General features: G+C 44.4%; 39 protein-coding genes and 1 pseudogene. 12 read left to right on the forward strand and 28 right to left on the reverse strand.

Going from position 1 to position 56,121, the window contains the following annotated elements; all coding sequences use genetic code 11:
• The 16 genes and pseudogenes from DMB45_RS14045 to DMB45_RS14120 all read right to left on the reverse strand — a co-directional run.
• Positions 1–1,139 (reverse strand): annotated as a pseudogene (locus tag DMB45_RS14045) (RHS repeat protein); the annotation flags it as partial.
• 120 nt (positions 1,140–1,259) lie between these two features.
• Positions 1,260–2,903, reverse strand: a complete 1,644-nt coding sequence (locus DMB45_RS14050) for a DUF6443 domain-containing protein (protein WP_110688862.1) — start codon at positions 2,901–2,903, stop codon at positions 1,260–1,262.
• Positions 2,904–2,920: 17 nt separating this feature from the next.
• Positions 2,921–6,952, reverse strand: coding sequence for a hypothetical protein (locus tag DMB45_RS14055; RefSeq protein WP_041503007.1), 4,032 nt, complete (start codon positions 6,950–6,952; stop codon positions 2,921–2,923).
• 122 nt (positions 6,953–7,074) lie between these two features.
• Positions 7,075–8,145, reverse strand: a complete 1,071-nt coding sequence (locus tag DMB45_RS14060) for a type II secretion system F family protein (RefSeq protein WP_041503006.1) — start codon at positions 8,143–8,145, stop codon at positions 7,075–7,077.
• Complete coding sequence (locus DMB45_RS14065) at positions 8,135–8,653, reverse strand: hypothetical protein (protein ID WP_041503005.1); 519 nt, start codon at positions 8,651–8,653, stop codon at positions 8,135–8,137. Before DMB45_RS14065 ends, DMB45_RS14060 begins: the two co-directional genes overlap by 11 nt.
• Positions 8,643–9,005, reverse strand: a complete 363-nt coding sequence (locus tag DMB45_RS14070; RefSeq protein WP_041503004.1) for a hypothetical protein — start codon at positions 9,003–9,005, stop codon at positions 8,643–8,645. Before DMB45_RS14070 ends, DMB45_RS14065 begins: the two co-directional genes overlap by 11 nt.
• Positions 8,993–10,219, reverse strand: a complete 1,227-nt coding sequence (locus tag DMB45_RS14075; protein ID WP_041503003.1) for a hypothetical protein — start codon at positions 10,217–10,219, stop codon at positions 8,993–8,995. The genes DMB45_RS14070 and DMB45_RS14075 overlap by 13 nt, the downstream gene beginning before the upstream one ends.
• Before the next feature lie 43 nt (positions 10,220–10,262).
• Positions 10,263–10,730: a hypothetical protein gene (locus DMB45_RS14080; RefSeq protein WP_041503002.1), complete on the reverse strand. Its 468-nt coding sequence runs from the start codon at positions 10,728–10,730 to the stop codon at positions 10,263–10,265.
• Positions 10,730–11,140, reverse strand: a complete 411-nt coding sequence (locus tag DMB45_RS14085; RefSeq protein ID WP_052634503.1) for a hypothetical protein — start codon at positions 11,138–11,140, stop codon at positions 10,730–10,732. Before DMB45_RS14085 ends, DMB45_RS14080 begins: the two co-directional genes overlap by 1 nt.
• On the reverse strand, positions 11,104–11,616 hold the full coding sequence (locus tag DMB45_RS14090) for a hypothetical protein (RefSeq protein WP_041503001.1): 513 nt from the start codon (positions 11,614–11,616) through the stop codon (positions 11,104–11,106). Before DMB45_RS14090 ends, DMB45_RS14085 begins: the two co-directional genes overlap by 37 nt.
• A complete protein-coding gene (locus DMB45_RS14095; protein WP_146216457.1) occupies positions 11,613–12,605 on the reverse strand; it encodes a hypothetical protein in 993 nt (330 codons plus the stop codon). Before DMB45_RS14095 ends, DMB45_RS14090 begins: the two co-directional genes overlap by 4 nt.
• A gap of 11 nt (positions 12,606–12,616) precedes the next feature.
• Positions 12,617–14,503 carry a type II secretion system protein GspD gene (locus tag DMB45_RS14100; RefSeq protein ID WP_236684932.1) on the reverse strand — a complete coding sequence of 629 codons (1,887 nt, stop codon included), beginning with the start codon at positions 14,501–14,503 and terminating at the stop codon, positions 12,617–12,619.
• Positions 14,504–14,511: 8 nt separating this feature from the next.
• Positions 14,512–15,933 (reverse strand): GspE/PulE family protein, encoded by a 1,422-nt coding sequence (locus DMB45_RS14105; protein WP_041502999.1) that lies wholly within the window; start codon positions 15,931–15,933, stop codon positions 14,512–14,514.
• Entirely contained in the window at positions 15,930–16,415 is a 486-nt protein-coding gene (locus DMB45_RS14110) for a hypothetical protein (protein ID WP_041502998.1), read from the reverse strand. The genes DMB45_RS14105 and DMB45_RS14110 overlap by 4 nt, the downstream gene beginning before the upstream one ends.
• 3 nt (positions 16,416–16,418) lie before the next feature.
• Positions 16,419–16,829, reverse strand: a complete 411-nt coding sequence (locus tag DMB45_RS14115; protein WP_041504738.1) for a type IV pilin protein — start codon at positions 16,827–16,829, stop codon at positions 16,419–16,421.
• Between the two features lie 8 nt (positions 16,830–16,837).
• Positions 16,838–17,575, reverse strand: coding sequence for a winged helix-turn-helix domain-containing protein (locus tag DMB45_RS14120; RefSeq protein ID WP_041504729.1), 738 nt, complete (start codon positions 17,573–17,575; stop codon positions 16,838–16,840).
• 715 nt (positions 17,576–18,290) lie between these two features.
• Between DMB45_RS14120 and DMB45_RS14125 the strand changes: the two genes are divergently transcribed.
• The 7 genes from DMB45_RS14125 (at position 18,291) to DMB45_RS14155 (ending at position 29,658) form a co-directional block, all read left to right on the forward strand.
• Complete coding sequence (locus DMB45_RS14125) at positions 18,291–22,151, forward strand: hypothetical protein (protein ID WP_110688864.1); 3,861 nt, start codon at positions 18,291–18,293, stop codon at positions 22,149–22,151.
• A 26-nt stretch (positions 22,152–22,177) separates the two neighbouring features.
• A complete protein-coding gene (locus DMB45_RS14130; RefSeq protein WP_052649340.1) occupies positions 22,178–25,495 on the forward strand; it encodes a DUF6443 domain-containing protein in 3,318 nt (1,105 codons plus the stop codon).
• Between the two features lie 5 nt (positions 25,496–25,500).
• Entirely contained in the window at positions 25,501–26,133 is a 633-nt protein-coding gene (locus DMB45_RS14135; protein WP_110688865.1) for an imm11 family protein, read from the forward strand.
• A gap of 293 nt (positions 26,134–26,426) precedes the next feature.
• Positions 26,427–26,879: a hypothetical protein gene (locus DMB45_RS14140; RefSeq protein ID WP_041504726.1), complete on the forward strand. Its 453-nt coding sequence runs from the start codon at positions 26,427–26,429 to the stop codon at positions 26,877–26,879.
• Between the two features lie 5 nt (positions 26,880–26,884).
• Positions 26,885–27,514 carry an imm11 family protein gene (locus tag DMB45_RS14145; protein ID WP_041504725.1) on the forward strand — a complete coding sequence of 210 codons (630 nt, stop codon included), beginning with the start codon at positions 26,885–26,887 and terminating at the stop codon, positions 27,512–27,514.
• 264 nt (positions 27,515–27,778) lie between these two features.
• Positions 27,779–28,288, forward strand: coding sequence for a YfbM family protein (locus DMB45_RS14150; RefSeq protein ID WP_041504724.1), 510 nt, complete (start codon positions 27,779–27,781; stop codon positions 28,286–28,288).
• Positions 28,289–28,458: 170 nt separating this feature from the next.
• Positions 28,459–29,658 carry a C1 family peptidase gene (locus tag DMB45_RS14155; RefSeq protein ID WP_041502996.1) on the forward strand — a complete coding sequence of 400 codons (1,200 nt, stop codon included), beginning with the start codon at positions 28,459–28,461 and terminating at the stop codon, positions 29,656–29,658.
• A gap of 42 nt (positions 29,659–29,700) precedes the next feature.
• Here the strand turns inward: DMB45_RS14155 and DMB45_RS14160 are convergent, their stop codons facing one another.
• The 7 genes from DMB45_RS14160 to DMB45_RS14190 all read right to left on the reverse strand — a co-directional run bounded on the left by DMB45_RS14160 (position 29,701) and on the right by DMB45_RS14190 (position 40,374).
• Positions 29,701–32,979 carry a golvesin C-terminal-like domain-containing protein gene (locus tag DMB45_RS14160; protein WP_110688866.1) on the reverse strand — a complete coding sequence of 1,093 codons (3,279 nt, stop codon included), beginning with the start codon at positions 32,977–32,979 and terminating at the stop codon, positions 29,701–29,703.
• Between the two features lie 109 nt (positions 32,980–33,088).
• Positions 33,089–33,430, reverse strand: a complete 342-nt coding sequence (locus DMB45_RS14165) for a hypothetical protein (protein WP_041504722.1) — start codon at positions 33,428–33,430, stop codon at positions 33,089–33,091.
• Positions 33,431–33,481: 51 nt separating this feature from the next.
• Positions 33,482–34,111 (reverse strand): carboxypeptidase regulatory-like domain-containing protein, encoded by a 630-nt coding sequence (locus DMB45_RS14170; RefSeq protein ID WP_110688867.1) that lies wholly within the window; start codon positions 34,109–34,111, stop codon positions 33,482–33,484.
• 212 nt (positions 34,112–34,323) lie between these two features.
• Complete coding sequence (locus DMB45_RS14175) at positions 34,324–36,111, reverse strand: vWA domain-containing protein (RefSeq protein WP_041504720.1); 1,788 nt, start codon at positions 36,109–36,111, stop codon at positions 34,324–34,326.
• A 9-nt stretch (positions 36,112–36,120) separates the two neighbouring features.
• Complete coding sequence (locus tag DMB45_RS14180) at positions 36,121–36,969, reverse strand: AAA family ATPase (protein ID WP_110688868.1); 849 nt, start codon at positions 36,967–36,969, stop codon at positions 36,121–36,123.
• A 99-nt stretch (positions 36,970–37,068) separates the two neighbouring features.
• The gene (gene pepT / locus DMB45_RS14185; protein ID WP_110688870.1) at positions 37,069–38,286 is read right to left on the reverse strand and encodes a peptidase T; all 1,218 of its coding nucleotides are present in this window, start codon (positions 38,284–38,286) and stop codon (positions 37,069–37,071) included.
• A gap of 120 nt (positions 38,287–38,406) precedes the next feature.
• On the reverse strand, positions 38,407–40,374 hold the full coding sequence (locus DMB45_RS14190) for an OPT family oligopeptide transporter (protein ID WP_041504735.1): 1,968 nt from the start codon (positions 40,372–40,374) through the stop codon (positions 38,407–38,409).
• Between the two features lie 593 nt (positions 40,375–40,967).
• Here DMB45_RS14190 and DMB45_RS14200 point away from each other — a divergent pair.
• Positions 40,968–41,792, forward strand: a complete 825-nt coding sequence (locus DMB45_RS14200; RefSeq protein ID WP_082027428.1) for a tetratricopeptide repeat protein — start codon at positions 40,968–40,970, stop codon at positions 41,790–41,792.
• A gap of 77 nt (positions 41,793–41,869) precedes the next feature.
• Here the strand turns inward: DMB45_RS14200 and nifJ are convergent, their stop codons facing one another.
• The 5 genes from nifJ to DMB45_RS14225 all read right to left on the reverse strand — a co-directional run bounded on the left by nifJ (position 41,870) and on the right by DMB45_RS14225 (position 50,575).
• On the reverse strand, positions 41,870–45,403 hold the full coding sequence (nifJ, locus tag DMB45_RS14205; RefSeq protein ID WP_041502988.1) for a pyruvate:ferredoxin (flavodoxin) oxidoreductase: 3,534 nt from the start codon (positions 45,401–45,403) through the stop codon (positions 41,870–41,872).
• Between the two features lie 128 nt (positions 45,404–45,531).
• Positions 45,532–46,707, reverse strand: coding sequence for an AAA family ATPase (locus tag DMB45_RS14210; RefSeq protein ID WP_041502987.1), 1,176 nt, complete (start codon positions 46,705–46,707; stop codon positions 45,532–45,534).
• 126 nt (positions 46,708–46,833) lie between these two features.
• On the reverse strand, positions 46,834–48,810 hold the full coding sequence (rho, locus tag DMB45_RS14215; RefSeq protein ID WP_041502986.1) for a transcription termination factor Rho: 1,977 nt from the start codon (positions 48,808–48,810) through the stop codon (positions 46,834–46,836).
• Between the two features lie 123 nt (positions 48,811–48,933).
• The gene (gene rsmG / locus DMB45_RS14220) at positions 48,934–49,572 is read right to left on the reverse strand and encodes a 16S rRNA (guanine(527)-N(7))-methyltransferase RsmG (protein WP_394341867.1); all 639 of its coding nucleotides are present in this window, start codon (positions 49,570–49,572) and stop codon (positions 48,934–48,936) included.
• Positions 49,573–49,579: 7 nt separating this feature from the next.
• Entirely contained in the window at positions 49,580–50,575 is a 996-nt protein-coding gene (locus DMB45_RS14225) for a lysylphosphatidylglycerol synthase transmembrane domain-containing protein (protein WP_041502985.1), read from the reverse strand.
• 166 nt (positions 50,576–50,741) lie between these two features.
• Between DMB45_RS14225 and rsmA the strand changes: the two genes are divergently transcribed.
• The 4 genes from rsmA (at position 50,742) to DMB45_RS14245 (ending at position 55,788) form a co-directional block, all read left to right on the forward strand.
• A complete protein-coding gene (rsmA, locus tag DMB45_RS14230; protein ID WP_041503008.1) occupies positions 50,742–51,509 on the forward strand; it encodes a 16S rRNA (adenine(1518)-N(6)/adenine(1519)-N(6))-dimethyltransferase RsmA in 768 nt (255 codons plus the stop codon).
• A gap of 14 nt (positions 51,510–51,523) precedes the next feature.
• On the forward strand, positions 51,524–52,891 hold the full coding sequence (gene mgtE / locus DMB45_RS14235) for a magnesium transporter (RefSeq protein ID WP_041502984.1): 1,368 nt from the start codon (positions 51,524–51,526) through the stop codon (positions 52,889–52,891).
• A 142-nt stretch (positions 52,892–53,033) separates the two neighbouring features.
• Positions 53,034–54,341, forward strand: a complete 1,308-nt coding sequence (locus DMB45_RS14240; protein WP_041502983.1) for an acetyl-CoA hydrolase/transferase family protein — start codon at positions 53,034–53,036, stop codon at positions 54,339–54,341.
• 100 nt (positions 54,342–54,441) lie between these two features.
• Positions 54,442–55,788, forward strand: a complete 1,347-nt coding sequence (locus DMB45_RS14245; RefSeq protein ID WP_041502982.1) for a deoxyguanosinetriphosphate triphosphohydrolase — start codon at positions 54,442–54,444, stop codon at positions 55,786–55,788.
• The last annotated feature ends 333 nt before the right edge of the window (positions 55,789–56,121 follow it).

The following is a 56,121-nucleotide window of genomic DNA, read 5'->3' on the forward strand; positions in this document are numbered from 1 at the left end:
TCCGTCAGGAAGTAACGAATATCGTTACCCGTGCGGCTTCCCGTTCCGACCAACACCCGACCGCTCGCCGTGGTTGCGCCCTCTAACTGTATCCCGGCGCTGTTTTTAACGTGTGTCAAAGAACCCGAGTAATAGAATCCGTTGCCGCTCGCGTCCGCTACCCTTAACTTCGTCCCGTCGGCCAAATAAGTGTAAGAGGCTTTTAGCGTCGTTCCGGACTTTACCGCCGATAACAAATTTAAAACATTATATTCAAAATTCAAACTTTTTCGACTGTCATTTATCATGTTCCCGTTGGGGTCGTAAGAGTAGGTCCCGCTAACCCCGTTTTTGATCAAGCCGGTCAATCGATTTCCCGTGTAAGTGTAGGCGAGAGAGGTCGCGGATGGACCCGTGCGATTGAGGGTCAGGATGTTGCCGTTACGGTCGTAGGTCAATCCCTTCTCGTCATAAGCGTTGTTCCCGGCAAGAGCTGTCCATGCCGTTCCGCCCTGGTAATGAACGCTGCCTGACAGCCGGTTTAAACCGTCGTAAGAGAGGGCGTACATCACGGGAGCCGTGGTCCCGTTCTTCCATTCCCACTCGCTGATGTCACCGTTGTAATACTTTTTCCCGGAAGCACCGAGGGCGGTCGTCTCGTAACGCAAGGTCATGGTAAAAGGGGTACTGGTCTTGGAGGTCAGCCATCCCCGGGCGTTGTAGGTCATCGTCTCGGCGAGGAAGGTGGCTCCCGTCTTGTACTTGTTCGTCTTCAACCGTCCAACGGCGTCATACTCGTGTTGCACCACGGCGGGAGTTCCACCGTTCAGGGTGCTGCTCGAGGAGAGAAGACGGCCACGGCGATCGTACGTGTTCACCGTCTCCAGGATGTCAGTTCCCGTGGCGCTGTAGCCGTGGGCTTCCCGGGTTTTCAGGACGTTCCCGGCGAAATTGTAACTCATGTCGACCCGGCTCTTATAACCGAGGAGGTTGTCGCTCGCTGTCTGGATAACCCGGCCGAGGTCGTCGTAATAGGTGGTGGAAGTGAGCCAGGTGCTCGTGCCGAGGACACGTGTCTTCACGCTCGTGACCTTGCCCCCGGTACTCGTGCCCGGGGCGGTGGCGTACCCGGCGGTAGCGACAAAGGGAATCGCTATCACGTTACCGCTGGCAGGATACGTGTCGTACGCCGTGTATTTCAGGGCCGTTCTCGTCCCCGCCGGGGTGTAGCCCGAGCTGGCGGAGGCCGCTGTTTGAAGAGCGGCATGAGTGGTAGCCGCCTACAAGATCACCTCGCCGGATTCCACCTCCCGGTTGAGAGCATCGTAAAGGGAGTAACTCCATTTTTTCGCGTCCTCGGCCCGTTGCTTACCGTCCTGGCTCATCACGAGTCGATCCCGGTTATCGTAGACCAGGTAGACGGGATCACATCCCGGTAATTTCTTCTCCGTGACACGCCCTTTCCCGTCGTAAGCGTAGTAATAACCGTAAAGACCAATTATACCTGCTGTCAAAGGACCACGTGCATTCGCCTCCGGCGATAGCACGTGACGCAAGCGTCCCAGGTCGTCGTGCACGTTACTCGTGGCCAGGCGTTGCCCGGAGAGGTAAGTCACGCTCTCGACAACCTCCCCCCTCCCGCTCGTGAAGCTCTCCCTGATGTTGCCGTCCTCGTCGGTGGTTCTCTCCCGGGAAAGAGAATTAGCCGGGTAGTAGCCCCCGTCGACTAATGTCCCGGCAGCGTCGACCTTCCAGCGACGCACCTCGTTGGCCGTGTTGGTACCATAATAAAGAGTCACCCGTTTTCCCGCCTGGTGCCAGTTTTTGCCGGGACCCGTCTCGGTCAACACTCGCCCGAGGGGACTCGTCTCGAAAGTCGAGAAGCTAAACGCGAAATTACTCTCGTCACTCCCGTAAATGCTTCCCCACCGGGAGGCGAACAAATTTTTATCGAGGTAGGTTCCGGTGCCGGCGGTACTCTCGAACGGCAGGAACTTTTTCTCCTCCCGGCCGAGTTTACCGAAACCGAAAGGCGTGACGATATCCTTCCCCGAGGGAGAGGCTGCCACGGAGACCAATTGCCTGGAGCGTCCGCCGGGACCCGTGTAGAGCACGTCATCCACTCGCTTGGTTCGATTGGAGGTGACAGTTTCCGAGTCATAACGACCGCTGATCACCTGGTCCATTCCCGCGGTGTAGAGTTTACCGTCGTACCGACAGACCGTCACGCTACCGATCATCGCGATGGTTTCTATATCCAATGTAGCCTTTATCTGGTACACGCCGGCTTCTCTCACCTTAAACTCGATGGGACGATCCAGGTAACATTGCCATTTCCCTTTTTCGACCTCTTCGGCTTGAGCATCATCCGGCCACTCCGGGTATAGGCTCAGATCCGGATTGGCAGGTCCGTAAAGATACGCCACTTGTACTCCGTCACGATAAAGACCGTACTTCACACCCGGTTCCGTGCCCGACAGGCGAATAACGACCGAGTTTGTGTCGACCACGACACCGCCTCCCGATACCCGAAACCGATTCAGGTTGCCGTACGATCCTTTCCGACGGAGAAACAACGAAGTTTTAGCCAACTTCAACTGGTACTCCCTAAAATAGAGCTCACTCGTTCTCGGCATAGTTATGGTTATCTCTCCATCATAGCCTTCAATCTCTCCCCCTGCCACTTGTATCGTGGCTGAAGAAAAAGGTGTTCCCTGCAACTTCTGCCGCAAAGCGGTCTGAATATTTTCAGCGGTTACATAATCCGAGGTAAAAAAGGATACCTTTACTGTTCCCCCCTTCTGGGGAAAAATAACTCGTTCCGGTTCAAATTTTTGTATCTTATCCAAATGAACCAGCACACCTTGTCCCGCCACAAAATAGTGGGTAAACAAAAAGCATAATATGATATATATCGTTTTCATGATCTTGTTTTTTACGATTAATGATTACCAGGCTGTACATGATAGTGATACTCTTGAAGAATATTCCCGTTTTTATCTCTTGCCCGGAGCAAGCGCCCTTGCGGATCGTATTCCCGGCTCTCGATAATCCCGTTTCTGCCGGTACGACAAACGACATTCCCTTTACCGTCAAGACTGGTCAGTTCGAATTCAATACCGTCCGGGCAGAGCGCGGCGGACAGCACGTCATCAGAAAACCTCAATTCCAGGCTTGCTGACAATTGCGCCGCCGAGACAGGAATTTCTCCCTCCATGCAATAGTGTCCTGTTCCCTGTGTGACCGTGAACGTGTTCTCCCCGGTTCCGACCGCTACCCCCGACTTGGTAAATGTCCAGGATACGGATATGGAGAGGGCCTTTGCGGCAGAACGTTCAACCAATAACTTGTAACGATATTTATTAGCATTTACCTTCTGTACAAGTAGTTTACCCGGTATGTCCACACCCATTTTATCCCGTCCCGACAAGAATGCCATCATATCGGGTTTCCGGGTATCAAACCGGATCGGATCGACAATATCCTGTATCATATTTAAATAATCCGCCCGAGATATTCCAATATTATTTTGTCTGCGATACCAAACCATTTCGTATTCTCCCTGCACCTGCTCCTTTTTACCGGCCTCCTCAAAGATTTTTTGACGATGTTCTTTACCTTGTAAAATATCCTCCACGATCTTCATAATTTCTTTATGAAGTGTCCAGGACTCACTCAAAAAAGAATCCCGTAAAACACTTTCAGGGAGATTTTGATGAAAATCGTAGTAAGTTTCCAGCTTTTCTTTCATACTCTTAGTCGGAAGCTCGCTTACTTTAATATGCTTTAATTCGCTCTTTCGATACCGATCGAATGCCGCCACGGAAGAACGATCGGCCTGCGCGGCCACGAGTATACGATTACCGGTCTCCTCGTCATAAACATAAGTTTCTTTCCCGGCTGCTGATTTTACCTCCGCAACACTTACTCGTGTCCCCGAACCGGAATAATGCAATTGTCCGTCCACGGTATAGGCCGACTGCGCCCGCGTGAAGTAATTATTCAAACTACCGCTTGCCACGCTGACGGGATTCACCTGGTTCGACCGCAACAATTTAGAAGGCAGGTAATAATGTTTTCCACCGATCAGGGTATCCATGTAGGTCGTCACCTCTTCACCTGCGAGTAAAAAACTCGTGCTGCCAGGAGTTTTCACGTACGTACTCGTCCGAACGGGTAAATAAAGCATATTAGCGGCACGCATATCGGTCAACAACGCGCTCGTGTTATCGAGAAAGGCATCCATCACCACCTTTGAATCCTGCTTGTACTCTGTCCCGTCGGCCGTGGTCGTGACAACACTCGTGGGGGTAGTTCGCCGGGTATTCCCGTAAGTGTAGCTTCGGGTGGTCACGTTATATTTTCCGGTAAACGAGGTTTTTGTAAAATCACTCTCGGAAGGTGTTCCGGCCGCTGCCGATTCCTGATCGAAAAAATCGTACTCCACCTCCCCGGTCAAAACGGTGGCTCCCCCGTAATATATTTTATAAAATTGGTCCGGTACTACCATATTCTCCCGGGGTTGCACGTTGGGGACATAAAAAGTCGTATAGGGATTGAAATAGACTGTTGCCTCCCCGTTCCAATAAAACGGTTCGTTTCGATTCGGCATATAGGTTAACGCATTCTCCGTATCCACAAAAAAGCGGAAGGATTTCAATTGTTCAACCTGGGTAGAGAAACCATAAAGAGAAGCCCCCGGAAAGAACTCGTTTTTAATCGTACTCGAAATGGTATAAGTGGTCCCCGGAAGATTGACCAAAGCTTGAGAATAGCGATTCTTTTTCAATTTCAACAATCGTCCCTGTTTATCGTAAATAGCAGTACCGAGGGGTAGCCCGTGCAGCCAGTATGGATAAAAAGAGCGTTGGTTCAGTGATGTCGTCTGGAAAGATTCGGGTACGCAAAAATAGTGCGCGATGTACCCGTTTCCGACCTGCTCTTCCACCACGTATCGGTAAAATAAACCGTTATTCCCCGTGTTAAGAATGGCCATTTCATCATCTTGCACCAGAGAGTGAAGAATCTTGTCTGAAAAAGTACCATAATTCAGCACTTTTGTCAGCGTCTGGTATCCCACCGCTAACACTCCGGAACCCGTGTTACCGGTAGCGGAGAGATTCCGGTAATGGTAGCGGGTGGTATCCCGGTTCCCTTCCCCGTCGTCCAGCACGACCTCCTTCACCCGAATTCCCCCGTACTTGATCCCGTTATACTCGTTCAACTCGTAATCCACGTTTAACTTCCAACCTCCGGTTCCGGTAATCTGCCGCAAAGAGTAGGCTTTCGCGTAATCGGCATTACAGGAGCGGCCAGGAAATGTCGTCAGTTCGGGGGGCAAGCTTAAATGTTCCGATTGTACATAAGGGTAATTCGTTTGTATTTCCGCCACTAAAGGAATCAAGTGTTCGATATTCGTAGCCGATCCGTTATAATACCCCCATATATCCCGAGTTTTGGCATGCAATGTATCCAAGTAATAATCAAAATTATAATACCCCAGTAATCCGGCTTTTTCATTTCCGATCGTCAATCGACTCAAGGTTCGTCCTTTATAGGAAAAGTTAACCTCCCGGATCACATCTTGTTTATAATTCTGCCATTGAATTCCGGTAATAGAACGTCCTTCTCCCCAAAAGACAATATTATTTGTACCCCAGGAAACCCGGGCCAATTTTTTTTCCTTGACCGACTGACGAGTAAAATCATCTACCTTACTGACCGTCTTCGTGGTGGTTTCTTCGATATCGAGTCTCATGTAACGTAATATTTCGGTCAAACACCCGCGAAGAGCAGAAGCATCGTACAATAAACCATCGTCAATGAATCTATCCAACAAATTCCGTACATAACTGATTCGAGTCATCGCTTCGGAACAGGTTTCGGAAGTAAAAGTCCAATCCGACAGACACCCGATGATTCGATCGGCAGCCATAACCTGACTCATTACATTGTAATCGATTACGGTATGCAAAGTCGGGATACGGATTATATCCAACTTACTACACGTTATCCCGTATTCCTTCGAACGTTGTACTTCTGTCAATACTTCCACGTAAGCAGGAATATTTTCCACGTTCTGAGCCAATTCTCTGAACCGGATATCATTAGGCAATTGCGAAGCATAATATTTAGCATTATTTATATTCGTCGTAATCTGTCTACTATAACGATCGATCTTACAATCGCGTTCCTTCATCCCCTTTCCGTAATTATATACCATCTCGTTCCACGAAGTATAGTCGACAACGGAACCGTCCGTGTAATAAAAACGGATAGGATCATCACCGGGAATTTGAATTTCACTTAAATACCAGGAAGAGACAAAATCTCTATTCCAGATATTGTTTCCCGCATCGTTCGGATCCTGATAACAAGCTCCTAATGTCATTTCCGGAACGGAAAAGACATATTTCACTCCGCTCTCGTCCGTGATCTCATATCCGTCTTCTATTTTTTCGATCAAAAGATTCGACTTTTCCAAGGTTTTTACGACCACCTGACCGACCTCTTTTACCTCGATAAAAGAGACCTTCCGTCCGTTGAAAAAAGCCGTGAATATATCGGATTCTCCATCCTGCTCGTGCGTATTTACTTTTTTCTTTGTTGCCGCAGAATGATCCAGCGTCTCCAGTAAAAAACCGCCGTAGTAATCGTCGGCCAAACCTCCGCGAACCGTACGGGTAATCACACCCCCGCACATCAGATTCCATCCTATCCCCCAAGGCCCTTCGGCCTCGTCCACTTTGACTCCTCTGGCCGAATAAACCAAAGAGACAGGAAGGGTAAAATGCCCGGAAGATAGTTCAAACAGAGGAATCGTGTAATTAAAAGTTCCGGTACTGTAATCGACAGACGAGCTCTTTAAATCGGCAAGTCCTTTTGCCTGTTCACCCGGTTCAAATTTTTGTGCACGGGACATTCCGAAAATACCCCAACATAATATGAATATAAAAAACACTCTCTTTTTCATAATTTTTTAATTTTAGATTTCACTTTTGGTTCCATCGGCCTATTGCCGACAAATCGTTTTTAACTAATGTTCATTTTCCTTTCTCATAAGCACACATTTTAAAAATTCGACATTTGATTTCATTACCCGATGACTCCCCCGAGCTTAAACATCGGCAGGTACATCGAGACTAACACGAGGGCAACAAGTCCCCCGACACACAGTATCAGAACGGGTTCCAACAGATTCCCGAGTTGTTTCAATTCATGTTCCAGCTCCCGGGTAAGATCTTCCGCTTGCTTCGAAAGCATATCTCCCAGACGATTGGTCTCCTCACCAACCCGCACCAGAGTCACTAATTTTCGATCGTAAATCAATGGGAATACACTCAACGTATCGGCAAACAGTTCTCCCTTTCGTAACCCATGACTAATCCTATCGAATGAAATTTGATAAGGAAAAAAGGTAATGATATCCCGTAATAGCTCTATCCCGTTTAACAGGGGAACCCCGGAGCCGTAAAGCAAGTAAAGCAGCTTGCAAAAACGGGCTTCCTGATTTTTTCGAACTAATCCCCCCATCCCGGGAAGTCGCAGTAAAAAAGAGGAGAGGAGAGAACGAACCCGATCGTTTTTACCCTGAAAAAAGAAAAAGAGTCCCCCCGTAATCAGGATACCCAAAAAAGTCAATAAATAAACCGGAAAATTGCCGGATAACGAAATAATCCACCGGGTTATAGCCGGAAGTTCTCCTCCCATACGAGCATACACCTGTTCGAACATAGGGACAATGACCAAAATCATAAATACCAGTACCAACATTGCCGTCAAGAGGATAATCAACGGGTAACTTACGGCACCCGTTATCATTCGGCGTTGTTCCTCCCGTTTACGGTAGTAATCGGCCAAAAAACGCAACGATTCATCCACTCGTCCCGTCTCTTCTCCGATCCGTAATACCCCGCTATCCAACGGAGAAAATTTTCCACTCGCCACAAAACTTTCCCAAAGCGAATGCCCGATAATCACGGATGCATATAGCTCCTCCAACAAAACTTTTACTCGTTTGTCCGTCTCCCCATCGATGAGTAACCGAAACGAACGCCCGAAATCCAAACCGGAAGTCAAAAGCGAGTGTAATTCGGAAAAAAGTACCTCCTTTTTCCCGTTTTTCAATCTCCAGTTTTTCCGAAATACATCGATATCACTCTTCATACTCGTATATTTTTTCCTGCTCATGCAGTTTATCCGTAATTTCTCCAAGACGGCGATTACCGATACCAAAAGGAATATCTAAGATTTTTTTTCCCATCCGCAGATATATCCGCAAAGAATCCGGAAAAGAGAGATCTTCCTTAGAGGATATAAATTCCCATCGTTCCACCGAACGAAAAAGCGTATCCGTACTCTCCTCACCAACCCGCACGACAACCGAATCCCTCTTTTCCAACACGGAATAAACCTCACCGTTTCGATAAAGGGATAAACGCTCTCCCCGAAGCTCGGCACGATCGTTCGCCTCGAGTAAACAATCCATTCTCCGGTAGTTATCCGACAAACGATAGGAGGACAACAACCTATCCGTCAGTCCGGCCGTCAACCCCCGAACCAGATCAGCCCCGTCAAAGAGAGCCAGAAAGAGGAGGGCAGAAACCGTTATGACAACTAATATTTCTACCAGGGTCGTTCCTTCCCATTCAAATCGTATTACATCAAATTTCATTGTTTTTGGATTTAATCAGATAATCGTACCGACTATCCCTTTTGCCCCGCAAAGGATAAACGTGAATACTCAATCGTTGTATTTTACCCCGGTAAGGAATCAACTCGATCTCCAAGATTCCCCCGTCGTAAGTTCTCGTGTAGTTTCCCGAGGGAAAGGCCCCCCTCGAATAGTCCTGAAAACACCGTTTCACGGCTACCCAAGCGCATAAGTCCTCTTCCGGGGATTGCTCCTTCAGCATCACGCGTGTCAATATCTCCATCGTGACCATAAAAGCTCCCAACCAGATAACGGAAGCCACGATACACTCCAAAAGAGAAGAGGCTCGCAGTTCATGTCTCAATCGACCCATCTGACCTCCTTTCTCTCGTAATTCTTTCCCATCCAAAAGGGATAAGAGACCAGCGAAGTCTCCAGCAAAGCCACATCATAAAGAATCCCGGAATAGAACCCTTCCGGGGCAAAATAGTAACAGGACCGGGCATACAGGCTACCCGAAACGACCCCGTGTACCTCGGCGATACCGTCCACGTACACCAATCCCCGCACCCTGGAACTCTTCGATTGAAAATAGTTGGCCGAAGGAACTTCGCTCTCCTCATCATGCCCTGATACGATAATATAGCCATTTACCTCACAATACTTCCCAAGACGGATAAGCCGTCGATCGTTCTCTCCGCTCACCCACAGACCCGAGCCGGGAGACAAGCGGACCTCATCCTCCAGAAGAATGGAATCCCGCGCAAATACCTGCAGACTTCCCTGAAATCCGGCAGCAATTTCGACTTTACGGGCCACGACGATCAGGTTTTCCAAGCGATTATCTCGCTCTAAAAAAAGTTCTCCCGGGGTATACAGGATTACCCGCCCCCGCATATCGACTCCGGAAAGGTATTCCCCCGTTTCGAAACAAAGAAGCGAATCGGTAAAAGATCGATGCAGATACTCGTTCCCCGCGAGAAGAGGATACCCATCGAGAGAAAACAGTTTTTGAATCCCGTCGACATACTCCTTTTCAGGAAGGGGAAACTCTTCCGGACTCTGTTTTATATTCCTGGCATCAACCTTTTCACCCCCGAAAAAGACCGAACGCACCTGCGTGTAAACAATCCCGTTACGGGGAATCCGGGCATCACCCTTCACGTATGTTTTCCCGGCCAAGGAAAGAGTTCGTCCGTCTTCCGGCAGAAAAAGAGTCGTTCCGTATTCACCCTCTCTTCTCTTTCCGAATATCCGGGTTCCCCGTGTCCCGTTACGAACCTTCACGGTGACCGCCTCATACAAACCCCATTTTCCCGAAGTATATTGTACCCGGGAAGAGGAATCTCCCTCGTAAAGCAGATAAGTCCGATCCTCCCGTAACCTCTCTGTCAAAGTACTGTCCAAAGCATAAAGTACAAAAGCAGACTCGATATGCGCCCGGTATCGTTCCCGTTGTTCCGATTGATATCCTAACGTTAATTCAATGTTCCACAACGACATAACAGACAAAACGACCAATAACATAAGCATGCAAACTACCAATACGGTAGCCAGCACCGAAGCCGGTATCGTACAATTTCTCATAAATTCAGATTTTTAACGCACGGACAATAAAACGCTTGTCCTTTTACTCATTTTCCATGATTACCGTGTATTGCTTACTTCCTTTACGCACGACGACAGAGTCCGCAAACACGCTACAAACCAAGAATCCGTCGATTTTGTCGGTAACGGCAACAATCCGTCGCTCCTCTCCCGACGCCACCAAAAGAAAATCTTTTTTCCCCTTTTTAATTTTACCCAACAAACGAAATCCGGGAGGAGACTCCACTTGCTGAAGGAGTTCCCGCTTTTTTCCGGGAAGTCTTCCCCGGGAGACAGGCAGAGCCGATCCATGACCTAAAAAAGGGTCCCGGTAATTTAATAGCAATGCGACCTCTGTCCCGAGAGGAGACGTTCTCGGTTCCATCACGGGAATCTCCGTTTTTATCCCGGAACCGGTTAACCCGATCACCCGGACCGCAATCGCACCCCAAATCAAAAGAGTCGATGCCAGTAATATCCATTGGGTCCCGTTCTTTTTCAATGCTTTCATCACTCCTCTTTTGAAGGTAAAACAACAATCCTCCGTACGGAATACAATCCTTTATAAGCCGAATTCTCCGGCCTTACCCGCCATTCATAGGTACCTACATCCAAGGTAAAAGAATATTTATTCCCTGTCACAAGCGTATCCAGCAAATAAAACTCAGGCCGTTCAAAACCGGGCTTCGCCACTTCCAATCTATAACCCGAAGCCCCGGAAACTTCCTCCCACACGAAATTTTGTTCCCTATGGGGTGTCCGAATGCTATCGGCCGGAGCTATCAAACACACTCTTTTCTCCGAAATATCTTTCTCGAACAAATCTTCACATCCTCCCAATAAAAGCACGAGAATCATACAACCGGCCACCCTTTTCTTCCGTTTCACTCCCGATGATGTACGCTTAATTGTTGTATCCATAACGTCATTTTTAATTGTTTCTTTTTCTTCACTCTGTCTACGGTCGTACCAAAAGCGACCGAAACCACTTTTCCCAATGATTTATCCCGTTCGATAAAATCCAATAATTTCACTAAAGAGATAAAATCTCCCGAAAGAGTTAATTCCCCGATATCTATTCTTACACTCCCTTCCGTTCGAAGCAGATAAGGAGTATATTTAGACACGACGGTCTCTCCTTCCGTAAGCATGGGTGATAATTTTTTCAACCACTGCCCGTCCTGTAACACGGCTTGTGAAGAAAAAACCTCTTTTACCCGCGGTAGACTACTTCCGTCCGATTCCATCCTCAATTTTTCCAACACGCCCAGTTTCTCTCTATACTCCTGCCAGGAAGCAACCGTTCCCCGAAAACCTAAAAACCAGGCTATCAAAGGCAGGGCACACAACAAGCTGGCCAGTTTTATAAAACTCTTATAGGCTCTCCATCCGTTCATAACCGAATCTCTATTTTAAAGAGCGACTGTCCCGTATCCCGTTCCCGCTCCAACGAAATCAACTTAACCTCCCGGGCGAAATCCGTTTTCGTCAATTCTCCGATAAACCGCGTTATCTTTTCCGTTATCGCACATCTCCCTTTGCAACGCAGCAAACCGTCACGAATCGACAAGGGTTTTCCCTCTTCGTAAACTTTGAGAAGCGGACCGATCTCCAAAGATTCCAGCACGACTTCCGGAGGAATAACGGCAGCCATCCGGTCGACGATAAAAGCATTCCTTCGATTTCCGGTTCGCCGGTATTCATTCACGACACGTTCCACTTCTCTCGAATGCTTATCCCGTGCCGAAACATTACGTTCCACCCGAGTCAATTCGGCCTGTAGCAAAGAATGACGTTTTCTCAACGTGTCGTTCCACAGGAAATTGACCAACAATAAAGAGAGCAGACAGACCAAAACGGGTAATCTCAATTTACGCCTCAGAAGAGTACACAAACAACTTCCTCTTTCCGTCGGCTCCATCAATACCTTCCATTTCAGTTCTTCCTGAAAAAAGCGGAAGAGATACGACTCGTATTCCCGTTCGTCGACAGAAGGACTCAAATGAATGCCTGCAACGGGAACCTTCTGCTTTTCCAAAACAGCCGACAAAACCTCTATTCTCTCTTTCCGGGTAAAAACGATCTTCATCCCATCCCCGGAAAAAGACTCCCTTTCCCACAAAAATTCACCTCCGACAGTTATTCGTTCCATTCCACCTCCGGTCTCATCGAATAACTTCGTAATAATCCCCTCTCCCGTGAACCATATAACAACAGGGTAATCAGGAGATTTTCTGAAAAACGACTCCGGTTCCACGCTTCGTTCCTCTCTTACTATCGTCACTCTTTTTCCGCGACAAATCCCTTCCAGGTAATCCACAACCGGATCACCCTCTCTCTTCATTCGCACAACCAGGAGTCCCACTCTCTTCAATATTACACTCAATCCTCTCATTTTCAATAGATCACCGTAGGTTTAATAAACACGTTTAACTTCTCATCCACCTTACTGTTTTTCGTCGACCCGAATAACCATTTCAAAACCGGAACCCGGGCTAAGAAAGGTAATCCGTTAGACGTTTTTTCCCGGCTATTTCGATCTATCCCGCCAAGCAGGACCATCTCTTCGTTCCGCACCTGAAGCAAAGACTTAAAACTCCGGGTGGCAGTACCGGGAGGAGCATCCTTCTCCTCCCGGGTTGTAAACTCACTCTGCTCGATCTCGATCGAAAGAGTTATCTTCCCGTCCTGACTCACGAAAGGCACGATCTTCAGCGTCAAATTAGCCTCTATATTTTTCCAGGTATAAGACTCTGTCGGAACCGGGATCTGCGACCCGTAGTAATTATTTTGGACCTCTTTATAATACTTTGTCTCCCCGCTCTTAAGCGTTGCTTCATGGCCGTTTAAAGTAGAAAGTTTCGGAGTCGAACGCAACTCGATATTCCCGGCATCCTCCAAGGCTTTCAGGTTAAGGTAAAAATCAGGCGTTACTTTTCCCAAATTAATCGATCCGAAACCGTTAAAACTATTGATCAATTTATTGATCGAGGAAGCCGAGAGCGACACGGCCACACCCGGACTTAACGTACCGCCTGTTTTTACCGGTTTATCTCCGAGTCCGGCCGTTACACCCACTTCCCGGATGACGCTTTTTCTGGAATCCACGATCAATACCTCTATCGTAATCAAGGGTACGCTGCGATCAATCGACTCCAGGAATCGTTCCACCTCCCGTACCTGACGAGTTGAACCGGTCGCAATAATACTATTTTGATCCGGAAACAACTGTACCTGCATTCCGGTCTTCATGGCCGTGGGTATCAACTCCACGATTTTATCCGCCGAACGATAACGCATCGGTATCACCCGGGTTAAAACCAACTCGTTATTTTTAGTCGTCGAACCGAATAGAAATATTCCATTCTCTTCCCGGTAAGTAAAAGGCGTACCGGCAAAAAGCACCGAAAATAGAGCAGGTAAATCAACATTTTTCACGTGTAGCGCCGTCTCCTGATTCAACGGAACCAGAAACACCCGGTCGATTCCGAGCAACGCACACACATCCGCCACGATGTCCTGAATATTTCCCCGGTTGATCGAAGCCGTTATCCTTTTCAAACTATCGGCCGTTATCTGATCGGCAGAAAAACCGCGCCTCCTGTTATAAAGGGGAGCCGTATCGCTTTTATCCCCGGCAGCTGCCAGCGGAGCATACAACATCCATGTTCCGCTTTTCTCCCGGACAATCTCCAATTTATTTCCGGAAGCTAAAACCGTAATAGCCTCCTTCACCGGCATCTCCCGAACATATCCGGACACCCGGTAGCGGTATAAATCAGTAGGAACAACGATCTTCTGTCCGGTCAAAACACTCACTATTTTAACGACGGAAATCAGATCGTCATCCCGAAGATCGTAAGACAAAACACCCTTTATACTATCAAATTCTATTCGGGGCTCCCGTGCAACGGGAGCAGGCTGTTCCGGGGAAGTAATCGAAATAATATTCCCCACAACTTCCAAATCCAAACGATACTCTTTGCACAGAAAAAAAAGCAGATCATCGATACGAATCCGTTTAAAGTTACAGGTAACCATCTGATCCTCGTCCACCTTGTAACAAAGATTCACCCCGTTTACCCGGGCTATGGCTCGAAAAAATTCTCCAAGCGACAACTTCCCGACAGAAATATCGATCTCGGAAAGGTAAACACTATCCCGGGCAACAACCCGTTCCAACCTCACCCGGACAGAATCCAGCCGCTCTTCTTCTCCTTTCACCTTTCCGACGAATACCTGTAAAACAACAAACAGCAGAATCATTTTTATGCTCATCATCATATCTCTTTTTACGAGTTTATTAAAGTCAACACTTCCTCCAGAGAGGTCTGTCCCGTCTCCAGTAATTCCAGAGCCGAATCCGACAAGGCGCGAATATTTCGTTCCCGAAGATACTTCCCGATGTCGGACTCCTCCCGTCGGATCGCCCCGGATAACTCTTCATCCACCGGAATGACCTCGTATATAGCCTTACGTCCCCGGTAGCCGGTATAATAACATTGCTCGCACCCTACAGGTTTAAACAGAGATTTCAAACGATGAACGGTTGAAATTCGACCTGAAACCGCCCCGACCTCTATCTCTTGCTTGCAACAAGGACAAAGCAAACGTACCAAACGCTGGGCCACACAGAGAATAAGCGTATCCGCTATCAAATAGGGATGCACTCCCATATCGACCAAGCGGGAGACACTTCCCCAGGCACTATTCGTGTGGATCGTCGAAAAAATCAAGTGTCCCGTGAGCGAACTTCGAATAGCCATTTGAGCCGTATCCGTATCCCGGATTTCACCCAACATGATGATATCCGGATCTTGTCGTAAAAACGTACGCAAGGCCGCCGTGAACGTCAATCCGATCTCCTCTTTCAACTGTACTTGATTTATTCCTTGAAGAGTGTATTCAACCGGATCTTCTATGGTCAATATATTATTAGTCACCTCGTTCAACAAACGAAGAGTGGCATACAAAGTCGTACTTTTACCGGATCCCGTGGGTCCGCTAATCAGAACCAACCCATGCGGTTTCCGTACAGACACGAGGTAATCCTCCAATTGCTTACGGGAAAACCCCAGGTTTTCCAACTCCAATAACTCCACGTGGCGGGTTAACAGACGCATCACCACCTTTTCCCCGTGGATCGTCGGTAAAGAGGAGACCCGGACATCAAATTTATCTTCTCCCTGTTCGTAAAGAATACGACCGTCTTGAGGCAACCGTTTCTCGGATATATCCAGATTGGCCAAAATCTTTACCTGATTGACCAAGGCCGCGTAATTCCCTCTCTCGATCACGTAACGCTCCACCAATTTTCCATCCAACCGAAAACGCACCCGACAACGCTCCTTATCCGGCTCCAGATGAATATCACTGGCATACTCCCGGTAAGCCTCTTCTATCAATCCTTGCAGAAACCCCGAATTTCCCGAAGCAGGTTTACGTTTTAAGCGTTCTCTTTCGACCGCATCTCCCTCGTTACGATACGATTGTTTTATCAACCGGGAAAAGAGTTCTCTATCCAAAGAGTTTACAACGATCTTCTGTCCGGTCAATACTTCCAATTCGGTTATAACCGATTCATAATCCCGACCGGACTCCCCGTAACAACATAACGTATCCCCTTTCGTTTCACAAGGCACCAATTGATACTCCCACGCTTCCCGGGCAGAAAAAAGTTGAAGCATCTCGGTAGATACATGAATTTCTTTCATAACGTTGAATATTGAACAGTACATATCGGAAACAAGAAGCGGATTAAAATCCGAATCAAGTAGCAAATACCGACCGTCGCCACTAACGGAATCGTCAACTCCCTTTTTCGTTTACAACAAACGCCCCATCCCACCAATGTCAACAAAAACGAGATTACCAAAAACTTCGGAAACTCCAATCCCGCGAATGCCGGAGTCAGGAAAAAAAGAAAGACTATATCTCCGCTACCGATAAAACGGCGGGTCGCAAACGCCACCGGACCGTATTTCAGTAATAAATACAAGCACACACCCAGACCTAAAAATAAGAGAACTACACTATTTATCCCGGTCCGTATAACAGTTTCATATATCCCTTCTTTCATTAAAACAACGATAAACTGTAAGCTTCCGAAGACCAATAAGGTGTATACACTCACTACCCGCCTTTTAAAATCGGAACGGATTAATAGCATCAAAGGTATCGTCAACAAAAATTCCATCGTTTAATCTTTCGTGATTTCTTTCAGTTCCTTGTTTTGATTGATCTCCCAAACATTATATATCCCGTCGCCGTCAAAATCCACAACCGCCGTAGCTATTGCCCGGAAACCTTTCTCGTTGGCCTCCACGATCTCAATGCGGTAATTGGCATTTCCCCCGTCCGTCGTAAGTTTTGCTTGTTCGAACCCCAACTCTTCCAGCGAGGTGGAATAACGCGAGTGAGTATAAAAATTACTCTTCTGCAGGGTATGCAAAAAAACCAATTGCTGCTGCGCCTCCGTACTCTTCGCTTTTGAAATCAACGGCATCAGATTAGGTAAGGCAATTAACACCAGAATGCCGATAATCACCAAAACAACCAATAATTCAGGCAAGGAAAAAGCCTTTAAACAAAAACTCCTTTTTTTATTCATACTATTTTTCATTTAATACATTCATATTGACACTCATTTTCATCGAATACATTTGCCTCTTCCTCGTCCTGTACTTTTAACATATACCCCATCTGCCAATAGGTCACAATCTCGACATAAGGTATCGGTTTCAATAATTTACGACAACAGGATATGATCTTTCTTAATCCCTGAACATTGGATTCGTCATCACATCCCCATCCCTCTAACAACAGGCTTCGACGCCGGACGACACAAGAGCAATTTTCGACCAACAGTCTCAATATCGCGTATTGTTTTACCGTTAACCTCGTGGCCGAACGTCCAACAATCAATTCGGATACATTCCTCTTCAAATAAACATCCTTGGCCACTTTCAGGACTCCTCCCCGCCTTGCATTCAAACGATCCTCTCTTTCTATCGCCTGCGCATAAGCCAAAATACCTTCCGCTCCGCACTCTTGACTTATGTATTGGTTAGCGAAACCATTCAATCCGTTTACAACCTGTTCAGCAATGATTTTCTCCCCGACTAAAATGACATAAATATTACAATTTTGACGTTTTATCATTTTAGCATAGGTTGTACACGAATACCTCTCGGGATAATCCCTAAGAAACACGATATCCGGAGTCCGCTTTTTACAGTAATCACAAGCTTCCCCATTACTTTTAACAACAATCAAACGATGTCCATTACTTGTAAATAAATCGACTACCTTTTGAGTCATATCAGACCGTTGTTCTACATAAAGCACTAAATTCATAATTAATATATTAATTAATTTCTGATAAATTTAAACACTCAAACATGCACTAAAAAGGCAGTAAACATTACTTTTTCACTCCTTTTAATATACATATCTATACTTTTATTTATATATATTTACCATAATATTTATCAATAAAAATATCACACTACCAGTAATCAGTTATTAATAACTCGATTAACATAGAAAGTAATAGAATTATCATATCAAAACAGAATATAAATTTACATTTATTAACGTTTAGGCGTTTTTTAATAGAATCTTCTTTCATCAAAATTTAATGAAAGAAGCAATAAAGAGATCAATATCTCAAATCAAATTACACGGAGTAATTACAATTCGTTTTTATTTCTCACACCAATACCATTAAAATTTTTCAAACCATTCGCTCTCCAACTTTCTTTCAACAATAAAACAAAATACTCCGTTTACAACCAAATTTCACACCCACATATTACAACTTAAAAATGTTTACGATCAACATATTCATGCAACATTCTCAATCAAAGGAGCTTATTTTCAGTACAACAAAATAACAAAAGAATGTTTACTCCCTTTTTACTGCTCATTCTTTGATATAACATCAAGGCACGAAAAGTCAAACCTAAAAAACAGACGTGCCTATGGAAAAAGAAATTTAACCCTACCCCGACACTTCGCGACTAAAATAAGCCAACCGGGACAAGTGTTAAATTAAAGAAATAATAAGATCATGAAGAATAAACTATTTTTTATCCTGATCATATTCCTGGGTATACCTGGAATATCCCCGGCACAAAATTTCGAACCGGGAGAGCAAGCTCAAGGCTACTTGAACATGAAAAACGTTTCCGTCGATTATGCCACGGGCACATTCCACTACAGTATTCCCCTGTATACGCTCCGTTCCGGAGATTTTTTGCTACCCGTATCATTGGATTATAACGCGAAAGGAGTAAAAATCGATGATAAACCGGGACAAACCGGTTATAACTGGACCCTAAACACGGGAGGGATCGTCACGCGTGTCGTTCGGGGAGGAATTGCCGATGAAGACGACTTGGGCTATGCACGGGCAGAAAGCGAGGCTGATGCCGTTGTCGTAGAAAATGATATTGACCGGGTCAATAAACGGCAAAGAGACGGCGAATCCGATATCTTCACCGCCGTATTTAGCGGCAACAAGGTCAACTTCATGATCAAGATGGATGCGAATAACCGAATCCATGCCGTCCCCCTCGAGCGAACGAACATTCATATCGAGTGTAGCACCAGTATAGCCGGGAAATTTATAAACGGGTGGACCATCACGGATGAAGGCGGGAATCGTTATTATTTCTATTATTCGGAATTAATAAAAAATATGAACTCGGAAGCCGCCATCAGTAGCAACGGGATCCGGAACAAAATGTACCTCTCGTCATGGTACCTGACCCGGATAGAACCGTTAAACGGGGAACCGATTACCTTCAACTACTCCGGGAGAGTCGAAACCGAGTACATCTCTCCTTATCGCACGTCGTACTGGTACGGTCGTCCCGTGATTGAACGGTCGCTTAATTTCAGTTCCTATCAAAATCAATTTCGATACGCCATTGAGCAGGCAAAAAGATATCTTGGCTCGTACTCGAGCGAAACCCAACTAAACAGTCAATTTCTCGTGTATGCCGGGTATGGGAATTGGATCATAAATCCGTATTTTGAGGAAAATCAGCAAATCATCACCACGAATCTCAGGATCATGGGGATGTTAGGGGATATTCAACGCGTGACGGCTGCCTCACAAAATTTAATCAACACGTTAAACAACCTCATTAACTCGTACAAGAATAGCAGTTCAAGTAATGCCCGGGCTGCCGCCTCTTGGTTTCAAACAGCCAAACGGTACGTTATCGAAAGTATCGACGAGATGGCCCCTGTCACGTTAAAAGAAAGCGGAGGGATAACATCTTATAAAATAGCATCCCCTCTATTGACGGAAATAAAATGCGTGGATAAAAAGATCATGTTCACTTACAAGGAACAAATGGCAAAATTAAACACGATCACCTTGTCAGACATCACCGGGAACCAAATCTCCAAGGTCAAACTATATCAAGGAAACGTGTTAACGTCTCTCTATTTTTACGACAAGAATGACGTATCCATTGAAAAAATGTTATTCGATTATTACCCTTTGCCCACGGAAGGAAGGCCGTATTATGACCTCTGGGGATATCGTAAACGACTCGTGGGAAATGACAATCCTTATTCCCAAAAAGTGGATATAGAAGCGGCAAAAGCCTATTCTCTAAAAACAATTACCCTGAAAAACGGGGGGCGATTGAGCATCGATTACGAGTCGAACGTGGCGGAATACAAACAGGAACCGTCATCAGGAACGATAGTAGTCGATATCGGCGGGATACGGGTAAAATCATTAACATTCATGGATCGAACGGGAGAAAAGACAGACTCTGTCTTGTATGCCTATCCTCGTCCCGGTAGAATGGTGTACGACAGTTACGAACGCCTTAATTTAGTCCATTACGAGGAATTCACGGATTGGGTAAAACACTCCAGGATCAGATCCACGGGCTTCGCCTTTTTAAACACGGGAAACAACGGGGTATACTATCCTTACGTGAAAGAGACCACTCCTGGTAAAGGGATAAAAACCTTTTTGTTTCACGTGCCTTCCCTGTACTTTTTCTGGCCGGAAGCTCCTCTAATTTATCCTTTCTGGTTAAACGGCTTACCCCTAGCCACAGCCGAATATGATGATCGTGGGAACCTGAAACGACTCGTTGAAAAGAAGTACTACACCGATCTCTCGTTTAACCCGGGATTCATTTCACCCTATTTTTATGACAACATGAGTTATTTCACGCAAGGCGATACCTCATTGTGTTACAAACAAAAACGCGTACAGGTAAAACCTTACGAGTATTATTTAGACCGGGAAGAACAGATAGCCTATTTCCAGGGATTAGGGACAATTCTTTTATACCAGGACGAAGGCAGATTGTGTTATTATATCCCTTACGACCACACCTTTATACCGAATATAGAACCCCGTACCCGGATAACACTACCGCAACAAAACTACGAGCTGTATTACGGGGGAAAAACATTGCTCAAAGAGCTATCGGAATACCGTTTCGAGGTACAAGTCACGGATAGCGCCTCCTTTAACGACTTTACCACGTGGGCAAGCGGTACGCCGTTTCAAAAGACTGAATTCTTTTACGATAACCCGAGAGCTTCCGGCTTGCCTACCAGAATATCCCGGAAAGATTCCCGCGGGAACACGATCGTGAAAGTGACGAGCAGAGTAACCGAAATGAGCGAATCCGCGAGCCCGTTTATCTCGAAAATGAAGCAGGCAAACCTGCTATCCCCCGTGATCAAGCAAGCAACCCTGAGAAACGGGCAATTGATAGACGAAACGGTCGTCCGGTACGAAACCCTCGAAACGGATAGTTCATGCTTTTTCGGTCTTACCGATCAATACATCTATCAAACGGAAAACCCCGTTGCCTACACCTTGGCCATACCCGATCAAAACTTGTTCACACGAGGAGAAAACAATTATCGCACGGAGAACAGTTCCGAATACAAGCGAATAAAGAAGTTTTACCTGCCCGTGAGTAACACGACCCGTTCGACCAGCTCCGCTAACGTGTACGATGCCTCGGGAAACTACATCGTCTTAAAGGCACACAATGCATCCCCGGATCTTGTCGCGGCGATAGACCGGAACAGACATACACAGGCCGCCTTTTTAAAAGAACAAGTAGATATCAACACCCGAGTTCGGGATTTGTGCGACAAGTTTATCAAGGGATACAACGTTTTCCCAAAAATAAATTACGGCCCGGATTACATGGCTTACACGCAAACCTATGAACATGGCCTGATGATAGACATCATATCTGTCGTCGCTTCCGGAACCGCACCGGTCAATCCCCAACAATTTCAGGTATGGCTCGACAGCGCAAGGGCCAACGACAATACGCACGCTATCTCCTTTATGCTATCGTATTTCCTTGTAGCAAATGAACCGAGCTTTGACATGGACATCAATAGTCTCCAATTCATGATAGGAGCTATTTGCAATCCGGAAATTGTTAACCTGAAATTTTTCGATAAACTGACCCCTTTCGATCCCGAACAAATTTTCCCAGCGGAAAACACGATAAGTATTACTTCCGTTCCGAACACGAAACGAGTCAAACTATTTGTCCTGGTCGAAGGACCGGAAACATCGCTTACTTACTCGGTTCGTCATGCCGGGGGAACAAGCAACGGGACGTTGACGCTTTCCGGTTCATCAGGATACTCGGTACAGTCATTTGAAATCGACCTGACCCCGTACGCCGGAGTAATTTCCGTTACCGCCACGATTCCGTCAAATGTCGTGAGCATCGTCATGGTTCCCCGGGAATCCTCTTTCGAGGCGATCTCCTATAACCTGGACGGATCTATTTTTTGCAAGTTCGACCACAACGGGCAGCTGGAACTGAACGAGTACGACGAGGCGGGCAGACTGATCAGGATAAAGGACCGGACAGGCAACACAATGAAAGAGCTGCAATACAATCGACTAAAATAAAACACGTTAACTCGAATTCTAAGATCATGAAAAACATATATATACTTGTACTATTGACGGTGGCTTTTTTCCACGGGATAAAAGCCAGCCCGGTAAACGAGAATACCGTGCCTCCCTCCTTCACGACTACACGCGACTTCGTGGCGGAGAAAATATACATCGAACCGAGTAACAGCATTCCCTCTCCCCGAAGCATCTATAACGTGATCTATCTCGACGGTTTCGGCAGAAAACAACAGGTGATTCTGGTTAAAGCCTCTTCCGGCGGAACGGCCGACATCATCCTGCCCCTCGTGTACGGGGTACAGGGAAGGATAGAAAAAGAGTATCTCCCTTACAACAAGAGCGGAAACAACGGGGCTTATCACGATACCCCCACGACCGCGAGCAACTGGAACGCGTACGGCACCGCGGAAGCCGCTCATGCGTTTACCGGAACAGTGTACGACAACTCTCCCCTAAATCGGGTAATAAAATGCACGGGAGCGGGCAAAAACTGGCACGACCGCCAAAAGGGAGTATCGATATCCCACGGCTTAAACACGACCAATGAGGTTCGTCGCTACAAAATTTCCCTTAACGGTACGTTATCTCTTGACGGGTATTACCTCGCCGGCTCCCTCCAAAAGGAAACGATCATCGACGAAGACGGGAACATCACTGAAAGGTTCTCGGACAACCAGAACGTAATCGTGCTGTCGGCAAACACGGAAGGAAACTCACGATTAGAAACCTACAGCGTGCACGACGACCGGGGACTACTCCGTTATGTTCTTTCCCCGGAGGCCAGCTATCGATTGGGAAGCACGATTGACGAAACTCTCCTCCGGCAACTGGCTTACCGGTACGATTACGACCGCTGGGGACGAATGACCGTGAAACGTTTACCGGGTTGCGATCCCGTCTACCTGGTGTACGACAAACGGGATCGGCTTGTCATGAGCCAGGACGGTAAACAACGGGACGAAAACGCTAACAAGTGGAGCTACTCGTTGTACGATCCACGAAACCGGGTAATCGAAACGGGCGAAATCGTGTTAGCGGCGGCAACCACCCACGCCGCCTTGCAAACAGCCGCCTCCGCCAGCGAGAACTACTCCCCCGCCGGAACCCGTGCTCCCCTCCAATATACACGGTATGATTCTTACACGCCCAACCCTAACGTCCCGGTACTGCCGTTCGTCGCGACGCCAGGTTACCCCGAGGCGTATTACCCCAACGTTACCGGATGCGTTACCGGTACAAAAACAAGGGTACTGGGAACAAACACCTGGTTGACCGTGACTACTTACTACGACGACCGTTGCCGGGTGATCCAAACCGTGAACGACAATCTTCACGGTCAAAAAAGCCGGATCGATACTAAATACGATTTTGTCGGAAACGTGCTGCAACAACGGGAAAGCCACGGGGTAAGCGCCACGCGGACGGATATCCTGGAAACCGTGAACACCCACGACGACAGGGGAAGGCTAATGACCTCCGTCACGAAATTGAACAACGGCGTCCCCGCCACGACTATCCATACCTATGACGCTGTCGGGCGACTCGAAACCGTGAAACACGGGAACACCACGGAAACGATGACCTATAACCCGAGAGGATGGTTGACGGGGAAAGAGAGTACACCTTTTAAAATGAAATTACGTTACGATTCACCCCGGGGCACCACGCCCGCCCGTTATAACGGGAACATCAGCGAGTGGGAATGGCAACAGGGGACAAACACAGCCCTGATGTACGGGTTTACCTATGACGGGATAAACCGCTTGAAAGAAACAAGTCAATTCCTGAAAAACGGGAACACGTGGACGACCCTGGCAGACAACTACCTGGAAAGAGGCATTGCCTACGATCGTAACGGCAATATCAAAACCTTGCAACGAACGGCCAACGGGAACACGGTGGATAACCTCGTTTACACCTACACGGGCAACCAGCTGACCGGCTTAAACGAGAGTATCCGCACCACGCCAGACGGGGATATTTACACCCCGGGCAATGCCGCCACGGGCACCTATTCCCACGATAAAAACGGCAACATGCTAAATGACAGTCGAAAAAATTTGAATTTTGAATATAATGTTTTAAATTTGTTATCGACAGTAAAGACCGGGACAACTTTGGCAGTCTCTTATTCCTATCTTGCAGATGGAACCAAGTTACGGGTAAGGGATGCCGCCGGGAACGGTTTTGACTATTTGGGTTCTTTGACATACAAGAAAACAAGTGCCGGGTTACAACTCGAGTCGGCCAATTTCGGGAGCGGCGTGATCCGGGCAAACAGTTCCGCCAGCGGTGGCTTCGAGGTGAACTACTTCTTGACCGATCACCTCGGCAGCGTCAGGGTGATTGTAGATGACAACGGGAACGTGAAGGAACGAAACGACTACTACCCCTTCGGTGCCAGGCACGCCCGGGCAGATTACGCCCAACAAGACGGAAACCGACACAAGTACAACGGAAAGGAGGAACAAACCACGGGAAACACCGGGTTCTTGGATTACGGATGGCGCATGTACGATAACGCGATTGCCAGGTGGTGGGTTCCGGACCCGATAGCCAGAGAAGACCCGGCGGGATCGCCCCTAACCTACGCGTTGAACAATCCCGTGCAATTCATCGATTTCCTCGGGTTGGACGGTATACCCGTAAACGACGTGGATTGGCCCAGTTTTAACCCGAACGAGGACGTGATCGAGCTGGGCGAGGTCACCGTCACGGCCACCAGACGACGAAACCGCTTCTGGACGAGCGGACCGGCCATGTTTTTTCAACAACATCATTACGGGGATTACCGGGTACAACAGGGGTTAAAAATTCGTTGGGTGGAGAGCGAACATAACAAGAGCGTCGCCACCCTGCAATCGGCTCTGGACATTATAGGGCTGATGCCCGTCGCCGGGGAGATTTTCGACGGCATAAACGCGCTGGTTTACCTATGCCAGGGAGATTACCTCAACGCTTCCATCAGTGCCACGGCCATGGTGCCCGTCGCGGGATGGGGTGCCACCGGGGGCAAGGTGACAAGCAAGGCCCTGAAGGCTTTTAAAGCCGGGAACTTCCGGAAAAACATGATCCGGTTAACCGGCATTAACCCCGGGAAAAGCATGCAGGCACATCATGTATTCCCGAAGAAATTCCATGATAATTTTAAAAAATTAGGCATTAACGTCAATGACCCCAAGTTCGGGAGCTGGTGGGAAACGGGCACCCACCAGAAAAACTCGTACCGGTACAATCAAAGATGGGATAAATTTTTCAAGGACAATCCCACCACCGGGGGAGCTTATGGTGTCGCCCGGGAATTAGGTACTAAACACGGTTTTACTTTAAATTTTTAAACACAATGAAATTATCAGACTTATTTTCATTTGGAGACCGGTATAGTTCCGTGACGGTACAAATGACATCGACACGGGAATGGACATGGGCAGAGCCCGGTGGATTATGGGAATACCGGATGTTATTGACGGGAGATTACCGGGAGGCGGAATTTCCCCTGGAGTTCCGTCATTATAGCGGGAAACGATACGACGACGTGCTAGGAACAGGATACGCCTCGCTTTATTTAATCTCGGATCGTTTCAGGGAGGTACTGGAAAAAAACAATTTCACGGGATGGAAATGTTTTCCCGTCCGGCTTTTCACGAAAAAGGGAGAGGAAGTAACCGGTTACCAGGGATTTTCCGTCACGGGACGAGCCGGGAGAATCGACAGAGAAAAAAGCGAGATCGTGTATATCGAGTACCCGACAGGTATTCAGGAAGCTAATTACAAGGGCATTCACGTCGACATGGAGCAATGGGACGGTAGCGATATCTTTATGCCGGATAAATGGTTCGGGATCGTCATGACCCGAAAGGTTCGGGATGCCTTGTTAGCGGAGAAAATAACCAATATTCGCTTCGAGAATATGGCGGAGTATTTAACTCCATGTTACATGGTTACTCTTGCTAATAAAAATAACGATTCTCAATAAACCGCAAGCGCAACAAGGTTAACAACTATTCAGGGGACAAGTCAAACGTCCCCTGTTTTTATTTTCAAGCCCCTAAAACCAGATAACACGTGAAAAAACGTTCGTGTAATTTGGATTACGAGAATAATATCTTAAATTTGTTACCGATGGTGAAATAAAAACCAATATTGGCAGTGAATTAACCCCGGGTTATCTTAAATAAGATCACGATACAGGACTCCGCCCATAACGGTTTTGACGGACGTGTTACAAGATACGTTCTTTGACATACTAGAAAACTGGCGCCGGAGCTGATGCCCGTCGCCGGAGAGATTTTCGACGGCATAAACGCGCTGGTTTACCTATGCCAGGGAGATTACCTCAACGCTTCCATCAGTGCCACGGCCATGGTGCCCGTCGCGGGATGGGGTGCCACCGGGGGCAAGGTGACAAGCAAGGCCCTGAAGGCTTTTAAAGCCGGGAACTTCCGGAAAAACATGATCCGGTTAACCGGCATTAACCCCGGGAAAAGCATGCAGGCACATCATGTATTCCCGAAAAAATTCCGGACGCGATTTCATGAACTGGGCATTAACATCGATGATCCCAGGTTCGGGAGCTGGTGGGAAACGGGAGCCCACCAGAAAAACTCGTACAGCTACAATCTGAGATGGGACGAATTTTTCCTTGATAATCCCACCACCGGGGAAGCTTATGGTCTCGCCCGGGAATTAGGTGCTAAACACGGTTTTACTTTAAATTTTTAAACACTATGAAGTTATCAGATTTTTATAGATTCAGGGACAAGTATAGTTCCGTGACGGTACAAATGGAGCGGACTCGAGAATGGGAGTGGGCAGAGCCCGGTGGATTACGGGAAGGCCAGATGTTATTGACGGGAGATTACCGGGGGGCTGAATTCCCCCTGGAGTTCCGTCATTATAGCGGGAAACGATACGATGATGTATTGGGAATAGGATACCCCTCGCTTTACCTTGTCTCGGATCGTTTCAGGGAGGTGCTGGAAAAGAACAACTTCACGGGATGGAAATGTTTTCCCGTCCGGCTTTTCACGAAAAAGGGAGAGGAAGTAACCGGTTACCAGGGATTCTCCGTCACGGGACGAGCCGGGAGAGTCGACTGGGGAAAAAGCGAGATCGTGTATACAGATACTCCAAATGGAATACAAGAAGCTAATTACAAGGGCGTTCATGTCGACCTGGAGCAATGGGACGGTTGCGATATCTTTATTCCGGATAAATGGTTCGGGATCGTCATGACCCGAAAGGTTCGGGAGGCCTTGTTAGCGGCAAAGATAACCAATATCCGTTTCGAGAACATGGCAGAACGATTAGTACCGTGTTACATGGTTCGTTCCTGGAAGAAAGACAAAGACTCGTGATTAACTTCGCGGGTTACACGAGATTAAAAAACAATTCAGGGGACAAGTCAAACGTCCCCTGTTTTTATTTCCAAGCCCCTAAAACCAGATAACACGTGAAAAAAAACGATCGTTTATAGAGTCTTATGGGTAAATATTTAGCTCACAAAGTGGACCAAAGAAGAAGTGTACTCCGTTAAAAAATAAAATAAATACTATTTTTTGGTTCCTATTTGACAAAAAATTCTTATTTTTATAGTCTTTACTAACTAAAAAACAGTGCAAATGGGAATGATCGCGTCTTACAAGATGGTCGATCCGGATGTTATTGACCGTCTGCTTCAGCTGGATCATGAAGATTTATCTGAAGAGCTATCCGAAATCAATGAAGACCCTCGATACGAAACAATCGATATAGGCAAAAGTTGGGACGGACTTCATTTTTTACTTACCGGAAAATCGGCCGTGGTTCCGATGAAAGAGAATCTCCTGAGTGAATCCATCGTAGGTTCACACCTGTTCTGCGAGGACGAAGACAATGATTTTGTCGCTTATACCCGATTCGAGGAGTTGGAACCTCTCATCTCAACCTTTAAAAACATAAACAAAAGAACCCTTTACAAAAAGTTTTCCCCGGATCTTTTCTCCAAAAGCAAGATCTACCCGGATATATGGAATACCAAAAACAAAGCCGAGTTGTTCGAATTTTTATATGAAACCGGTTATAAAAAACTATTGAGATTTTACCGGAGCGCTCTCAAACACAAAAAATGCATCATCGTGACGATTCAATAACAGATTATTTGAATACTTCTTCCATGCTTTGGAAAAAATACAATTTTCTCATCCCGGATTCTATATCATTGCAGATGCCGTTAAATGGAAGAAATTGTAAAAATAAAGCGGTATATCCTTAATTTTTTTGATTACCTTGCACCCGCAACAATAAAAAAAAATTATCCGCTATGATTAGAAAGTTTTTACTGATGGCCGTGATTGTTTTCACGGGTGCAACAATGCTTTTAGCACAAAAACAGGGAGGTCCCCGTTCCGGTTACCAATTCGAAACCATTGCCGATCTTAAAACCACGCCGGTGAAGGATCAACAAAGTGTAGGTACCTGCTGGGATTATGCCGCCCTCTCCTTTTTGGAATCCGAACTATTGAGAATGGGAAAACCGGAATACGATCTTTCCGAATTATTCGTTGCCAAAAATACTTATTACGAAAAAGGAATCCGTTATATCCAATTCCACGGTTCAAATAACTTCGGAGAAGGAGGACAGGCACACGATGTCATCCTCATGATTAAAAAATACGGTATTGTTCCGGAAGAGGTATACACGGGACTCCAATACGGCAGGGATTTTCACATCCACGGCGAATTGGTCGAAGCTCTAAAAGGGATGTTGGACGGTATCAATAAAAACCCGAACCGCCGTCTTACCCCAGTTTGGCCAAAAGCTTACGAAAGCATTATCGACACCTATTTAGGAGCGACCCCGGAAAAATTCACCTACAAAGGGAAAGAATACACCCCAAAAACGTTCGAGGCTTCTTTAGGGCTCAATCTGGACGATTACGTGGAAATCACCTCCTTCCAGGAATTTCCTTTCTATACACAGGTTGTACTTCCCATTCCCGACAACTGGGCTCACGGTGTTTACTATAATCTTCCGATCGATGAATTGATCGAGATCATGAACAACTCTTTGAAAAAGGGATATACCGTATGTTGGGACGGAGATGTCAGCCACAATAGTTTTAACCACGGAGCCGGTTTAGCCATCTTGCCGACCGACGAACCTTCCGAAATGATCAATGCCGAAATCGACAAATGGCAGACATTAAGCGAAAAAGAGAGAAAATCTAAAATGTCCTCTTTCGAAGAACCCGTACCGGAGATGAGAATCGACGATTCAAAACGTCAATTCAGATTCGACAACCGGCAGACGACCGACGACCATTTGATGCATATCACGGGCCTATTGAAAGACCAAAACGGCACGCTTTACTATAAAACCAAAAATTCGTGGAATGCAGACAGTAATCCATTCGGCGGTTATCTTTACATGTCGGAACCATATTGCCGTTTACAAACCGTGGCTATTATGGTACATAAGGACGCCATCCCCAAAGCGATTCGAAAAAAATTAGGACTTTAATCCGATAAAAAAACAGCATCTTCCAGATGCTGTTTTTTTATTCTAATCCATTTTTACCCACTTCACGGCATCCGCTATTATGATTTGACTATAAGATGATTTATAGTGCGTATACCCTTTCCACGTGGTCAAACTACGTACAGTGGACCAAAATTCCCCCTCCTTCTCTTCCGATTTCCCTCTATCATCCAAGGAGACTCGTGCCAATCCCTGTTCCAGATAATAGGTACCCAGCGATATCCACCCGGAGGTTCTTCGCGTCGGTCGTATGACAACTTCACGCTCGGCTTTACCATCATACACAAAATAATGGACGGGATTACGTAAAGAGGACACGCCACGGGAACCCGAACTTTGATATGGTACATGATAAACAAATATTTCATAATTTCCCGCCTCCTTAATATCGACTTCCCATATCGCTTTACACTCTCCGTTACCTACCAATTTAGCGTAAGCATCTTTCACGTATTGTCCGTAACACTGCTTGTCCACCAATTTTGCCCAATTATTGGCAGAGAATCGATTGTATGAATACTTATCTTCTTGTTCTCCTTTAAACCAACGGACAAGCTTCTTACCGGACAAATACTCCAAATGAAACCCCTTATCCGTGTTATCCACGATAATCTCTCCCGGTATTGACTGAAAAACGAGAGAATCGGCATCGTATATACCCGGAACGGTGTCTTTTGAAAAGTGATCGCTGATTCTGAAAAAATCATACTGAAATTCCCCCGGAATGTTCGCCGACACCCCGGTATTAATTGTCAACCGGCTTATTTTGCCTGAAATAACAATCTTTTTACTCTCTCCCTTTCCAATTAAATAGTATAAACTTCTCGGCCGGTTATTTTCTGTTACCGAGACCTCGATAATACCGTCACGCTTCCCGGAATTTCGAATATAAAAACGGATGAACTTCTGCATTTCGTCTTCACCCTGAACAAGCTGAACATTCCGCACGGCGAACAAAGGTAGAGATGAAGATTCATACCATTCCCGCAAAAAATCCTCTATATCAACCCCGAACTTCTCTCGCACTTTAGCTATAAACTGCCCGTACGTGTATTCCTGAAAAGGTAAATCCCTAAACGCTTTCCAAAATTGTTTTACCGTTTCCGGAGAAGAGTAAAAGATCAAGTAGTTTTCTAACGATTTACTTTTCAACCTTACGACCTCGTCCAAAACTTCTCGTTTCAAAGTCCGGTCCCTTAAAGCCATCTTAAAAGAAGCTCCTCCCCGCAAATAATAACGAGCCTCCAACAGATCGGACAAGCTAAATTCGTATTCAGACCGATCTTTTATCGACGACTGTATACAATTCCCCATAACCGCATCCAAAACCGGAATTTCCGAAGAGAACACCGATTTCGGTCGAAAAAGAGGATATATAAAATACCGGCAACCATAACCATAATTATTATTATCAGACGAAAACATGAACCTGCGGTAAAGTTCCCCGAATCTTCCGTTATTTTCCCAAAAACGGCTCAAAAACGAGAGGATGGCCATCGGACTTATCCCTTCCTTTTCCCTATCTTTAGCCGACACCGGACAAGCTTCTTTACCTTCCGGAAAAAAAAGCATCTCCGGCTGAACAAATTCACTTGAATTTTTCCAGAAACGGTAATAAGCAACCATAGAAGGAGGCGTTTCTATACAATAGAAATTTTTATACGGATATAGCACTTTTTTTATCTCTTCCAACCGGGAAAAAGCATTAAACACGAATCGATCCGAGTCATAAGGAAAAATATCGTGTCCTTTAAAATGTAGAATCGAAAACTTCCAATCTCCGATCTGTTCCGTTTCTTCTTCAAAAGGTCCCGTACAAAGAGTGATTCCGGACAAGCATTCCGGAGAAGAGAAACAAACCGTGTCTCCGTGAACAGACATTTTCCCCTGCGACACGACTCTATCATCATTTGCAGGGATCACCCGAAGCGAAAAAAGGGATTTATTCCGTATCGTCTCGTAGGGTGAAGAGGGATCCGCCGGAGGATAAATCACCGGATACCAAAGACATTCAGGTAGTAACAAGGTATAATTCGAATCTAAATAACAATAACGACGACCGGGCACAAACGACTGGATTTCAAAGCTCGGGTAAAAATACTCTTGATCCGGAATATCCAGGTAACAGATCCGCTCGTCTATACTTCCTTCGTATTCCATGTCGAATACGGCCTTTTCACCGGGAGACAAGGTCGTCTCTAAAATAATTGCCTGATGTTCTTTCCGAAAGACGACCATTTTACCGTCCCGTTCTATTCGGACCACGTTCAGAAAAGGATTCAGATAAAAAAAAACACGAGGCAGACCTACACGACTGCAATTCTCCAACTCGAGCCGACTTTGCATTTTCACCCGCTTTCCTTTCAAATGACAAATTATATCATGAGAAAGTAATGCCAAACAAGCAGAAGAGGGATATTTCAAATAAGTTTGTCGATAAATTTCCCGAATCTCTTTTTCCTTTTTTACACCGTACACCGGAATATACCCTATTCCCAATCCGCACAAGACAAGAACCAAACCGGATAAATGAAATCTTATCTTCCTGCTCTGTCGATTAGGTAATCGTTTTATGAAACCGACAGCGCTCACGAGTGCCCCAGTACCTACCAGTAAGAAAGAAAAACGTTGAACCAAATATTTCCATAAATCGAAATGTCCCGTTATACCTGAAAAACCATTCGGCAACATCCTGCCGTACAAATCTAAAAATTCCACCGGCTTGGCATAAACGAAAAAAAGATACAGTAACCCGAATAAAAACAAAACCGGAAAATAACGATTTCTAAAAACGGCGCAAACCCATACACAAATCCCCAGCATAAACACGAACGCGGGAATCGTAAAAGAAAAAAAATAAAAAAAATAAAGCCTCAAATCGAAGGGAGAATCACTCGCAAAAAGATGGATAAAAAACGCCACTCCCATGACGATCAAATTCATTCCCATGAGAAGTACCGTTATTCCTCCGATTTTACCTATAAAATAATCCCGGTTATCAAACGAGCGTACCATTACCGTTTCCAAAGTATCTTTCTCTCTCTCCCGCCCAAAAAGCTCCAACACGATAAAAACAACAAGTAGTGATAACCAAAAATTAAACAAGTAAGCATTCATCAAAGGAAAAGAACTGGGCAAAGCAACCATCTTTATATTAAAGGGCTTTAAATTGCTTTGTAAATAAAAATGGTAATATCCTATAAACAAAACAGCCAATACAAAGAAAATATTATATATCCAGTTTCTTCTCCCGATTTTTATCTCGTATCGAGTAACAAGCATTATATCTCGAAAATTGATCATACGAAACGAATTGGCTTCTGACAAAAAATTAAAAACACTCACAGGGAATAAACAAAAAAGAACCTATCTCTCTTTATTCATTCCCCTTTTACAAATCCATTTCTGACGGTTATTCCCTCCACATATATACATCTTTATTCTCGAATCTTCTTCCTGTTACTTTTAAAGACTCTATTAATTCCTGATAATTATCTTTTGAAAATTTCACATCGTAATACTTCACCTCTTCCTCCAATAAACCTTCAAATGTAAGACTATAATATCCATCTACCTCCGTGAGGTCCACGACGAGATCATTATAAACGACTCGAACATCCTCCAAGGGTTCCAATTCGTCATCATCATAAACAATACCAGATACAATACCATCATAATACTTAGAACCGACTACAAATCCAGTTTCCACAATAAAAAAAGAGAGCATAATCACGTAAAATATCATCTTTTTCATAACATTTGTCTTAAAAATTAATAATAAAATATCTCTCAAAAGAATGTGTTTTCATTCTTTATCAGAAGCCTCTTTTTGCATTAAAAGATCCGGAGCGTTCATAATACGACCCAATGATTGCAAAACCGTATCAATGGAAACCTTAGCGTACCCTGATTTAGTAAAAACCATTTTTTGTCTTTTATTACCGCCGACAAAAGAGACCAGGTAGTTCCCGCACGTCGAAGTGGTTGAGACGCGTATGTTCATGCAAGTTACGCCTACTCCGGAAAGCGGTTCTCCGGTTTCGGCATCTTTTACCTTTCCCCGGTAAATAACCTGTTTCACCGTATCTATATTTAATAAAACATCAGGCAAAACGATTCTCCCCTTCCCTCGTTTTATCCCCCTTTTTATCGTGTCTATCTCTTGTGATTTTCGTTTATACCCTACAATAGAATAGCGAATCTCCGCAGATTTTTTTAATTTTAGAACAGGTAACCGATAAAACCCGCTCGGATCTGTTTGTATCGATTCCTTTTTTTTACTTTCAGGATCAAAGGTATACACCTTCACATCAGCCAAAGGATCTCCTGTTTCGGCATCTTTCACGTATCCTTCGTATGTGGCTTCACGACTTCCACAACTCACGGATAAAAGGATACATGCCATTCCTATCAGCCTGTAAACACTTTCATTCATCACGAAAATTTTAAATTAATACATAGATTCCCGTCTCCTTGTTTTTTCAAAAAGGAGATTTACGAGAAAAAACAATTACTCGGAATTTACCCCATAAGACTATATTCTACTTAGTTTATAACATATTTTTTACAAATATAAAAATAATCACAAATAAAAACAAAACAATATTTTACAATAGAGATATATTAATAAAAATACAAAAAAATCATCTAAAAAGAATTAGCATCTGCTATGGAAGAAAACTTTTTCCGGATCCACCGAGAGAGATGAGTTGTAATTTCGGCCCCGGAAAAAGGGATAAACTCGTCGTACATATCCGCCTGATCAAAATTATCGATGCCGACGGAGAGTACTTCAATGCCCCGTCTACGTCCTTCCCGAACCACTTCCCACACGTGTTCCCGGGCATTCTCCCCGTCATACCCCGTGGCAGAAGGGGCTCCGTCGGAAATCATAAAAAACAATTTGTTTTTTGCATCAGACTTAAATTTATCAAAGCAATAGAGCATAGCATAACCGTCGGCATTGGCATTTAAGGCTGACTGTGAAAACAATTTTCCCCACTGCAATTTTTCTCCGTTCTGGTAAAAACGCACAATCTCTATCTTCTCCGTATCACAACGATGGCCATAGATAGAGAAACGAACGAGGTTGGGATATTTGCTGAAGGCCAAAGCGAGAGCCAATGAGATAACCGTCTGCATTTCGATCTTATCTCCCGTTACCATAGAACCGGACAGATCGAGCAGTATGACGACTTCCAGAATGACCGAAGAAGCATACTCTTCTTCTTGAAAAATATAACGATTATAACGCACCTGATACAATTCGTCCTCATCCAATTCACCGGAATCCTGTTCGTAAACAGTTCGGACCCGATCCATTTTAGCCGAGAACATGGAGAGACTCAACCGTATCCGAGCCGCAAATTCCTTAGCCCGATTCAGTAAGACTTCCGAAATTTGGGCATCTTCCGCTTCCACCTCCTCTATCCGGTCACAACAACCCAAATTTCCTTTCCATTCCAATTGGGAACGTTCAGAAGAGACAAAGGACTGATTACTAAATAGAGGTTCCGAATTTAAGGTTTTCCGCATATCCCGAATGACAGACTCCGCCATTTTGATTTGTCGGTCCGTTCTAAAATCTTCTACACCCCTGAGTACGTTTTTCATCTCCTGCAAACAAAAGTTATCGGGACAAAAATCTTCCTGCCGAAACAACCGGGCCAATTCTCCCGCGTATTTCTCGACATCAGCGTACGTCAAATCGGCGTATTCCTTTATTTCGTTCAATACCGAATCCACCTCCTTCACCTTCTGTCCATTTGCCGGGAAGGACAACACCTCACGCCGATAAGAACCGAACTCCAGAATATTCGGATACAATATTTTAGAACATATATAATCCAAAAGAGCCTCGGATCCGTCTAACCCGTTACTTTCGTTACCCTCCCCCGGGCCGCCGTAAAAACCGACTTGCTCTTCTATGGCATTTATCCCCACGGCCATATCCAAACGACGGGCTGCATAAAGATAAAAATGATATCCCGGAAAATCCCTGACTAATTTAGATTCCACCCGGCGGTCTTCCAGCATATGAATCAACTCATACTGTAAATGAGTATATCTCAAATCTTTCGAATCTAAATGATTGATCTCCTTCCCGGTATAAACCATATGTGCCATTTCATGCACGAAATGACCGAAAAACGAATATACTCTTATCTCATCGGAAAAAGCCAACCGCAACAATTTCAGATTCAACGCGATCTGCATAGGATTCATTGCCAGACCCGGGGCTTTATTGGATAAGATCATTTTAGGAATCTCTCCGGTAACATGATATGCTATCCGGGCACAAACGGGGACCAAGGTCAAAATATCGGTCGTACCGAGATTCCGGTCGACCAAATTCCGGGCCCGCGGAAAGTTTCCCCACCAATCCCGATCCATGAATTGCTCCTCGTATATTTCCTCTATTTTTCGAAAATCCATCAGAAACCGTTATAAGGCTTGAACCAGGGAGCGGGCCAATGTCTCTTCCCCGGTAATGAGATAATTCGTCAAGATGACTTTTTCAATGATTTCATTCAACCGGTACCCCAAAGGCAGATAAGCCGCCGCATCCAATACCTGACGGGTAGACAGGGAAACGGAGAGAGTCTCCCTCCGTTCCGCCAACCGCAATATTTCCGCCACTTTAGTCAATGCTCCGGCCGCTTCTTTGGACACTTGGGGATAACGATCTAAAATCAGGTCTGCTTCTTCTGCCGGAGACAGGTAATCGAGCCGAACCTTGATAAACCGATCTTCAAAAGCCGTATCCAACCGTTGAGTCGAAACGTAGGCAAACCCCACGTTTCCAGCCGCCACAAACAAAACATCCTCTCCTTTATCGTACCGCATACCCGAATCCTCATCATAAATGTAAGACTGCTGCCTATCCAGTATTGTCATTAAAAAATTGGCAGCCACCATCGGGATCCGCGTCAGCTCATCCAAAAATATCAACGTCGGACGGGAAGAGGTAAAAGCTTTAAAAAATTCGGAACGAACAGCTTTTGTTTTTCCGTCATCTCCGATAATCAATCCCCCGACAAACATCTTCTTAGGTTTAAAGGCCTGGCCCATGTCGAAAGCAAAAAAATCCATTCCGGTAGCTTCGGCCAGCTCCTTGGCGACCGATGACTTTCCACAGCCTTTGGGGCCTAATAAAAAGGGATATTTCTTTAAATACAACGTGTGACACAGAAACTCCCACGTCTCTAAAGGAATATACAGATCTTCCGAATGTTTCGGAGGAGAAAATAATATCATGTTGGTTTGCCTCGGCACACGTGTTTTTTCCGTCATTTTTCCCCTATTTTCATGGTTATTTTATCTTACAAATCTAACCATAAAAAACGAGGCTACCTGAAAAAAGCAGCCCCGTTCTCCGATAAATCTTATTTTTTACTTTGCCCAAAGTTGAATCAGATTCAAAATGGTCTGCATGGCTTTATGCATCGTATCCAAAGAGCAATACTCGAATTTCCCGTGGAAATTCATACCTCCGGTAAACAAATTCGGACAAGGTAATCCCATGTACGAAAGACGCGCTCCATCGGTCCCCCCGCGTATCGGACGCACGATAGGAGTCACTCCGGCCTGCTTCATCGCTTGAAAAGCCTTGTCGATCACCTCCGGGTGCAGTTCTACCATCTCACGCATATTATAGTATTGATCCTTGAGTGTTAAAGTAATTACCCCTTCCCCGTATTTTCGGGTCAGCAACTCGACCACCTTACTTATATATTGCTTCTTAGCCTCAAATTTTTCCCGGTTATGATCTCGGATAATATAATCGATGGTAGCATTTTCCACCGAACCACCCAACCCTACCAGATGATAAAAACCCTCGTATCCATCCGTATGTTCCGGACGTTCCCAAGCCGGTAGCAAACTGTTTATATCAGCCGCTACCTGTAAAGCGTTGATCATTTTGTCTTTCGCGTATCCCGGATGAACATTACGTCCCTGAATAACCATCTTGGCACTGGCCGCATTGAAATTCTCGTACTCCAATTCGCCCTCGAAACCTCCGTCAATCGTATAGGCAAACTTAGCCCCGAATCTCTCGACATTAAAGAAATCAACCCCACGGCCTATCTCCTCATCCGGGGTAAACCCTATACGAATCTTTCCGTGCGGCACGTCAGTATGATTAATCAGATATTCGGCCGCCGTCATGATTTCAGCTACACCGGCCTTATCGTCGGCTCCCAATAGGGTCGTTCCATCCGTTGTTATCAACGTATGACCTTTAAAATAAACCAACTCGGGAAAATCGACAATCCTCATCATCAAGTCGGCGTTCAATCTTATGTCTTTTCCATCGTAATTCTCGATAATTTGCGGGTTTATACGAGCCCCGCTCATATCCGGGCTGGTATCCACATGAGAGATGAAACCGATTACCGGACGATCTTCATAACCGGGTGTCGCCGGAATAGATCCCATAGCATACCCATGCTCATCCATTTCTACCTCCACCAATCCCAAACTCCTCATCTCCTCCGTCAAATGCTTCAACAATACCAATTGCTTTTCCGTTGAAGGAAAGGTCTCGCTGTTCTCATCACTTTGAGTATCGAAAGCGACATATCTTAAAAAACGCTCTTTTAAATCCAACATATCGATTTAATTTTTTATTTTATATTATCATTCCAAACGAAGTAATTCTTGCGATCGCACCCCCATCACTCAATCTTCCAATCCCCTAATCACTGAATCACTCAATCACTGAATCACTCAATCCGTTAACTTAGCTCTCAACGAATCTTTAATGAAATAAACGATGATCGCGATATACATCACTACGGCTAAAATTTCAGCACCGCTCCATTCCACGAACCAATCCGCACCGCAATACTTCAATATGGCGCTGATCACGCCCATCAAGGCTCCCCCCGCGATAAATCCGGAAGCAATCAATGTCCCCCGCTCCCGGCGGGATTTATTTACCTGTTCATCTTTACTACGGGAACCGACATACCAACTAATCAACCCTCCGATCAACAAAGGCGTATTTAAATCCAACGGAATAAACATCCCCAAGGCAAAGGCCAAGGCGGGAACACCGATCATCGTCAAGATCAAAGCCAACGCGGCTCCGGCAAAATAAAGCAGCCAGGGAGTTGCACCGCCCTCCATCAAAGGCTTAATCACGGCAGCCATAGCATTTGCCTGCGGTGCCACTAAAGCACCGTCTCCCACGAAACCGTAAGTCTTATTCAGTACCATCATGACTCCGGCGATAGTAGCTGCCGACACGGCCGTTCCCAAGAATTTCCATCCCTCCTGTTTAGCGGGTGTAGTTCCCAACCAATAACCGATTTTCAAATCCGTAATAAAACCTCCGGCCATAGATAAGGCCGTACAGACCACTCCTCCGATAATCATAGCGGCCGTCATTCCGCTTGTTCCGCTCAACCCCGCACTGACCAATACCAAAGAACTAAGAATAAGGGTCATCAACGTCATACCCGAAACCGGATTAGACCCCACGATAGCAATCGCGTTAGCAGCCACCGTGGTGAAGAGGAAAGCGATCACAAACACGATTAAAGTGGCAATAATCGTATGAAACATATTTCCCAACACCCCGATCTGGAAAAATACGAATATAGCGATCAATGTGGCAATCAAACCGGACAAGATCGTCTTCATCGGAAGGTCTCTCTGGGTGCGTTCCGTTGTCTCCCCCGCGTCCTTTTTCCCTTTCAACTCACTCACGGCCAATCCCAAAGCTTGTTTTATGATACCGGAAGAACGAATGATTCCGATAATACCTGCCATCGCGATGCCTCCGATACCGATGTGACGGGCATAATTGGAGAATAGCTGTTCCGGACTCATCTGACCGATCAGCATCGTAATATTTTCTCCCACGGCCAAAGTCTGTCCGTCGGCAAAATAACTGATAAAAGGGATCAGTACAAACCATACCGTAAACGAACCCGCGCAAATAAAAGCAGCGTATTTCAATCCCACGATATAACCGAGACCCAATACCGCGGCTCCCGTGTTAATCTTTAACACGACTTTCATCTTGTCAGCCAACAACTCTCCCCAACCCATAATCCGGGTAGAGATCCCTTCCGACCACCAACCGAAAGTACTCACGATAAAATCATACAATCCGCCGATAAGCCCGCTAACAGCCAACAATTTAGCCTGATTTCCCTTTTTCTCTCCCGAAACCAAAACCTCCGTCGTGGCCGTTGCCTCCGGGAAGGGATACTTACCATGCATATCCTTTACGAAATATTTCCGGAAAGGGATCAACAACATAATACCCAGCAATCCTCCGAACAGGGAAGATAGGAAAATCTGATAAAAATGTGCATCCAATCCCAAAATATAAAGAGCAGGTAAAGTAAATATAGCTCCCGCGACAATAACCCCGGAACTTGCCCCGATCGATTGGATAATGACATTCTGTCCCAACATGTTTTTACGTCCTAAGACATTACCGACCCCTACCGCAATGATAGCGATCGGAATAGCTGCTTCAAATACCTGTCCTACTTTTAATCCCAAATAAGCGGCAGCGGCCGAAAAGACAATTGCCATAATGATACCGAATGTTACCGAATAGACTGTAACCTCCTGAGGTTTAGACTTTGCCGACATCATAGGCTTGTACTCTTCACCCGGCGCAAGCTCCCGATAGGCATTTTCGGGAAGCGAATTAGGTTGTTTGTTTTCTTGATCCATCGTTTTTATAGTAAGTGATTTATTTATTCTGCCCCCAAAGATAATTATTTTAACCAAAAAATAGGAACCGAAACAACCTTTCTCTCCCGGTACAATCATTTTAACAAATCGATCCTCACGCTGTCCCCCCGTTTTTTACAAGAGTATGACTACGATGTTTTAAATAAAGATACAAATACGTGATATCGTTCATCTTATGTTTCAAACTCATCGACCATTCGTTCATCCACGAACCCCTTCTTATGTTTCCAGGCTTTCCGAAATACCTACATTGGAGCATACATTTTATCATTTTATACAAACAGATATTAAAAAATAACATCAATCCCAAACTCCAAACACCGTGTAGAAACACCCGCGCAAAACAATCCGTAAAAATAGTAACAACTCTTCCCTGTCTTTCAATACAAGAATAAACATCTAGAAATGAATCACTTTGTCTATTCACCTATTATTCTATTCAAAAGGAGAAGATTCTTTGTTAAAAAAGATATCTAAATAATAAATATCATAAATATAAATAAAAATATTTTGATAAAATCCATGTTTTTTATAATTTTATACGACTATTAACTCTAATACATCTTAACCACATGAGAAATCTATGTATGATTCTCTTTATGTTTTCATTCTTTTCGGTTTATGGCCAAAAAGACGTTGAATTAACTCAATCGGGCATCGAACAAGCCCATAAAGGTAACTTTTCGCGGGCAATAACCCTATTCGATAAAGCACTGAAGATTAATCCTGAAAATATAAAAGCCATCTACAACAAAGGATTTATCCGGGAAAACCAAAACCGTTTCGAAGAAGCCGCAGAACTATATTCCAGAATCATCGATCTGGAACCAAAGGATATATACTATTTCAGAAGAGGATACTGCTATTTTCAATCACGGCGATACCGGGAAGCACTTAAAGATTATAACCTGATGTTAAAAAAATATCCGGATGACAATGATTTACTGATGAAAAGAATCCGGATTTACATTCAACAGAAACAATGGAACAAAGTACTTTCGGATTTTGATACTTACTTGGAAAAAGATCCGGACGATTTCATCATACAAGCTAACAGGGCGAAACTATTGATTAACTTGAAAAGAGAAAAAGAGGCCCATACCATTCTGGAGAAACTAATACAAAAATACCCGGATGAAACCATCATTCTGAACAGCTGGGCTTTCTCCTTATTAAAACAGGGGTTGACCGATAAAGCCTTACAATATATTAACAAAGCCCTGAAAATAAAGCCGAGCTACGCGGCAGCCTACATCACAAGAGCTCAAATATTCTTAGAGATAGGAGACAGGGAAAAAGCATGTAAAGATTACACCCAAGCTCAAAAATTAGGTTTTCCTATCGATCAATTAAACGAAGAGAGCATTGCACGGCTGAATGCCAATTGCAAAAATTAACAAGCAGTTACACGATTAAAATGATAAAAATAGCGCTGCTCAAAAATTGAACAGCGCCATTTCCGTTATTGTGAATATTATTCGTTACCGTACTTCATTTCAGCACGACGTTTATAGCCTTCATACCTCCATTTAGCATCTCGTTCTGTCATTTCGAACAAACGTTCCGCATCTTCCGGAGCTGCCTTAATTAAGGAGTTGTAACGAACTTCGCCCATTAAGAACTCTCTGAATTTGGAATAATCCGGTTCTTTCGAATCCAACTGGAAGGGATTCTTACCTTCTTCTTCCAGCATCGGATTATAACGGTACAATTGCCAATAACCGCATTCCACGGCTTTCTTCTCCTCGGCCTGAGATTTACCCATACTTGCTTTCAACCCGTGATTAATACAAGGTGCGTAAGCAATAATCAGAGAAGGTCCGGGATAAGCCTCAGCTTCTTTCAACGCTTTCAAATACTGAGCCTGATTTGCTCCCATGGCAACTTGTGCTACATACACGTAACCGTATGAAGCAGCCATCATACCCAAATCTTTTTTCCGGATCCGTTTCCCGCTTGCGGCAAACTTCGCCACGGCACCGACAGGCGTCGATTTAGAAGATTGACCGCCGGTATTTGAATATACCTCCGTGTCCACAACCAGAACATTCACGTTCTGCCCGCTGGCTAACACGTGATCCAATCCACCGTAACCGATATCATATGCCCAACCGTCACCACCGAAAATCCATTGTGACTTTTTCGTGAAATAGGGTTTCAACGCCATGATCTCCTTGGCAACAGCCGATGTTTCTTTCGACATTGCAGCAGATAATTTATCGCTCGTTGCCAACGTCTTATCCCCGTCTTCATAAGCGGTAATCCACTCTTGTGCGGCAGCCTGAGCCTCAGCAGAGAATTGATTCATATGCTCTTCAACCAGTCTCTTGACACGTTCGCGCAAACGATTAGCACCCTCTGCCATACCGAATCCGTACTCGGCATTATCCTCAAACAAGGAGTTCGCCCAAGCCGGACCGCGACCGGTCACATTATTTTTACAATAGGGAGTGGAAGGAGCAGAACCACCGTAAATAGAAGAACATCCGGTTGCATTAGCTACCATCATTCTCTCTCCGAATAGTTGGGTAATCAATTTAATATACGGGGTCTCACCGCAACCGGCACAAGCACCGGAGAACTCAAACAACGGTTGTTGGAATTGAGAATTTTTTACATTGTTCGGTTCCACCAGGCGTTTGTAACCGACCTTTTCATCCATATATTTGAAACGAGCAATTTCAGCTTCCTGCGATTCAAGCGGCTTCATAACGAGCGCTTTCTCTTTTGCCGGACACACGTCGGCGCAGTTTCCACAACCCGTACAATCCAACGGAGATACCTGAATCTTGAATTGAAGACCGGCAAACTCCTTACCGATAGCCGGCTTGGAGGTCGTTCCGGCAGGAGCAGCGGCTAACTCCGCTTCCGTCATCAAGAACGGGCGAATGGCAGCATGAGGACAAACATAAGCACACTGATTACATTGTATACAGTTATTTACTTGCCATTCCGGTACATTAATTGCAATTCCCCGTTTTTCATAACGGGAAGTCCCGGCAGGAAAAGTTCCATCCTCGCGTCCCGTAAACGCACTTACCGGAAGATCATCTCCAGCTTGAGCATTCATCACATCTACCACCTTACGGATAAATTCAGGACGATTCGGATCGGGAGCTACAACTTCATCTTGCAAGTTTTTCCAATCGGCAGGGATTTCTACCTTAACGACATGCTCACCGCCGGCATCCACTGCCGCGTAATTCATTTTTACGACAGCTTCTCCTTTCTTGCCGTATGACTTATCGATGGCTTTTTTCATTTCACTCACGGCCAATTCATACGGAATCACGTTCGTAATTTTAAAGAAAGCAGCCTGCATAATCGTATTCGTACGATTGCCCAAACCTAATTGCTGACCCAATTTCGTACCGTTAATAATATAAAAATTAATCTCATTCTGGGCTAAATAACGCTTCATGGCATTCGGAAGATGATTCCCGACCTCTTTTTCATCCCAAATAGAGTTCAACAAGAAAGAGCCCCCCTTCTTCAATCCTTTCAATACGTCATACATATGAACGTAAGCCGGAACGTGACATGCCACAAAGTCAGGAGTCGTTACTAAATAAGTAGAACGGATCGGCTCATCACCGAAACGAAGGTGAGAAGCGGTAAAACCTCCCGATTTTTTAGAGTCATAAGCGAAATAAGCTTGACAATATTTATTGGTAGCACTACCGATAATCTTAATCGAATTCTTATTGGCACCAACCGTACCGTCCGAGCCTAAACCGTAAAACTTAGCCTCATAGGTTCCGGCAGAAGTTACTTTTACTTCCGGTTCTACGGGAAGAGAGTGGAAAGTAACATCATCTACGATTCCGATTGTAAATTTATCCTTAGGCTCATTCATTGCCAAATTCTTGTATACGGCGATAATCTGCGCGGGAGTTACGTCTTTGGAACCCAAACCGTAACGTCCACCCACGATAACCGGAGCATTCTCTTTGCCGTAGAAGATCTCTTTCACATCCAAATACAACGGATCTCCGTTTGCTCCCGGCTCTTTTGTACGATCAAGTACGGCAATTCTTCTTACAGATGCCGGCATGACGTCCATAAAATATTTAGCAGAGAACGGACGGTACAGGTGTACTGCTATCATTCCGACCTTTTCTCCCTGAGCCATCTTATAGTCGATTACCTCCCGAATGGTCTCGGTCACCGACCCCATAGCTATGATGATATTCTCGGCATCGTTCGCACCATAGTAATCAAACGGACGATACGTACGTCCCGTGAGCTTAGACATCTCTTTCATGTATTCAGCCACGATATCGGGAACCGCATCGTAAAAACGATTGGCAGCCTCTCTTGCCTGGAAATAGATATCCGGGTTCTGCGCCGTACCCTTCGTCACCGGATTCTCAGAACTTTGAGCTCTATCGCGGAACTCCTGCAACGCCTTCATATCCACTAATCCGCGCAGATCTTCCATATCAATCTCTTCTATCTTCTGTATTTCGTGAGACGTACGGAATCCGTCGAAGAAATTTAAGAAAGGTACTCTCGATTTTATAGCAGTCAGGTGAGAAACAGCTGAAAGGTCCATCACTTCCTGAACGGAACCGGAAGCCAACATAGCAAAACCGGCCTGACGAGCAGCGTAAACATCCGCGTGATCTCCGAAAATAGAAAGAGCATGAGCCGCTAAAGCACGGGCACTCACGTGGAAAACGCATGGTAACAGCTCTCCCGCAATCTTATACATATTCGGAATCATCAGCAATAAACCTTGCGATGCAGTATACGTGGTTGTCAAAGCACCGGCTTGCAAAGAACCATGAACGGCTCCGGCAGCACCCGCCTCTGATTGCATTTCAACCAGGCGAACTGTTTCGCCAAACATATTTTTTCTTCCTTTAGCAGCCCATTCGTCAACGTATTCAGCCATCGGAGACGAAGGAGTGATCGGATAAATACACGATACTTCACTGAACATATAGGCTATATGCGCAGCAGCAGCGTTACCGTCACAAGTAATAAATTTCTTTTCTTTTGCCATTTTTTTTTACATTAACTAACAATCATTCATTCCTCTGAAAACACGATTCAACACCTGAAAAATACCGAAGCCCTCTCCGTCCAGCATGTGATCTTATTCTCAACTATATTACACTATTTATTTAATTATCAATATACAAAACCAGTAAGCCATAAAGGTACAATATTTTTCTTCCCTCGTTCTATCATATCCGTCATTATTATTAAATTATCCTTTATTCGCCTTTTATCTCCCTCTTGTCTCACGAGAATATCATAGCGTCCGTTTACCAGAAAATCCGCATTTTCCGAATAATTCAAGCTGGCCACAGGGCATAACTGACTAACTAAAAAGGTTTTTCTGACCGTAGCGGCATCCGTATTATCCAAACATACGGCATTCAATAAATTGGGATTATGAAGATATACCTGATTAGGCTTCAAGCCGTTCTCGTCATCACTTTCCTTGTCAAACAACAAAGTCAGTAAACGGGCATTTTTCATATAATGCAAATAATTGAGTACCGTGGCCCTCGATACTCCGATTTCATGGCTCAATTTACTGATATTTACATTGTTATTATCATTTGCCACAATATAAAGCAATTGCTTCAATTTAGTCAAATATTTCAATTCTATCTGGTTATTATACGGAATATCAAACTCTAACGTTAAGTTTATATTCTTTAATAAATAATCGATATGTGATTTCTCTTCCAAATAGATGGGATAATAGCCGTATTTCAAATAATTCCCGAAATGGGCCAAAGGACGCACGCGGTCTAAAATACGGTCTACAATCTCCTCGTGATGCTCCAATATCTCCTCAAAAGCAAATACCGGAAATTTATGTCCCGTCTCCAACTCCAGGAATTCCCGAAAAGACAACCCGCTCAGGTTATACATCTCCACAATTCCGTGCAGGTATTTGTTGGATTTAATCCTCACGATGGAAGAGGCCGTAAAAACAATCCGCAATTCTGGAAAATGATCGTAAGCTTCCCTCAACTCTTTATCCCAATCGGGATATTTATGAACTTGATCCAGCAGCAATACTTTTCCCCCCAATTTATAGAAACGCTCCACAAAATGGAACAACCCCTCCGTCGCAAAAAAAAGATTATTGATATTCACGTAAAGACACGATGGATCATCCTCATAATATTCTTTGCAAAAAGCCAGAAGAAAATTTGTTTTCCCTACCCCGCGGCTCCCCTTTATAGCAATCAGACGGGCACGACAATCTATTACATCCAGCAACCCCCGACGGATAGTAGAAGTCCTCTCCTTCAATAGAATATCGTGTGTAATACGTAAACTCTCCATCTCTCTTTTTTTGCAATGCAAATATAGTAAAAAAAGATGCGTTTTGTAATCTACATGTTACAAAACATAGAAAAAGCGGGTTAAAGATCATTTTAACCCGCTTTTTTATCTTATAAGCCATCTGAATCACTTATCATTCATAGAAATCAGAAATTCCTCATTGGATTTCGTTTTTTCCAAACGATCTTTCACAAATTGCATAGCTTCAACGGAGTTCATATCCGTCAAATAATTACGTAATATCCAAATTCGATTCAACGTGTAATCACCCAACAAAAGGTCGTCACGACGCGTACTGGAAGCCGTAATATCCACAGCCGGATAAATACGACGATTGGATAATTTGCGATCCAATTGCAACTCCATGTTACCCGTTCCTTTAAACTCTTCAAAAATCACATCATCCATTTTCGATCCGGTCTCCGTCAACGCAGTGGCCAAAATCGTCAACGATCCTCCATCTTCAATATTCCGGGCCGCTCCGAAGAAACGTTTCGGCTTATGTAACGCGTTTGCATCCACACCGCCGGAAAGAACCTTACCGGAAGCAGGAGATACGGTATTATAGGCGCGGGCCAAACGAGTAATGGAATCCAAAAGAATCACCACATCATGACCGCATTCCACCATACGTTTCGCCTTCTCCAAAACGATATTAGCGACCTTCACGTGGCGTTCCGCCGGTTCGTCGAACGTAGAGGAGATAACCTCTGCATTTACATTCCGGGCCATATCCGTAACCTCTTCCGGGCGCTCGTCTATCAACAGTATAATCAAATAAACCTCCGGATGATTAGCAGAAATGGCATTGGCTATTTCTTTCAATAACATGGTTTTACCGGTCTTTGGTTGAGCAACGATCAATCCGCGTTGTCCTTTACCGATAGGAGCAAACATATCTACCACCCGGGTCGAAATGGTCGCACGTCCGTTTCCGGTCAAATTGAATTTTTCATTCGGGAAAAGAGGGGTAAGATGATCAAACGGGATACGATCCCGGACAGCTTCCGGAGACTTCCCGTTGATCTTTTCCACTTTTATCAAGGGGAAATATTTTTCTCCCTCTTTGGGCGGCCGCACCGTTCCTTCAACCGTATCACCGGTTGAGAGACCGAAAAGCTTAATTTGGCTCTGTGACACGTATATATCATCCGGCGAGTTCAGGTAATTATAATCCGATGAGCGTAAAAAACCGTAACCGTCAGGCATAATCTCCAACACGCCGGAATTTAATATAATACCTTCAAACTCATAATATTTATCTCTTTTGTCGAACCGCATTTTATTCGTATTCTCACGTTTCTCTTCCGACTCCGCCAACGGACTTTCAAGCACGGGTTCCTGTACCAATTCGGGCAAAATATCAACATCCGGCTCATCCAATACGATATCGTCCTCTACAACTTGCTGTAAGGCTTCGTTATCTTTCTCGTAACGCTTAGCCTTCTTTACAAATTTAGACATCCGATCCTGTTTTGCCGGAAAATTTTCTTTACTCTTTTCTTCTTCCTTCTCCTCCGGTATAGCGGGCTCCGAACTTACCGACTGTTCATTATTTTCCGGCTTTTTATTCCGGCGATCCATAAACTTACGATTAGGCTTGTTTCCCCGTTTATTTTCCTGACTACTTTCTATTTTCTTCTCCTCAGGAGCCGTCTCTTCAACTTCCTCTTTTTTATTCTCGACAACTATACCGTTCTCCGTACGATTCAGAACTATATCCTTATCCAAAATATCACTATGGATAACATTAATAACCCGGGGTTCTTCCTTCTTCTCCGCTTCTACCGCCACAGGTTCTTCTTTTGGTTCCTCTTTTGTAGGTAGGGTCTGGGATTTGTTATCCTTCTTATTAAACCTTTTCATTCCTCCATTGGAATCTCCCACTTTCTGCACCCCTCCCCGTATAACCCGCACCCTGGGCTTCTTTTCTTTCGGTTCAACAGGAGTAGTTTCTTCTGTAGCCACCATAGCCTGCTGATCCAAAATCTTATATATCAGCTCTTTCTTTTTATAGGATTCAACCCTTTTAACATTCAGATCTTTTGCAATTTGACGCAAATCTGAAAGTAATTTTTCATTCAGTTCTAAAATATCGTACATATAATTACGTTATGGATAATTATCATTAAGTAAGTTAAGTCACCCGGCATGAACCAGGTGGAAAGTATAATCTGCACAAAATTAGAAAGAATTATCTTTATTCCCAAATTGTTAAGAAATAATTTAAAGCAACGGCATATAAATTATTTTTTTGGTTGCAAAAAACTCTTCTTCAAAAAAATCCGGAATACCATATACACGGACCTTATCTCTATACGGTTTTATCTCCTCGTCAAAATCCCCTCCCTTTATATAAAGAATCCCGTTCGGCAATTCGTTGTTTCCTCCTTTTCGAATGCGATTCCGCGTCCAGGACATAAAAGTTGGAAATGCCGTAACCGCCCTACTTACAATAAAATCAAATTTTTCTTTTACCTCTTCAACCCGAAGTTGCTCCGCTCTTACGTTTTTAAGCCCCAAAGCTGTCACGATTTCCCGAACGACCTTTATCTTTTTACCGATCGAATCTACTAAAAAAAAATCCGTTTCCGGAAAAAGAATCGCCAAGGGGATTCCCGGAAAACCTCCGCCAGTACCGACATCCATAACCCGGGTACCCGGTTTGAAAGAGATAACTTTCGCGATGGCCATGGAATGCAATACATGATGAATTTCCAATTCGCCGATATCTTTTCGAGATATGACATTTATTTTTTCATTCCATTCCCGGTACAGTCCTTCCAATTGTTCCAGTCGTTTTTTTTGCAAGTCACTCAATCCGGCAAAATATTTCTGAATGAATTCCATTGTTTCTTTGATCATTAATTAATTAGCGATTCCGATTGTAGATAGGCAAGTACAGCATACACAAAACTCCCATTACGATATACAATAAGGTCATCGCCCCGTGAGACAATAAAGCGAACGTCTTGGCCAGACTTTCCATTTCGGGAGTATTCGGCAGATACAACATCAAGGCAGCCACAACCATAAAATGCCATGCCCCGACACCCCCCTGAACCGGAGCGACCATTCCATAACTGGAAATAACAAACACGGTTAGGCCGACCAGCATATTTAAGCCGGAGGTAAACTTGAAACAGAAGAAACAGACATACAGCATTAAAAAATACATCAACCAAATGAAAACAGTATGCGCTATAAACAACCATTTGTTATCCACTCCCTTTACGGCCCAAATACCCTCCTTTAATCCAGATAAAAACTTATGTATCCGTGCCGAAAAAACGCCTTTCCGAACCAACCAAATCAATATCATTAACAGGATAACAAATAAAAAACCGATAGCCCAAATCCAACCGGATGTCAGTAAACCGTACAGCTTTTCCTTTATATCTTCGTTAGTATCCAAAAAACGTACGACTTGTCCAAATTGAGATAAAATCACGACCAAAGTCAACAATAGCAGCATGATCATATCGAACACCCGCTCCGTGACGACCGTTCCTAACAACTTGGAAAAAGGTACCTGTTCATATTTAGCTACCACTCCGCAACGAGTGAACTCTCCCATTCGAGGAATGGCCAAGTTAGCAAAATAACCGATCATAACACCCATAAAACTATTCATGAAAGAGATCTTATAGCCCATGGACCGAGTCAACAACTGCCAACGCATAGCCCGGCTGACGTGACTAAGAATTCCCAACACCACGCCGACCCATACCCAAGTATAATTTACATCTTCACGCAATACTTTCATTAAATCCGCCGGATTCTGATCCCGGTATACCAACCAAAACAAGAAAACCGTTACGGCAAAAAAAGCAAAAAACTTTATTATTTGCTTATATATTGGCTTCATCCATCAACTTTAGTAAAGTTCACACTTTAATAATTTCCTCAAATCAAAATAAAATGATTATTTTGTAAGTTGATTGCAAATGTACATTATTAATCGGAAGTTGAAAAATTAGGGAGGAGAAAGTCGTTATAATGTAAGCACATTGTTTTTAATACAACAGGAACAGATGGGTATTGTAAAAGCTAAAAAATATTTAGGACAACATTTCCTAAAAGATCAAAATATCGCTCGAAAGATCACGGACAGTCTTCTTCCTTTAACGACAAACGTGTTGGAAATAGGACCTGGGATGGGTGTCTTAACCCAGTATTTACTAAAAAATAACCGATTTTCAGTTTTGGCTATCGATATCGACCAAGAGTCCATAAGCTATCTCCACGAGGCCTTTCCGCAACAGAAAAAACAGATCATTTACGGTGACTTCCTTAAAATGGATCTCACTCTTTTTCAAAAAGAACCTTTTTCAATAATAGGAAATTTACCTTATAATATCTCGTCGCAGATTTTTTTCAGAGTTATTGAAAACAGAGATTACATTCCACAGGTTGTCTGTATGATACAAAAAGAGGTCGCCGATCGGATCAGTGCTTCCCACGGAAACAAAACCTATGGGATATTAAGTGTTTTCTTACAAACTTTTTATCATATAGAATACCTTTTTACCGTGAATGAACAGGTATTTGATCCCCCTCCCAAAGTAAAATCCGCTGTTATCCGTCTGACGCGTAACCGAAGGGAAAAATTGGATTGCAAAGAACAACTGTTTTTCAACGTCGTAAAAACCGGTTTTAATCAAAGGAGAAAAACACTCCGAAATTCATTAAAACCGATTTTACCCCCGGAATTTACTTCGGATATGTTAAATTTGCGACCCGAACAACTTAGCGCAGAAGACTTCATCACGCTATGTAAAGCCATAGAAAACAACTTATAACAGACCTGACAAGCATGCAACAATTTGAATTGACCAACGAGTTTCTCGCTAAATTAGAAGAAATCATCAACGCGAAAGATAAAGAGGGAGCTTCCAAAATAGTGGAAACCCTCCACCCTGCCGATATCGCCGAAATCTTAGAAGAACTCGATAATAAACAGGCTCAATTCTTATTCTTACTTCTTGATAATGAGTTAGCCGGTGACGTATTAGCAGAATTGGAAGAGGACGAACGTAAACGTTTTATCGAATCTTTTCCCCCGGAAATCATCGCTAAGCGTTTCATCGACAATATGGATTCGGATGATGCGGCGGATTTGGTAGGAAGCATGTCCGATGAACAACAACACGAAGTACTTTCCCACATAGAGGACTTAGAACAAGCCGGAGATATTGTCGACCTGTTGCACTATGATGAAGATACCGCCGGTGGTCTGATGGGAAAAGAGTTAGTTGCCGTCAATGAAAATTGGACCGTATTGACCTGCCTCAGGGAGTTGAGTCGACAAGCCGAAAATATCGGAGAAATTTTCTACGTGTATGTCGTTGACGATGACAACGTACTAAAAGGAAGATTATCATTAAAAAAAATGATCTTATCTCCGACATCGACCAAAATAAATAAACTGTATAACCCTGACGTCATCTTCGTTAACACGGACGAGACCGCGGAATCGGTAGGACGGATCATGCAAAAATACGATTTGGTAGCCATTCCGGTCGTGGATTCCATCGGACGACTGGTAGGTCGAATTACGATCGACGACGTCGTGGATGTCATTCGTGAAGAGGCTGAAAAAGACTATCATATGATGTCCGGTATCACCCAAGACGTGGAATCTTCGGATACGATATGGGACCAGACAAAAGCTCGTCTACCTTGGTTAATCATAGGTCTTTTCGGAGGAATGTTAGCTGCCTATATGATCTCGTTCTACCAGGCGGATATTGCCCTTTTCCCGGCTACGGCCATGTTTATCCCAGTTATCACCGCCATGGGAGGAAATGTAGGAATACAATCTTCGGCCATCGTCGTAAAAGGTTTGGCCTCCAATTCTCTCGGAGTAAAAAATATTTTCCAAAACATTATTAAGGAAATAGGAGGAGCTTTAATCAACGCTACCATATGTTCTTCCATCATTTTTGTCCTCACCCTTTGTTTCAATATGAACTCTTTCGCCATGCCGCTCACGGTAACGATTTCTCTCTTTACGGTAATTATTTTTGCTTCGCTATTCGGAACGGCTTTCCCTCTGTTACTCAATAGAATCAATATTGACCCGGCTCTGGCTACCGGTCCTTTCATCACCTTAACCAATGATATCATCGGATTAAATATCTATCTTTTCATCGGAAAATTAATCCTTGCCGAACTATTATAACCCCCCTTTAGCATTAGCTTCCAAAAGCACTTTTTTAATTACAGAAAAAATTGTTTAATTAAAAGAGTGTTGCTAACTTGCGCCCTCGATAAGAAAGAAAAACTGCTATAAATCATAAGGCGTTAAGATAAAATAAATCATTATGTATCAAGGAATAAAAACAGTATCATTTGAAGAAGCTGTAAAAGTAGTGAAATCGGGTGATCGAATTCACATTCACAGTGTTGCTTGTGCTCCGCAAGGATTGATTCAAGCCCTTTGTAACAGAGGTCGTGCAGGAGAATTAAAAGGTGTAAGAATACAACACCTGCACACGGAAGGAAGCGCTCCCTATGCCGAAGCCGAATTCGAAGGTGTTTTCCTTCTCGAATCTTATTTCGTGGGAAGCAATGTTCGCAAACCGACCCAAGCCGGTTATGCCGATTATGTTCCCGTTCACTTGAGTGAAACACAAAAATTAATCCGCAGCGGAATTCATCCGATAGACGTAGCTATGATTCAGGTGTGTCCGCCGGATAAACACGGATACGTATCTATGGGGACCTCCGTTGATGCGACTTTAGCTGCCGTACAAAACGCGAAAACGGTTATTGCCGTCATCAATCCGAATGTTCCCAGAGCATGGGGTGACGCTATCATTAAATTATCGGATATCGATGTCTTCTGCGAAGACAACACGCCGTTAATCGAAGCACATCCGGCCTCTCTAACGGAAGAGGATATCAAAATCGGAAAAAACTGCGCCGCATTAATCGAAGACGGAGCTACCTTGCAAATGGGAATCGGAGCTATTCCGAATGCCGTGCTTTCTCAATTGGGAAATCATAAAAATTTAGGTATTCACACCGAAATGTTCGCTGACGGCGTACTGCCTCTCTATGCCAAAGGAGTCATCAATAACTTAAATAAAAAATTCGATAAAGGAAAGATCGTATCCACCTTCTTAATGGGTTCCAAAGAAGTATATGATTTCATCGACGATAACCCGGCCGTAGCCATGATGGATGTAGGGTATACCAACGACCCGTGCATCATCGCTCAACAACCTAAGATGACAGCCATTAATTCGGCTCTGTCCGTCGATATTACGGGACAGGTGAATGCCGACTCCATCGGGTGCAAATTTTACAGCGGTTGCGGCGGCCAATTGGATTTCATCCGCGGAGCAGCAGCCAGCGAAGGAGGTAAACCCATCATCGCCTTACCCTCCGTTACCAACAAAGGAGTGAGCAAAATTACCCCGACCCTATTAAACGGAGCCGGAGTCGTGACCACCCGTTTTGACGTCCATTATATCGTAACGGAATTCGGTGCGGCCGATTTATACGGAAAAACATTGCAACAAAGAGCAAAAGCACTTATCGCTATCGCACATCCGGATCATCAGGAAGAGTTGGACAAAGCAGCCTTCGAACGATTCGGCAGTCATTTCCATTTTATCCAAAAATAAAAAGAAAAGAGGAAGCTTAAATTAGCTTCCTCTTTTTTTATTACTATTTTTGTACATAATACCGATCAATGGATCAGGTATTTTTTTTAAATTTTTTATTATGGATTGGAATAAACTTATATCTGCCAGACGGTATCAACCGGGAAGTGCCCCCACCCTATTTCGTTCGCACGATCGTTCGCAATTCCAAAGGGACTACGATCGTTTGATCTTCTCTTCTCCCTTCAGACGCTTACAAAACAAAACCCAGGTATTTCCTTTACCGGGAAACATATTCGTGCACAACAGACTAACCCATAGTCTGGAAGTAGCCAGTGTAGGGCGTTCCTTAGGAATCAAAATCGCCCAATTTATAAAGCAAAGAGAGAGAGTAGAAAACCCTGAAATTTTAGAGGAAATCGGAACGATTGTCAGTACGGCTTGCCTGGCCCATGATTTAGGAAATCCCCCTTTCGGTCACTCCGGTGAAGAGGCCATATCTTACTTTTTCATAGATGGTGAGGGACAATACCTAAAAAAATTACTCACGGATGAAGAGTGGGCGGATATCAGTCATTTTGAAGGGAACGCGAATGCCTTCAGATTACTAACCCATAACTTTAACGGCCGGCGGCCGGGAGGATATACCATGACATATACCACGTTAGCCTCCATCGTCAAATATCCTTTCGAATCCAAAGCGGCAGTTAAAGGGCATAAATACGGTTTTTTCCAAAGTGAAAAAGAGATTTACCGGGAAATTGCCGAAGAGTTGGGATTAATCCAGCTGAATGAAAAACCTCTTCAATTCGTACGCCATCCTTTAGTCTTCTTAGTCGAAGCCGCAGATGATATCTGCTACCAAATTATGGATATCGAAGATTCCCATAAACTGAAAATTTTATCTTACGATGAGACGACCAAAATATTATTAAATTTCTACGATAAGGAAGAGGATAAAGAGGATTTGAAAACGATAGCCAAAACATTCAAAATAGTTACCGACAAAAATGAGTGTATCGCTTTTTTACGAGCCGGAATCATCAACAAATTGATCAATGCCTGCGCCAACGTATTCTGTGAGAATTACGAGGCAATCATGAACGGTACATTCAAAGGTTCTCTGATACAACACCTTTCCGGAATCAATAAAACAGCTTATGATGCCTGCACCGATTTGGCTTATTCGCGCATATACCATACCAATATCGTGACTCAAATTCAAATAGCCGGTTTCAAAATATTGGCCACGATCCTTAAAGAATACATCGATGCCGTCCTGAAACCGGGAACCTATTATGCCCGAAATATATTATCCATCATGCCGGAACAATACAAAGTACACCAAGACGATAGCATTTATACAAAAATTCAAACCGTAACCGATTATGTATCGGGGATGACCGATTCCTACGCCCTGAATCTTTACCGCAAAATAAAAGGTATCGAACTACCCGAAATCAAATAAATATGTTATTTGCAAATAAATTCCATTGAATTTTATTCCAAATAACAACAAGTATAGATTGAAAGAATCTGATATTAGAAATATTGATGATGGTAGATTAAAGGATTGACGATTGTAGATTTTAAATTTTAGATTGTAAATTAAAAACGGGATTCAATTTACAATCTAAAATTAAAAAAGGGACGATCGCGGGACTAAATTCGAATCAGCCAATCACTCGATCACCAAATCATTTAATCACTTAATCATTTTAATCTACAATAAAAAAAGCCACGATCTCTCGTGGCTTCTCCCTAAATTCGGCATCGACCTACTCTCCCACCTCGCGGCAGT

The organism is Sanguibacteroides justesenii (assembly GCF_003204205.1).
GTDB lineage: Bacteria > Bacteroidota > Bacteroidia > Bacteroidales > Marinifilaceae > Gabonibacter > Gabonibacter massiliensis.

Coding starts and splice junctions, on each gene's coding strand:
- DMB45_RS14135 (WP_110688865.1), top strand. CDS start 25,501: ATGAAATTATCAGACTTATTTTCATTTGGAGACCGGTATAGTTCCGTG.
- DMB45_RS14070 (WP_041503004.1), bottom strand. CDS start 9,005: ATGGGTCGATTGAGACATGAACTGCGAGCCTCTTCTCTTTTGGAGTGT.
- DMB45_RS14140 (WP_041504726.1), top strand. CDS start 26,427: ATGCCCGTCGCCGGAGAGATTTTCGACGGCATAAACGCGCTGGTTTAC.
- DMB45_RS14105 (WP_041502999.1), bottom strand. CDS start 15,933: ATGAAAGAAATTCATGTATCTACCGAGATGCTTCAACTTTTTTCTGCC.
- DMB45_RS14050 (WP_110688862.1), bottom strand. CDS start 2,903: ATGAAAACGATATATATCATATTATGCTTTTTGTTTACCCACTATTTT.
- DMB45_RS14160 (WP_110688866.1), bottom strand. CDS start 32,979: ATGATCAATTTTCGAGATATAATGCTTGTTACTCGATACGAGATAAAA.
- DMB45_RS14065 (WP_041503005.1), bottom strand. CDS start 8,653: ATGAAATTTGATGTAATACGATTTGAATGGGAAGGAACGACCCTGGTA.
- DMB45_RS14245 (WP_041502982.1), top strand. CDS start 54,442: ATGGATTGGAATAAACTTATATCTGCCAGACGGTATCAACCGGGAAGT.
- DMB45_RS14060 (WP_041503006.1), bottom strand. CDS start 8,145: ATGAAGAGTGATATCGATGTATTTCGGAAAAACTGGAGATTGAAAAAC.
- DMB45_RS14120 (WP_041504729.1), bottom strand. CDS start 17,575: ATGAATTTAGTGCTTTATGTAGAACAACGGTCTGATATGACTCAAAAG.
- DMB45_RS14130 (WP_052649340.1), top strand. CDS start 22,178: ATGAAAAACATATATATACTTGTACTATTGACGGTGGCTTTTTTCCAC.
- rsmG (WP_394341867.1), bottom strand. CDS start 49,572: ATGATCAAAGAAACAATGGAATTCATTCAGAAATATTTTGCCGGATTG.
- DMB45_RS14210 (WP_041502987.1), bottom strand. CDS start 46,707: ATGGAGAGTTTACGTATTACACACGATATTCTATTGAAGGAGAGGACT.
- DMB45_RS14150 (WP_041504724.1), top strand. CDS start 27,779: ATGGGAATGATCGCGTCTTACAAGATGGTCGATCCGGATGTTATTGAC.
- DMB45_RS14180 (WP_110688868.1), bottom strand. CDS start 36,969: ATGACGGAAAAAACACGTGTGCCGAGGCAAACCAACATGATATTATTT.
- mgtE (WP_041502984.1), top strand. CDS start 51,524: ATGCAACAATTTGAATTGACCAACGAGTTTCTCGCTAAATTAGAAGAA.
- DMB45_RS14100 (WP_236684932.1), bottom strand. CDS start 14,503: ATGATGATGAGCATAAAAATGATTCTGCTGTTTGTTGTTTTACAGGTA.
- DMB45_RS14240 (WP_041502983.1), top strand. CDS start 53,034: ATGTATCAAGGAATAAAAACAGTATCATTTGAAGAAGCTGTAAAAGTA.
- DMB45_RS14175 (WP_041504720.1), bottom strand. CDS start 36,111: ATGGATTTTCGAAAAATAGAGGAAATATACGAGGAGCAATTCATGGAT.
- DMB45_RS14055 (WP_041503007.1), bottom strand. CDS start 6,952: ATGAAAAAGAGAGTGTTTTTTATATTCATATTATGTTGGGGTATTTTC.
- DMB45_RS14080 (WP_041503002.1), bottom strand. CDS start 10,730: ATGAAAGCATTGAAAAAGAACGGGACCCAATGGATATTACTGGCATCG.
- nifJ (WP_041502988.1), bottom strand. CDS start 45,403: ATGGCAAAAGAAAAGAAATTTATTACTTGTGACGGTAACGCTGCTGCT.
- rho (WP_041502986.1), bottom strand. CDS start 48,810: ATGTACGATATTTTAGAACTGAATGAAAAATTACTTTCAGATTTGCGT.
- DMB45_RS14155 (WP_041502996.1), top strand. CDS start 28,459: ATGATTAGAAAGTTTTTACTGATGGCCGTGATTGTTTTCACGGGTGCA.
- DMB45_RS14090 (WP_041503001.1), bottom strand. CDS start 11,616: ATGAACGGATGGAGAGCCTATAAGAGTTTTATAAAACTGGCCAGCTTG.
- DMB45_RS14115 (WP_041504738.1), bottom strand. CDS start 16,829: ATGAATAAAAAAAGGAGTTTTTGTTTAAAGGCTTTTTCCTTGCCTGAA.
- DMB45_RS14190 (WP_041504735.1), bottom strand. CDS start 40,374: ATGGATCAAGAAAACAAACAACCTAATTCGCTTCCCGAAAATGCCTAT.
- DMB45_RS14125 (WP_110688864.1), top strand. CDS start 18,291: ATGAAGAATAAACTATTTTTTATCCTGATCATATTCCTGGGTATACCT.
- DMB45_RS14085 (WP_052634503.1), bottom strand. CDS start 11,140: ATGGATACAACAATTAAGCGTACATCATCGGGAGTGAAACGGAAGAAA.
- DMB45_RS14170 (WP_110688867.1), bottom strand. CDS start 34,111: ATGAATGAAAGTGTTTACAGGCTGATAGGAATGGCATGTATCCTTTTA.
- DMB45_RS14075 (WP_041503003.1), bottom strand. CDS start 10,219: ATGAGAAATTGTACGATACCGGCTTCGGTGCTGGCTACCGTATTGGTA.
- DMB45_RS14145 (WP_041504725.1), top strand. CDS start 26,885: ATGAAGTTATCAGATTTTTATAGATTCAGGGACAAGTATAGTTCCGTG.
- rsmA (WP_041503008.1), top strand. CDS start 50,742: ATGGGTATTGTAAAAGCTAAAAAATATTTAGGACAACATTTCCTAAAA.
- DMB45_RS14110 (WP_041502998.1), bottom strand. CDS start 16,415: ATGGAATTTTTGTTGACGATACCTTTGATGCTATTAATCCGTTCCGAT.
- DMB45_RS14200 (WP_082027428.1), top strand. CDS start 40,968: ATGAGAAATCTATGTATGATTCTCTTTATGTTTTCATTCTTTTCGGTT.
- DMB45_RS14165 (WP_041504722.1), bottom strand. CDS start 33,430: ATGAAAAAGATGATATTTTACGTGATTATGCTCTCTTTTTTTATTGTG.
- DMB45_RS14225 (WP_041502985.1), bottom strand. CDS start 50,575: ATGAAGCCAATATATAAGCAAATAATAAAGTTTTTTGCTTTTTTTGCC.